Here is a 56,808-nt window from a genome sequence, read left to right as displayed (position 1 = left end):
TGGTCAGAACCTCGTTGGCGCGTCCGCGTGCGGCTGGCAGGTTGACGTGCGGCGCGTAGCGCGCCGGCGCCTTGAAGAGGCCGGCAAGCATCGCCGATTCCGCCAGGCTGACATCGGTGATCGACTTGCCGAAATAGAACTGCGCCGCAGCCGCCGCACCGAAGGTACCGCCGCCCATATAGGCGCGGTCGAGATAGAGCCGGAGGATTTCCTTCTTCGACAGGTTGCATTCCAGCCAGACGGCGAGGAAGGCTTCCTTGATCTTGCGTTCGATCGTCCGCTCGTTCGACAGGAAGAGGTTCTTGGCAAGCTGCTGCGTCAATGTGGAGCCGCCCTGCACGACACCGCCGGCGCGGGCGTTTTCGGTCATGGCACGGGCAAGGCCGAGGAAGTCGATGCCCCAATGGTCGAAGAAGCGCCGGTCTTCGGTCGCCAGCACTGCCTTGATAAGGTGATCCGGCAGCTCGTCGATCGGTACGGAGTCTTCGTGGATGATGCCGCGGTGGCCGATTTCATTGCCGTAGCGGTCGAGGAAGGTGACGGCGAAATCGCTCTGGGCGCGCCAGTTGCCCTTGGTTTCCTCGAAGGCGGGAAGGGCGAGTGCCAGCATCAGCACAGAGCCGACCGTGCCCCAGTTCATGCCTTCGCCGAGCACCTCGAAGACGACTTTCTTCCAGCCCGTGGCGCGGAAGCGGCGGAAGAAGATGGTGGTGTCTTCCCACCATTGCCCCAGCTTGAAGCCGGCATTCCAGACTGTGGAATCGATCCAGGAGTCGATCCTGAGAAAGATGTGCCGTTTCTTCGGCCGATTATCGTCTTTCCTCGGTTCCCGCACGGTCTCAACCACCTGAAGGCTCTACGGCATCATGCCGGCGCCATGTAATATTTGCACGGCGTCAAATTCCAATCTACTTGCATATCGCGCCGCCGGCCTTAAAAAACCGGCAATTTTCTGCGAAATTTCTGTATCGCGAGCGATTTGACGAAAGTGTGATGACGATGGGCGAAATGCCTTTCTGGAAGGCGAAAAGCCTTGAAGACATGACCGACACCGAGTGGGAAAGCCTCTGTGACGGCTGCGGCCTCTGTTGTCTCAACAAGCTCGAGGATTGGGACACGAGCGAGATCGCCTGGACCTCGATCCGCTGTACGCTTCTCGACGGCGAGAGCTGTCGCTGCAAGGACTATCCCAACCGCCAGGCGACTGTGCCCGACTGTATCCAGCTGACGCCGAAGGCCGTGCGCGAGATAACCTGGCTGCCGCCGACCTGCGGCTACCGGCTGGTGGCCGAAGGGCGCGATCTCTATTGGTGGCATCCGTTGATTTCGGGCGATCCGGAAACGGTTCACGCCGCCGGCATTTCCGTCCGCGGCCGCACCGTTGCGGAAGACGGCATCGATGTCGACGATTACGAGGATTATCTCGTCACCTGGCCGCTGGAAGTCGGACAGGAAAACTTGGACTAACAAGGGGTTAGCCGAAGTGGCGGAATCGTTTTGGCAGTGCGGCGCCGGCAGGGCCGTTCTGCCCCAACGAAACTCTAGTGGCTGCCGCCGTTCTTCTTGACGAGGCTTTTCGGCGCAACATTGCGCCATGCCGTTTCCATCGACTGCCGCACGAGATCCTCGTCGGCCTGTACGAAATAGAGCGAGGTCCAGCCACGGTCGCCCCAACCTCCCGGCACCGCGGCGCAGACGCCGGGCTCCATCTCCAGAAGCATGCGCTGCTGATCGGGCGTGAACTTGAAAACGGCGCGCCCGGCTTCCGGCAGGCTCATGAAAATACGCTTCCCAACGCGGAAATCTCGCGTTCCGAAATGCGCATTTTCCTCCGTTCCGGGCAGGCTCAGCGCGAGTCTTTCGATCTCTTCCGTCAGCATGAAGAAAGATTAACATGCTTTTGCCGAATGGCAAAAAGGCTGAAAATCACTACAAAAATTGCAAGGGGCGCCCTTGATGCGCGCGCTCGAAAAGGGCGCTAGCGGAGCCTGATCGGGCTGCCTGGATGGGCTTTGGCATCGGTGGTGCCTCGCCGGCCGCACTGGGGTGGAAACGTCGCGACCAGCGGTGATAGCCTCACCGCCGGTCTGCTAAGGACTCACCGAAAAGCGCTCTGAACGAGCGCTGTCCGACGACAATCTAGGGAAATCGAAGGGCAGGGCTGGTGACGCGCAGGCGCGCCACTCAGGCGGGCCTTATTCCGCCGGTGCGACCGGCTTCGGCGTTGCGTCGCTCGCGGCGCGCATCTCACGCCATTCGCTCTCGAAACGGTCGAGCAATGATTGCGGTACTTTGGACTGCTGAGATGCGGGCTGGTTGTTTGCGAGCGTCTGCATGCGATCCTCCCGGGTTCTGTGACGGTTTCGTGATGTATGATGTGGCGGACAATTTCACATCGCAAAGGCTTTGTAAATCAGTGGCTTAAATCATTTAAACGATTGAAAAATCTTTAAATCGATTAATTTTTCGTTTATACACAGCACGCATCGCGCCTGGTCGTCAACAGGTTTAAGTTGCAGCTATTTTTGAAGTAATTTGCGCGCATAGATTGTGGCAAAAGGGTCGGCCGGTTCGCAGTGCTGTGTCTAAGAAGACGACACTGCTGCGGGCGTGATCGGTGCCGTGGTGACGCATTGCCTCGGCAGGGCCGAGGGCCGTGATGGCCGAGCCTTGTTTGAAAGGGCGCCGAACCTGAATCAGTTTCTGAAGTGTTTGAATCACGCTGCGAGCGACATCCGCCAAGCGATTCAAAAGAATCGGCAAAATGGGTGCGCAGCCATGCCGCCCTCGATCGGGAACGGCGCTGTTTAGGTCAGCAAAACGATCCTAGCGAAACATGCTTAACGAAAGCTGACGGTTGGGCTGTTCCGTCTGGTGGCCTTGGGTTCCGGGCCGCGTTCCTTGCGCGATCGCGTCGCTCAAACTGTCGCAGGACGCGGCTATGGCTAGGCAACGGATTGGCCGATGCGGGTTTCCTCCAGGGAAGAATCGCCGCAATCTAAGGTCGGATTTCGGGGGAGGTGATGCGTTTCCCGATAGTGCTTGCCGGTCCGAAAGGCCGACATTCATTTGCCATTCAGCCTCGTTCGTTTATTCCTTCTGCCATGATGCTTCCCAAGTCGAAAGTGCGTTCATGTCTTCACCAGTGATCATAGCCGCGCTTGCTGCAGGCCTCGCCGGCTTCAGCCCGCCAGCGATCAGCGTGCCGTCGGATCTTGTCGTTCGTGTGGCCGGCGATTGCAGTGCGGCTGCCGCGCAGGTCGTGGCCGACACCGGCGGCGAGTTGCTGTCGGCGCAGCCGACGTCCGATGGTCAGTGCGTGATCACCGTGCTTGTTCCCGGCAATGGCGGTAGGCCGAAGAAGGTAACCGTCAAGGTGCCGATGTAGGCTATCCCTGCAGCGCCGTGTGCCGTATCAGGCGTACGAAGGTCGCTGTAGCACTTTGAATGGCTGCGTGTTCTTATCCTTGAATTGGCCAGATTTGGCGACACATGCAGCAGGATGGCCGCGAGAGGAAGTAAAGACGGATGCGCATTCTGATTGTCGAGGACGACGCCAACCTGAACCGGCAGCTCGCCGAGGTGCTGAAGGAGGCCGGCTACGTCGTTGACCAGGCCTATGATGGCGAGGAGGGGCACTATCTCGGCGACGCCGAGCCCTATGATGCCGTGATCCTCGACATCGGCCTGCCGGAGATGGACGGCATCACCGTCCTTGAAAAATGGCGCGGCGACGGCAAGACCATGCCGGTTCTGATCCTGACGGCGCGTGACCGCTGGAGCGACAAGGTGGCCGGCATCGATGCCGGCGCCGACGACTATGTCGCCAAGCCCTTCCACGTCGAAGAAGTTCTCGCCCGCATCCGCGCGCTGATCCGGCGCGCTGCCGGCCATGCGAGCTCGGAGATCGTCTGCGGCCCGGTCCGCCTCGATACCAAGGGCTCCAAGGCAACGGTCGATGGCGTGGCATTGAAGCTGACGTCGCACGAGTTCCGGCTGCTCTCCTATCTCATGCACCACATGGGGCAGGTGGTTTCGCGCACGGAACTGGTCGAGCACATGTACGATCAGGATTTCGATCGCGATTCCAATACGATTGAAGTGTTCATCGGCCGGCTGCGCAAGAAGATCGGCAACGATCTGATCGAAACGGTGCGCGGTCTCGGATACCGTATGCAAGCGCCGGGCAATGGCAATTAGATCGCTCACCGCACGCGTTCTGGTGGTCTCCACCGTCTGGGCGGTGGTGGCGCTCGTCGTGATCGGCGTGGTGATCTCCGAGCTCTATCGCCAGGGCTCCGAGCGCGGCTTCAAGGACCTGCTGCGCGCCCAGCTCTTCAACGTCGTCAACTCGATTTCCGTCAACGAGAGGACGGTGCTGTCGGGGAGCCCGCAGCTTGGCGACCTCCGGTTCTCGCAGCCGCAGACCGGCTGGTACTGGATCGTCGATCCGATCGGCGAGTTCGACACGCCGCCTTTGATCTCGACCTCGCTCGGCAACGGCAAGCTGCCGATCGCCAGCGTCGACGAGGTGCCCTTCGATACCGGCTATGTCCGCTTCTACACCACCAAGGATCCCTTCGGGAACGAGGTCGAGGTCTCCGAGACCGAGGTCGTTCTCGACATCCAGGGCCACACGGCGCGCTTTCGCGTGGCGGGCAACCGCGATGTGCTCGAGGCCGACATCAACCGCTTCACCCGCAACCTGACGATCGCGCTCTCCATCTTCGGTCTTGGTGGGCTTGGCGTGAACGCGCTCACCATCCTCTTCGGTCTTAGGCCTCTCGATGAGGTCCGGCGCTCGATGGAAAAGATCCGCGCCGGCGAAAGCGAACGCTTGGATGGCGCATTCCCGCGCGAGATCCAGCCGCTCGCCAACGAGGTCAACGCCCTGATCGACAGCAACCGCCGCATCGTCGAGCGCGCCCGCATGCAGGTCGGCAATCTCGCCCATTCGCTGAAGACGCCGATCGCGGTGTTGCTGAACGAGGCGCGGGTGCTCGAGGCATCGCACGGCGAGCTGGTGCGCACCCAGGTCGATGCGATGCAGACCCAGGTTCAGTCCTATCTGAGCCGCGCCCGGATCGCGGCGCAGCGTGAGTCCGTGCTGGCGCGGACCGAAGCGCAGCCGGCGCTCGAACGCCTCGTGCGCGTCATGCGCAAGCTCAATCCGGAAAAGCAGGTTCATCTGTCTATCAACCCGCCGGGACTGGTTCTTGCCATGGAGCTGCAGGACGTCGAGGAGACCGTCGGCAACCTGCTCGAAAATGCCGCCCGCCACGCCCGAGCCGAGGTATGGCTGAACGTCAGGCCGGCGCCGAGCGAGGTTCATGCCAAGGAACCAGGACGGCAGTGGATCGTTCTCGATGTCGACGACGATGGGCCGGGGCTCAACCCCGACCAGATCGCCGTGGCGATGAAGCGCGGCAAGCGGCTCGACGAAAGCAAGCCGGGAACCGGGCTCGGTCTTTCGATCGTCAGCGAGATCGTTCGGGAGTACCAGGGCACCATCACCCTGTCGCGGCGGGACGAGGGAGGCTTGCGGGCGGAACTGGTTTTGCCGGCGGCCGTTTAGAGGGTGCGGGAGAAATACGTGGGTCTGGCGTCGCTCGCTTGCGAATCCATCGTGATTTAGGGGTCACACCCGTGCTTGAAAATGTCACACCCGCAGGGCCCGCCGTTGCCTCGGCACGCGGGGAATGCCAAAAGAAAATCAAGGACTAGTCGTCACCGTGCTCGAATGGAACGAGCTTAAGGATGCGACTTCGGATAGGATGATTGAGTGTCGCGGATCATGAGGAACCAGGCAGAAATGACACGGGCTATTGTCGTCGGCGGCAGGATCGTTGTGGTCGCTTCGGCCGTCGCACTGGCCGGATGCGGCACGACGGGCAGCAAGGGTGCGGCCGCCAGCCTCGGCTCGACGGCGACGCGCGGTGCCACCTCGACCAATTACATCGCGGCACTCCAGGGCGGGGTGATCGCGCGTCTTACCGATCTCGACATCGGAGCATCGGACCGCCAGCGGGCCCTGGAGGCGGAGTACCGCGCACTTGAAGCGGCCCCCGGTGGCCAGCCGGTGACCTGGGACGGGCGCGGCGTCAACGGTTCGGTCGTTGCAGCCGCTCCCTATCAGGTCGGGTCGCAGAACTGCCGCCAGTATAGCCACACGGTTACCGTCAAGGGCCAGCCGAAGACGGCGCGGGGCGCTGCCTGCCGCAACCCGGACGGCAGCTGGACGCCGCTGACCTGAGGCCTGGCGGGCCGGGTCTTCCGGATGCGCCCGGGCGGCTCGATCCGCCGTTGCGGCGAAACGCCTCAAATCTCCGTCATAAGGGGTTTTCGTGTTGGAATGGCATGGGGGCCATAGTATTGAGCTTCCATGTTGTTCTGGATCCTCGTCGCCACCCTGACGGCGGCTGTCGCTGCCGTGCTCATCCTGCCGCTGCTGCGGGCAGGGGAAGCCCCGTCGTCTCCCCACAGCCATGACATCGAAGTCTATCGCGACCAGCTCGAGGAGTTGAAGCGCGACCAGGACAGCGGTCTGATCGGCGGCGATGACGCCGAGCTTGCGCGCGCCGAAGTGGCGCGCCGGCTGCTGGCCGTTGGCGAGAGCGACAGCGAAGTGGCGCCGGCTGCTGCGCCGCGTCGCAGTGTCAGCCGTCTGGCCCAGGCCTTCGTGCTGCTCTGTCTTCCGGCCGTCGGGCTCTGTCTTTACTTGCTGACCGGCAGTCCGGGCCTTCCGGCGCAGCCGCTCGCCGCACGCCTGGCCGATCCCAATGGCGACATCAACATCCTGATTGCCAAGGCCGAGAACCACCTGGCGATAAACCCGAACGACGGCGCCGGCTGGGACCTGCTTGCGCCGATCTACATGCGCAACGGCCGCGTCGAAGATGCGGTCGATGCCTATGACCGGGCGATCCGCCTGCTCGGCCCGACGCCGGCACGTCTTGGCGGCTACGCCGAGGCAATGGTCGTGCAGTCCGACGGCGTCGTGACGAGCAAGGCGCAGGACGCGCTGAAGCAGGCGCTCGCGCTCGACCCCAATGACCCGCGCTCGGAATTCTATCTTGCCCTCGGCCTCAAGCAGGAAGGCAAGAACGCGGAAGCACTGACCGCCTTCAACCGGCTGGTCGCGACGTCGCCGGCCGACGCACCCTGGCTGCCGCTCGTCAAACAGCACGTGGCTGAATTGGGGGGCGCCACCAGCGCTGCAGCGCCGGGCAATCCGAGTGCCGATGATGTGGCTGCGGCCCAGAGCATGAGCGCCGGCGATCGCCAGGAAATGATCCGGGGTATGGTCGGCAGCCTCGAAAGCCGGCTGAAGGAAAATCCGGATAATCTCGAAGGCTGGGCGCGACTGATCCGCTCCCATGTTGTCCTTGATCAACGAGACAAGGCGCTGGCCGCGCTAAGGGAGGGCCTGAAAACCTTCCCGGCCGATGGCGACGGCGGCAAGCAGCTGCTGGCGCTGGCGCGTCAGCTCGGGATTGCCACCGACGGAGTAACGCAATGACGCGCAAACAAAAAAGACTGGCGATCATCGGCGGCGGTGTCGGCTTCCTGGTGCTTGCAGCCTTCCTCGTGATGTTCGCCTTCAGCCAGGCGATCGCCTATTTCTATGTGCCGAGCGACCTCGAAAAGGCCAACGTACCGCCGGGAACCCGCATCCGCCTCGGCGGCGTCGTCGAAGCCGGCTCCGTCAAGCGCGGCGACGGCAAGACGGTGACCTTCACCGTCACCGATACGCTGAGTGGCGTGCCGGTCACCTATACCGGTATCTTGCCCGACCTGTTCCGCGAGGGGCAGGGCGTGGTGACGGAGGGAACCTTCGTCGCGGGAAGCTCGGTCTTCGTGGCCGACTCGGTTCTCGCCAAGCATGACGAGACCTATATGCCCAAGGATGTCGCCGACCGTTTGAAGGCGCAGGGTGTCGAGCTCAGCGGGAAGGAAACCATCAAGTGATCATCGAGCTCGGACACTACGCTCTGGTTCTGGCGCTGGCGACTGCGGTCATTCAGGCGGCCCTACCGATCCTCGGCGCACGGCTGAACGATCGCGGCCTGATGGAGCTGGCCTCCAGTGCCGCCGTCGCCTGCTTTCTGCTCGTCGCTTTCGCCTTTACCGTCCTCACCTTCGCCTACGTGACCTCGGACTTCTCCGTCCGCAACGTCTGGGAAAACTCCCATTCGCTGAAGCCGCTGATCTACAAGATCTCGGGCGTCTGGGGGAACCATGAAGGCTCGATGCTGCTTTGGCTGTTGATCCTGACGTTCTTCTCGGCGCTGGTTGCCGCCTTCGGGCGCAACCTGCCTGAGACGCTGAAGGCAAACGTGCTTGCCGTCCAGGCCTGGATCGCGATGGCCTTCGCGCTCTTCATCTTGCTGACGTCCAATCCGTTCGCGCGGTTGATGCCGGCGCCGGGCGAGGGCAAGGACCTGAACCCGATCCTGCAGGATGTCGGTCTCGCCATCCATCCGCCGCTGCTCTATCTCGGTTACGTCGGTTTCTCCGTCTGCTTCTCCTTTGCCATCGCGGCCTTGATTGAGGGCCGGATCGACGCGGCCTGGGCGCGTTGGGTCCGGCCCTGGACGCTTGCCGCCTGGACCTTCCTCACCGCCGGCATTTCGATGGGCTCCTACTGGGCCTATTACGAGCTCGGCTGGGGCGGCTGGTGGTTCTGGGATCCGGTCGAAAACGCCTCCTTCATGCCCTGGCTTGCGGGAACCGCGCTTTTGCACTCCGCGCTGGTCATGGAAAAGCGCGAGGCGCTTAAGATCTGGACGGTGCTTCTCGCGATCATGACCTTCTCGCTGTCGCTGCTCGGCACCTTCCTCGTGCGTTCGGGTGTCCTGACCTCGGTTCACGCCTTTGCGACCGACCCGACCCGCGGCATCTTCATCCTCGCCATTCTCGTCTTCTTCATCGGCGGCGCGTTCACGCTCTTCGCCTTGCGCGCTTCGCATCTGAAGGCCGGCGGTATCTTCGCGCCGATCTCGCGCGAGGGCGCGCTGGTCTTCAACAACCTCATCCTGACGACGGCGACGGCGACGGTCCTGACCGGCACGCTCTATCCGTTGGTGCTCGAAGCACTGACCGGAGACAAGATCTCGGTCGGCCCGCCCTTCTTCAACATGACCTTCGGCCTCTTGATGCTGCCGCTGCTCTTTGCCGTGCCCTTCGGCCCGCTGCTTGCCTGGAAGCGCGGCGACTTTGCCGGCGTTTCGCAGAGGCTCTTCGCAGCGGTCGCCATCGGCCTGCTCTTCGGTGTCGCCTATTATTACTTCATGAACGGCGGGCCGGTTCTTGCACTCTTCGGCATTGCCCTTGGCGTCTACGTGATCGTCGGGTCGTTGACGGACCTGGCGCTGCGCTCCGGCCTCGGCAAGGTCGCAGGCAACGTCGCCTGGCGGCGCTTCTCTGGCCTGCCGCGTTCGGCTTTCGGCACGGCGCTTGCGCATATCGGCCTTGGCGTCACCCTGATCGGCATCGTCGCCGTCACGGCCTTCGAGACCGAAACCGTCGTGGAGATGAAGCCGGGCATGACGGTCGATGCCGGCGGCTACACCCTGCGCTTCGATGGTATGCGCAATGGCAGCGGCCCGAACTATTCCGAGGAGTCCGGCCACTTCACCATCAGCCGCGGCGGTGTTGCTATTGACGAGGTCTGGTCATCGAAGCGCCTCTACCAGGCGCGCCGCATGCCGACGACGGAAGCCGGCATCCGCACCTTCGGCTTGAGCCAGCTCTATGTCTCGCTCGGCGACCAGATCAGCGAAGGCGGTATCGTCGTGCGCATCTGGTGGAAGCCGATGATCCTATGCATCTGGGGTGGCACCCTGTTCATGATGGCGGGCGGCTTCGTCTCCCTGAGTGATCGCCGCCTGCGCGTCGGCGCACCTACCAAGGCCAAGCGACCGAAGACGGTGCCGGTGGGGGCTGCGGAATGAACCGCCTGCTCCTGGCACTCCTGCTTCTGTTCGCGCCTGTCGACTCGGCCTTTGCCGTCAACCCGGATGAGGTGCTTGCCGATCCCGCGCTCGAAGCGCGGGCGCGGGCGATCTCGGCGGAACTGCGCTGCATGGTCTGCCAGAACCAGTCGATCGACGATTCCAACGCCGAGCTTGCCAAGGACCTGCGGGTGCTCGTGCGTGAGCGGCTGGCCAACGGCGACAGCGACACGGCCGTCATCGATTACGTCGTGTCCCGCTATGGCGAATTCGTATTGCTGAAGCCGCGCTTCGAGACGAAGACGCTGATCCTTTGGGGCATGCCGGCGACCCTGCTCCTCGTCGGGGCGATTACGCTTGTTATCGCCTCTCGCCGTCGCGGCGCCCAGGTAAAAGGGACGCCGCTTTCCGAGGACGAGAAGGAAAAGCTGAAGAAGCTGCTTCAGCCTTAACGCGGCGCTCGCCAAACGCGCATCCGTTGCACCGGCCCCGCACTAATCTTTTGATATCGCTGGAGATCCCCTCCAGTGGCGGGCAATGCCGTTCGCGCCAACGCGCAATTCCCGGTAGGCACTTAGCCAAGCCCGAGCCAGCTCTTCACAACATTACCAAAAATTCATTTTCCGGACAGAACTCAGTAAGGTCCCATCCGTTACATCTTTGGTCATCGGCTGTTCCTCCAGTCAGCCAAAACGAATTCCGCCTTCCCTGAGGCGGTTTCGCAACCAGGTTTCGGTGCCGTCTTCGACGGCATCAAGGAAGAGAAAAGGCAAAACGGATGTTTACGACCAAATCCCTGCGTCCCTCCCTCAAGACCGTTCTGAAGACCTCGACCGTCGCCGGCCTTGCCGCCGTCATGCTGACCTCGGGTCTGCCGGCCAGCATCTCGCAATCCTTTGCCGATCCGGTGAAGGTAGAAGCGCCGTCGGTGCCGAGCTTCGCCAACGTCGTCGAGGCCGTTTCGCCGGCGGTCGTTTCGGTCCGCGTCCAGTCGCGTGCCAATCCGGTGTCGGAAGACGGAAGCGGTTTCGACTTCAATTTCAACGGTCGCGGTTTCGATGATCTGCCGGAAGACCATCCGCTGAAGCGTTTCTTCAAGGAATTCGGCCCGCGCGGCGACGACCGTGCCGACCGCGGCCCCGGCCGTCGTGGCCCGAATGGCGAAGGCCGCCTGCGTCCGACCGCTCAGGGCTCCGGCTTCTTCATCTCCGATGACGGTTACCTCGTCACCAACAACCACGTCGTTTCCGATGGCTCGGCCTTCACCGTCATCCTCAACGACGGCACCGAACTCGACGCCAAGCTGGTCGGCAAGGACAGCCGCACGGATCTCGCCGTGCTCAAGGTCGACGACAAGCGCAAGTTCACCTATGTCAGCTGGGCCGACGACAGCAAGGTCCGTGTCGGCGACTGGGTGGTTGCCGTCGGCAATCCCTTCGGTCTCGGCGGTACGGTAACCTCGGGCATCGTCTCGGCGCGTGGCCGCGACATCGGCTCCGGCCCCTATGACGATTACCTGCAGGTCGACGCGGCAGTGAACCGCGGCAACTCGGGTGGCCCGACCTTCAACCTCTCCGGCGAAGTCGTCGGCATCAACACGGCGATCTTCTCGCCGTCGGGCGGTGGCAACGTCGGTATCGCCTTTGCCATCCCGTCAACCGTTGCCAAGGATGTGGTTGCCGACCTGATCAAGGACGGTTCGGTTTCCCGCGGCTGGCTTGGCGTGCAGATCCAGCCCGTCACCAAGGACATCGCCGAATCGCTCGGCCTTTCGGAAGCAAGCGGCGCGCTCGTCGTCGAGCCGCAGGCCGGTTCGCCGGGCGAAAAAGCCGGCATCAAGAAGGGCGATGTCGTAACCGCGCTGAACGGCGATACGGTCAAGGATCCGCGTGACCTTGCCCGCAAGGTTGCGGCGATCCGCCCGGGCACCACGGTCGACCTGGCCCTGTGGCGCGACGGCAAGGCGGAAACCGTCAAGCTCGAAATCGGCACGCTGCCGAAGGACGACAAGGAAGCTGCCAAGAGCCAGGACGACCAGTCCGATGAAGCCCAGCCGTCGAGCGAGCAGGCACTGGCCGACCTTGGCGTCTCGGTCGTGCCGTCCGATGATGGCAAGGGCGTCACTATCGCTTCGGTCGACGAAGACTCCGATGCCAGCGATCGCGGACTGAAGCAGGGCGAAAAGATCGTCTCGGTGAACAATCAGGAAGTGAAGTCCGCCGACGACATCCTGAAGGTCATCAACACTGCCAAGAAGGACGGTCGTAGCAAGGCGCTCTTCCAGATTGAGGCCCAAAACGGCAGCCGCTTCGTGGCCCTTCCGATCGACAAGGGCTGATCGCGGCAGTCAGATGATTGACCGGAGCGCCGCGATTTCCAAGTGATGTCGCGGCGCTCGCCGTTTGGAGCGGGATGTGAAAAGGTGTGTGCGGTTTTCCGCCCGCGTCCCGCTCTCCCTCACGAGAGCACTCGCCAACCCGGTTGTCGAAAGTCGAAACCGGTTGAGACAGACAGGGGTCCGGGACTATGGTCGCGCGTATGAAGATTCTCATCATTGAAGACGATCTCGAGGCGGCAGCCTACCTGGCGAAAGCCTTCCGCGAGGCGGGCATCGTGTCCGATCACGCCAGCGATGGCGAGAGCGGCCTGTTCATGGCCAGCGAGAACAATTACGACGTTCTCGTGGTGGACCGCATGCTGCCGCGTCGAGACGGTCTCTCTGTCATCACCGAGCTTCGCCGCAAGGACATCCACACGCCGGTGCTGATCCTGTCGGCGCTCGGCCAGGTGGACGACCGGGTAACGGGTCTGCGCGCAGGCGGCGACGATTATCTGCCGAAGCCCTATGCCTTCAATGAGCTGCTCGCTCGCGTCGAGGTGCTCGGCCGCCGCAAGGGCACGCCGGATCAGGACATGGTTTACCGCGTCGGCGATCTGGAACTCGACCGCCTGTCGCATTCCGTGCGCCGGCAGGGAAAGGAAATTCCCCTGCAGCCGCGCGAATTCCGCCTGCTCGAATATCTCATGAAGAACGCCGGCCAGGTCGTCACCCGCACGATGCTGCTGGAAAACGTCTGGGACTACCACTTCGACCCGCAGACCAACGTCATCGACGTGCATGTCTCGCGGCTGCGCTCGAAGATCGAGAAGGACTTCGATGTGCCGCTGCTGCGCACGGTGCGCGGCGCCGGCTACATGATCAAGGATGACCGGGCGCCCGCATGAGCAAGCTTCGCGTTCTCTTCAGAACGACCGCGGTCCGGCTTTCCGCCCTCTACCTCATCCTCTTTTCGCTCTGTGCTGCCTTTCTCGTCATCTACGTCACCGGCATGTCTGAGCGGCTGCTGCAGCAGCAGACCCGTGATGCGGTCACCGCCGAGGTGGCGCAGATCGAGCAGGTCTATAGCCGCGCAGGCATGAACGGCCTGTTGCGCTCGCTTGAGCGGCGGGCACGTCAGCCGGGCGCCAATCTCTACGTGATCGCGGGACCGAGCGGCGAAATCCTCGCCGGCAACGTCGCGAGCCTGGAGCCGGGCCTGCTCGACAGCGAAGGCTGGACCGAGCGTCCTTTCGCCTATCAGCGCTATACGGACGAGAGCAAGAAGGACACCCATGTGGCGCTTGCCCATGTGCTGGTGCTCGACAATGGCCTGCGCATTCTCGTCGGCCGCGACCTGCAGGAGCCACAGAAGTTTCGCGCGCTCGTGCGCCAGGCGCTGATGGTGGCGCTCGGCGTCATGGGGCTCGGCGCGCTCGTTATCTGGTTCGGCATTGGTCGCAACGCCCTGAAGCGCATCGACCGCATGTCGGAGGCGAGCACCAAGATCATGGCCGGCGATCTGTCGCAGCGTCTGCCGATGAGCGGTTCGGGCGACGAGTTCGACCGGCTGTCGGAATCGCTGAACGCCATGCTCAGCCGCATCGAGAAACTGAACGAAGGGCTGCGACAGGTCTCCGACAACATCGCCCACGATCTGAAGACGCCGCTGACGCGGCTGCGCAACAAGGCGGAAGCGGCCCTTGCCCGCAAGGGCACGAGCCAGCGCGGCGCGCTGGAGGAGATCATCGGCGAATCCGATCAACTGATCCGCACCTTCAACGCGCTTCTGATGATCTCGCGCGTCGAGGCCGGCTCGTCTGCCGCCGAGATGAGCGACATCGACCTTTCGCAGATCGTCGCCGATTGCGTCGAGCTCTACGAACCGGTGGCCGAAGATGGCGGCCTGAAACTCGAAGCCGACGTCGCCCCGGAACTGGTTATTTCTGGCAACCGCGAACTGATCGGCCAGGCCCTCGGCAACCTCATCGACAACGCCATCAAGTATGCCGATGGCGCCGAGAACCCCCTGATCAAGGTCTCGCTGGAAAAGCGCGAGGGGAGTGTGTTGCTGTCGGTTGCCGATCACGGTTCGGGCATACCTGCGGCGATGCGCGACGAGGTGATCAAGCGCTTCGTACGCCTGGACGAGAGCCGGTCCAAGCCAGGCACCGGCCTTGGCCTGTCGCTGGTCGAGGCAGTCATGGAAATGCACCATGGCGCGTTGCATCTCGCCGACACGGTTCCGTCCGCCGAAGGCGGCAAGGGTCTGACGGTTCAGATGGTTTTCCCGGTGGCGGCAACCTGATAGACCGGTTCTGGGAGAACGAGGCGGAGTGAGGCAGCGCGCGGCCGTTGCGCGCGTCGGCTCCGGCGAAAGGGAGACGGCATGCAGGAACAGGTGCAGAAGTGCTGGGCGGTCGAGACGACACCGATCCGTGCGGCGACACAAGCCGATGCCAAAACAGCGCTTTCGGTCTTGAAGGATATGGCCAAGGGCCACGAAAAGGTCGCAAGCCTGCTTGCGTCCGACACGCCGTTCAAGACTTTCATCGTCTCGGCCTTTGCCCTTTCCCCATTCCTGCGCGATACCGGCGACAGCCGACCGGCTATTCTCGAAGAACTTCTGTCGACCGAACTCACGGCTTTCCTGAGCGAGCGCGTACGCCGCGCCCGCGATGCCTGGAAGCCGAACGAGGGCGGCGCGGCATTGCCGGATACCGAGATCATGGCGCGGCTGAGACGCGCCAAGCGTGAGCTCGCCTTCGCGGTTGCTCTCGCCGATCTCTCCCGCCATTTCGACGGGCGCGAAACCACCCGCTGGCTCAGCGAATTCGCCGGTGCGGCCGTCTCCGCGACGATCGACCACCTGCTCTTGAGCGCGCACGAGAGCGGCAAGCTGAAGGTCAAGGATGTCGCAAACCCCAGCGCCGGTTCCGGTGTCGTCGTGCTCGGCATGGGCAAGCTCGGCGCCTTCGAGCTCAACTATTCCTCGGATATCGACCTCGTCGTCTTCTACGATCCGCAGTCCGGCATCATCGTGGACCGCGACGATGCCTCGGAAACTTTCGGTCGGTTGCTGCGCCGCTTGATCCGCATCCTGCAGGAGCGTAGCGGCGACGGGTACGTCTTCCGCACCGACCTGCGCCTGCGCCCGGACCCAGGTTCGACGCCGCTGGCGATCCCGGTCGAAGCGGCGATGCTCTATTACGAAAGCAGGGGGCAGAACTGGGAGCGCGCCGCCTTCATCAAGGCGCGGCCCGTCGCCGGCGACATCGAGGCCGGCGAGCACTTCCTCAAGGACCTGGTCCCCTTCGTCTTCCGCAAATATCTCGACTATGCGGCGATCGCCGACATTCATTCGATCAAGCGGCAGATCCATGCCCACAAGGGACACGGCGAGATCGCGGTCAAAGGCCACAACATCAAGCTCGGCCGCGGCGGTATCCGCGAGATCGAGTTCTTCGTCCAGACCCAGCAACTGATTGCCGGTGGCCGCATGCCGGACCTGCGCCAGCGCGCAACCGAGCCGATGCTGCGGGCGCTCGTCAAGGCCGGCTGGATCGACGAGGAGACGGCCGACGAACTCGTCGAGGCCTATTGGTTCCTGCGCGATGTCGAGCACCGGATCCAGATGGTGCGCGACGAGCAGACCCATGTCCTGCCCGAGACCGAAGCGGAGCTGAAGCGCATCGCCTATATGCTCGGCTTCGAGGATACGGCCGCCTTTTCCAAGGCCCTGTCGCGCGTGCTCAAGACCGTCGAGCGCCGCTATGCCCAGCTCTTCGAACAGGAAGCCAAGCTCTCGACCGAGACCGGAAACCTCGTATTCACCGGCCAGCGCGACGACCCGGACACGCTGGAGACGCTGAAGAAGCTCGGCTTCCAGCGGCCGTCGGATATCTCCCACACGATCCGCACCTGGCACTATGGCCGCTACCGCGCGACGCAGTCGGTGGAGGCGCGCGAGCGTCTGACCGAGTTGACGCCGGAGCTGCTGCGGGTCTTCGGCGAAAGCCGCCGGGCCGACGAAGCGCTGCTGCGGTTCGACAACTTCATCTCCGGCCTGCCGGCGGGTATTCAGCTCTTCTCGCTGCTCGGCAACAATCCGGGCCTCCTGTCGCTGATCGTCAATGTCATGTCGTCGGCGCCAAGGCTTGCGGAAATCATCGCCGCGCGCCCTCATGTCTTCGATGGCATGCTCGATCCCGGCCTGCTCGCCGAACTGCCGACGCGGGAGTATCTGGCGCCACGCATCGCCAATTTCGTCGGCGGCGCAAGGCACTATGAGGAGGTGCTCGATCGCCTCAGGATCATCGCCGCCGAGCAGCGCTTCCTGATCGGCATCCGGCTTTTGACCGGCGCAATCTCCGGCGCGCAAGCCGGCCGTGCCTTTACCGATCTTGCCGACCTCATCATCGCTGCGGCGGTGAAGGCGGTCGAGGATGAAGTCCGCTCCGTTCATGGCGATTTCCCCGGTGGCCGTATCGCCGTCGTCGGCATGGGCAAGCTCGGCAGCCACGAGCTGACCGCGGGCTCGGACGTCGACCTGATCCTGCTCTACGACTACGACGAGACGGCAACGGAATCCGACGGCGCCAAGCCGCTTGATCCGACGCGTTATTTCACGCGGGTGACGCAGCGCCTGATCGCCGCACTTTCCGCGCCGACGGCGGAAGGCATTCTCTACGAGGTCGACATGCGGCTTCGTCCCTCGGGCAACAAGGGCCCGGTTGCAACCCGGATCAACGCCTTTGCCAAGTACCAGCGCGAAGAAGCCTGGACCTGGGAGCATCTGGCTTTGACCCGGGCGCGCTGCATCTGCGGCGACGACCGGCTGATGGCCGAGGCCAACGGGATCTTCGCCGAGATCCTCGGGCGCAAGCGCGATGTTACCAAGGTTAGCGCCGACGTGATCTCCATGCGCGAGATGATCGATAGCGAGAAACCGCCGAGCGATATCTGGGACTTCAAGCTGATCCCGGGCGGTCTCGTCGATATCGAGTTCATTACCCAGTATCTGGCGCTCGTGGCCCCGGCCAAGGGCGTTCAGCCGCTGACATCGGGCACCAATACCGCCGACGCGTTGAAGCTGCTTGGTGACGCGTTGATGAACCCGAACGATCTCGATGTGGCGCTGGAGGCGCTGCATCTTTTCACCGAACTGTCCCAGATTGTGCGGCTTTGCATCGAGGGCGAGTTCGAGCCGAAGGAAGCGCCGGCGGGCCTGATCGATCTCGTCTGCCGGGCAGGGGACTATCCGGACCTTAAAACCTTGGAGGGAGACGTCCGCAGGCTTTCCAAGTCCGTGCGGCGCGTCTTCCAATCCGTCGTTTCGGGGTGAATGGGGCCGCGCGGAATGCGGAAGGCGCGCGGACGTCCGCGCGCTGATTGAGACCTACCTCAGGTGCGGTCCGGGATCCTGACCGAAATGATGGTCCCGACATTCTCGGTCGAGTGTATTCTCATGCTGCCGCCGTGTAGGCGGGTGAGCGAACGCGAGATCGCGAGCCCCAGGCCGGATCCGCCCTTGCTCTTGGCGTACTGGCTCTGCACCTGTTCGAAGGGCTGGCCGATCTTCTGAAGCGCGTCGCGCGGAATGCCGATGCCGGAATCGGCGATGGTGAGTGTCACCGCGCCCGTCACCTTGCGTGCCCGAAGCGAAATCCGCCCGCCCTCATTGGTGAACTTGACCGCATTGGACAGGAGGTTGAGCAGCACCTGCTTCATGGCCCGCCGATCGGCGACCATGGTCAGGCCCGACGAGATCTGCTGCACCACGTGAATGTTCTTCTGCTCGGCCGGTATCGTCGTAAAGCGCAGCGTTTCCTCGATGAGGGGCGCGAGATCGATCGTCTCGCGGCTGATGCGCATGTGCCCTGCCTCGATCTTCGACATGTCGAGGATGTCGTTGATGACGTTCAAGAGATGCTTGCCGCTCTCATGGATGTCGCGCGAATACTCGTTGTACTTCTCCGAGCCGAGCGGCCCGAACATCTGGTTCTGCAGGATCTCCGAGAAGCCGAGGATGGCGTTGAGCGGCGTGCGCAGCTCATGCGACATGTTCGCGAGGAACTCGGACTTGGCGCGGTTGGCCGCTTCCGCGCGGTCCTTTTCGACCTGGTAGTTGGAATTGGCGATCGAAAGCTCTGTCTTCTGCCGCTCCAGCGTCATGCGCGAGGCCGAGAGGTCGCCGATGGTGGCCATCAGCCGCCGTTCGGATTCGCGCAGGCGCACCTGGTGGCGCTTCAGGAGCGTGATGTCGGTGCCGACGGAAACAAGGCCGCCGTCGCGCGTGCGCCGCTCGTTGATCTGCAGCCAGCGCTCGTCCGCAAGCTGGACTTCGCTCGTCTGCGACTGGTTGCTGTGATCCGGGTCGGCGATCCGCCGCTCGACCACTGGCCGCGCTGCCGCCGTATGCACGGCGATGCGTTCGGTGCCGGGAACCAGCACATGATCGGGAAGCTTGTAGGCCTCCTGGAAGTGGGTGTTGCACATCACGAGGCGGTCGTGCTTGTCCCAGAGCACGAAGGCCTCGGAGGTACATTCGATGGCGTCGGCAAGCCGCTGGTCGGCCTCGGCGTAGCGCTGGGCAAGCCGGTGCTGTTCGGTCACGTCCATGGCGATGCCGATCAGATGCGCCCGGCCCGAGGCGGTGCGGATAATCTCGGCGCGGGCGCGCAGCCACACGTAGTGACCGTCCGCATGGCGCATGCGGAACACCTGGTCGATCTGGCGCGCGTCGCCGCGGGCGATCGTGCGGGCGACGCTGTAGATGCCGTGATCGTCAGGGTGCATCAGACGTGCGGCGTCGCCGAAGGAGAGCACGCTGCTTTCGCCTGGCATGCCGAGCATTTCGTACATCGAGCGCGACCAGAACAGCCGACGGTTGGCGAGATCGAAATCCCAGAGGCCGCAGCGGCCGCGCGAGAGCGCCGTCTCGACCCGCAGGTTCGATTCGGCAAAGACCGAATCGGCATCGCGGGCGCGTTTTGCCTGGATGTAATAGGCGTAGAGCACCATCAAGAGGATGGCCGAGATGCCGGCAAACAGCGTGACGTTCAGCGAAACCTCGTCTCGCCAGGTCGTCTCGAGCTGGGTGACCGGCGTTGCGGCCAGCACGACGCCGGCCGCATCGGGCAGCTGCGCCAACGCCACGATGTGGTCGGCGCCGGCGATCGCCGTTTTCATGATGCTCGAATGCTCGCCGAAATATTGCAGCGTCGCGATGTCGGGCGCGGCCGCGGCGAGCGTGCGACCGATGAGCGGGCCACCGCCTTCGGTGCTTGCGAAGATCCGCCCGTCCTTGCGCACCGCGAGGATGAACGTGCCGGGATCGAGCATGCCGGTCGGCAGAAACTGGCTGAAGCGTTGCTCCGCCTCGGCGCGCCGGCCCTCATCGAACAGCGCGACGCCGTCCGTCTGGAAGGCGGCAACGGCGATCGCCGCCGCAAGGCCGACGGTCTGGCGCGAGCTTTCCTCCATGCGGGCGTGCTCGTCCATGATGCTGGACATGCGCGAAACCGCCACGATAATCAGGAACGCAATGATCAGGATTGGGATGGAGCGCTTGAGAACGGGCTCCGCGTTTGCCAGGCGGCGCGAAGCCGGCCCGGCAAAGATCTTCGCCTGCGAGATAAACTCCTGCTCCAGGCCGGTGACGCCTGGAAGCTTGAGTCGCAACCGCCCGTCGGCTGCGCTCGCTGGTCGCGCGTCCGCCATCTTTCCCAATGCTCTAAACCCTCTGATGATTCGGCGCGCCGCTCGCCCGAATCTGACTCAATGAATCACAGGGCGATTCGCCTTGTCCAGAGGCGCTGGTAAAGATTTGTTAACCATTTCTTATCGTTGGAAAATAATAGGCCGGGTCGCGCTACAGCGCCGCGCGTCTTAGTCAGACGCGCAAAGGCCGCTGTAACACTTTGATTTGCTGCATGTCTTTTCCCTTAAATCGAGGTCGATTTAAGGAGACATGCAGTAGCGGCCCGGCCCCAGGAAAATCAGGCTTTGGCGATGCTCAGGCCTTGAGCATGCGCTCGACGATGTCGCCGACATCGGCCGAAAGTTTCGGTGCGCCGGCGATCTCCTTCAGCGCCTTGCGGGCATGCCCGGCACGCTTGTCCTCCAGCGAACGCCAGGAGCGCATGGAGGTCAGGATGCGGGCCGCAAGCTGCGGATTGCGCGGGTCGATGTCGAGGATCTGGCGCGCGAGGAAGCGGTAGCCCTCGCCGTCGGCGCGGTTGAAGCCGGTCGGGTTGGCAAAGGCGTAGGTGCCTACCAGCGAGCGCACGCGGTTCGGATTGTTGCCGTTGAACAGAGGCTCGTCCATCAGCGCCTTGATGCGATCGAGCGTTCCAGCGCCCGGGATCGTCGCCTGCACGGCGAACCACTTGTCGATGACGAGCGCGTTGTCGGCGAAACGGGTGCGGAATGTTGCAAGCGCCTCTGCCGCCTCGGCCGAATCCGGGAAGCGGTGCGCGAGCAACGCCAGCGCATGGCTGAGGTCGGTCATGTTGTTGGCCGCCGCAAAGGCCTTCGCCGCACGCTCAGGGCCGTCGTCGGCCTGAACGAGGTAGGTGAGCGCGCTGTTGCGCAGTGCCCGCCTGCCGGCGCTTGCCGCATCCGGGCTGAACTCGCCGCCGGAGACGAGCTCGTCGGCGAGCTTGAGGAAGGTGTCGCGCCCGGCGACGGCAACAGCCGTCAGGATCTGCTGGCGAGCCGCGTGGATTGCGTCCGGATCGTTGTTGGTGCCGATCTCGCGGGCGATATCGGATTCGCTCGGCAGTGCCAGCGCCTGCGAACGGAAGGCCGGCTCGAGGCTGTCGTCGGCCGCGGCCCGGATCAGGCCGTCGATCAGCGCCTTGTCCGCGGTGACTGGCTTGCCGGCGCGGACATTCGCCGTCGCCTCGACGAGATTGCCAAGCGCGATGGCGTTGAGCGCCTGCCAGCGGGCGAAGAGGTCGCTTTCGTGGTGCGCGATCAGCGCGAGGTCGTCGGCGCTCTGCTCGATATGCAGGTTGATCGGCGCGGAGAAGCTGCGGTTGAACGACGGAACCGGGCGCGAGGGGATGCCCGAGAAGACGACCGTCTGCTTGCACTCCGTCAGATGCAGGACATCGTCGGTCATGTCGGCGCCGGAAACGGCGGTAAGGGCCGCTTCGCTGCCGTCTTCGAGCAGCAGACCCATCTTCAGCGGAATGTGCATCGCTTCCTTGGCGCTCTGTCCGGGCGTCGGCGGCACGGTCTGTTCGAGCGACAGGGTAAAGGTCTGCTTGGCGGCGTCATAGGCGCCCGAAGCGGTGACCAGCGGCGTTCCGGCCTGGTGATACCAGAGGGCGAACTGGCGCAGATCCCGACCGCTTGCCGCCTCGAAGCAGGCGACAAAATCCTCGATCGTCACCGCCTGGCCGTCGTGCCGGTCGAAATAGAGATCCATGCCCTTCTTGAACAGATCGCGGCCGAGGATGGTCGCAATCATGCGGGTGACTTCCGACCCCTTTTCATAGACCGTCGTCGTGTAGAAGTTGTTGATTTCGCGGTATTTCGTCGGACGCACCGGGTGGGCAAGGGGACCGGCATCCTCGGGGAACTGCTCCGACTTCAGATGACGCACTTCGGCAATGCGCTTGACTGCGCGCGAGCGCATGTCGGCGGAGAATTCGTGGTCACGATAGACCGTCAGGCCTTCCTTCAGGCAGAGCTGGAACCAGTCGCGGCAGGTGATGCGGTTGCCGGTCCAGTTGTGGAAATATTCGTGCGCGATGATCGCCTCGATATTGGCGTAGTCCGCATCGGTCGCCGTTTCCGGGTCCGCAAGCACGTATTTGTCGTTGAAGACGTTGAGGCCCTTGTTCTCCATGGCGCCCATGTTGAAGTCGGAGACGGCGACGATCATGAAGATGTCGAGGTCGTATTCGCGACCGAAGGCCTCTTCGTCCCACTTCATCGAGCGCTTGAGCGCATCCATGGCGTAGGAGGCGCGGGGCTCCTTACCGTGTTCGACATAGATCTTCAGCGCGACGTCGCGGCCGGACATGGTCGTGAAGGTATCCTCGACCACGCCGAGGTCGCCGGCGACCAGCGCAAAGAGATAGCTCGGCTTCGGATGCGGATCGAACCAGGCGGCGAAGTGACGGCCGTCGCCCATGTCGGCGCCGCCGAGATAGTTGCCGTTCGAAAGCAGGAGGGGAGAGGACGCCTTGTCGGCGATGATGTTGACCGTGTAGACGGCGAGCACATCGGGACGATCGGGGAAATAGGTAATGCGGCGGAAGCCTTCGGCTTCGCACTGGGTGCTGTAGACGCCGTTGGTACGGTAAAGCCCCATGAGCTGCGTATTGGTCTCGGGCGAAAGCAGCGTGGTGATGGTGATTTCGAACGGGGCGGTTTCGGGCAGGCCGCGGATCGTCAGCGTATCGTCGGCGAGATCGTAGAGCGACGTCGCAAGCTCTTCCTGGTCGAGCAGCAGGCCGGTCATGGTCAACTCGTCGCCATCAAGCACGAGCGGCGCGGCACTGTCGACACCTTCGCGGCGATGGAAGATCAGCCGGGCCTCGACCTTGGTCTCCTTCGGGTCTAGCTCGAAGGTCAGATCCACTCTCTCCAGAACGAAGTCGGTCGGCCGGTAGTCTTCCAGATGAATGATCTGGCCAGTATTTGTCCGCATGGTCAGTCCCGCTTGCACCGTTCTACTGGAGAATTTGTAGAGGGCGCCTGTGATGGTGAAAAGGCCAAGGGGCGAAAAGCTGGGCTGTGCCACACGATTGTGATGCCGGCGACCGCACTTCCGGCAGAAAAGACATGGCGTCCGTTAATCTTCCCGCTCCCTTATCGGACCGATGTGTACCGAAGTGGGACTAACAAGACATGAATTGGAAAGGTTTTTTTCGGGGCGGCTAAAGAAAAGCCGGCCGCCCTACTGTCGAAGGTTAATCGATCAAGAAAAAACGTCATTCATCACGAAGTTTGATCCGACTTTCCTGCGAAGCGTCGCTAAGGTGATGGGGTCCTGCAGCGGTTCTCTCCGCTGAAAAATCTCCAAACCAGCCCGCGTGCCTGCTGATTGCCGGTCAAGGCTGTTCGAAAAGTGCCCTCAATGAATGCGGAAGTCGAAAGCCCGATGAAGGGGATCCTGCTCAAGGTCCTTTCCGTCGTCATTTTCGTTTGCATGTCGACGCTGATCAAGGCGGCCGGAAACGAGATCGCCACCGGCCAGATCACCTTCTACCGCTCGGCCTTCGCCATGGTGCCGATCCTCGGTTATCTCGCTCTTCGCGGACAGTTGCGCGACGCTTTCAAGACCAAGGACATCACTGGCCATATCGCTCGCGGCTTCATCGGCATTCTCGCAATGAGCTTCGGCTTCTACGGTCTTGTGCACCTGCCGCTGCCTGAAGCCATCGCCATCGGCTATGCCATGCCGCTGATCGCGGTCGCCTTCGCCGCAATCTTTCTCGGCGAATCCGTCCGGCTTTATCGATGGTCGGCGGTCGTCATCGGGCTGGTCGGGGTGATGATCATCACCTGGCCGCGGCTGACGCTGTTCGAAGAGGGGGGCTTCGGTTCGTTCGAGGCCATGGGGGCGGCCGCGGTGCTGGTCTCGGCGGCGCTCGGCGCCGTTGCGATGGTGCTGGTGCGAAAGCTCGTCAAGAATGAGCGTACCCACACGATCGTGCTCTATTTTTCGCTGTCGGCTTCGGTCTTCTCTCTCGCGACCTTGCCTTTCGGCTGGCCGTCGATTTCGCGCGAAGCCTTCCTGCTCTTGATGTTTGCCGGTTTCTGCGGCGGTGTCGCCCAGATCCTTCTGACCGAGAGCTATCGCCATGCCGACATGTCGACGATCGCACCGTTCGAATACACCTCGATCGTGCTCGGCCTGATCATCGGATACTTCCTGTTCGACGATGTACCGACGGCCACCATGCTTGTCGGCACAGCCATCGTCGTCGGCGCCGGCATCTTCATCATCTTTCGCGAGCACCGGCTCGGCCTCGAGCGCCGGGGCGCCCGCAAGCATGTGACGCCGCAGGGCTGAGCCACGGCCTATGGCCGCGGGTTTTCCCAGGCCGGGACCGTGTCGTCGTCGATCAGCGGTTCCTGTGCCGCCTGCAGGGCAGCCGGGCTCGTCACATCGGGGCCGGGTGTCGGCATGACGCTCGTCGCCTGGAAGTCGGTCTTGACGACGAGCCCCTTGTGCTGCTCGCGCCGCAGAATGCGCCAGGCGGCATAGCCGCCATAGAGCGCGAAGTAGACGGCAAGGACGAGAAACAGCGCCGCCGGGCCGAAACGGTCCATGACCGGACCGACCATGAGCGGGCCGGAAATCGTGCCGAGCCCGTAGGTGATCATCAGGCCCGAGGACGTCTCGACATATTCGTTGGGCTTGGCAAGGTCGTTGGCATGCGCGACGTTCAGCGCGTAGATCGGGAAGAGCACCGATCCGACGAAGGCGGCGATGATGTAGAGAACAGCGGGCTGGCTGCCGATCGATGCCGACATCACCAGGCACGAGATAACGCCGACGCTGCCGCAGCCGACCATGACGATGCGCCGGTCGATCTTGTCGGAAAGACGCCCGATGGGGATCTGCGAGAGGGCGCTACCCGTCAATAGCGAGGCGAGCAGTGTGGCGCCTTCCGCCGTCGAAAGTCCGATCTTCTGGGTGAAGACGCCGCCAAGGTTCAGCCAGGCGCCCGACAGCGCGCCGGCAAGAAAACCGCCGACCACGGCAACCGGCGAGCGGCGAAAGAGGGCGGGGATATCGAACTTCGCCTGGGCCGGCGGCGCCGGCATGGGGGATGAGGAGAGCGCCGTCGGCAGCAGCGCCAGCGAGAAGAGCACGCTGCAGAGCATGAACAGCGACGTGTTGGTCGGATCGCCGAGTGGCACCATGTATTGTCCGCCGATCGTGCCGACCATCGTCGTGATCAGGTAGAGCGAAAAGAGCAGGCCGCGGTTTTCATTGGTGACGCGCTCGTTGAGCCAGCTTTCGATGACGAGATAGCTGCCGGAGATGGCAAATCCGGCGATGGCGCGGAACACGATCCAGGCGCGCCAGTCGACGATGAGGCCGCAGAGCAGGATCGCGATGGAGAGCAGGGTGATCAGCGCGGTGAAGACGCGCACGTGGCCGACTCGCAGCACGAATTTCGGCGTGACGACGCAGGAGATCGTGAAGCCGACCGTATAGCCGGTGGCAATCACCGAGACCGTCAGCGTCGACCAGTTCTCCGCGACGGAGCGCACGGGGATAACATAGCTCTGCAGGCCGAAGCCGACCATCATGAGCAGGGTCGACACCATCAGGCTGAAGACGGAAGCGAGGCTGGCCAGCATCGGCGCTCCTGGAAACGTGGCGCTTCGTCATTTGTCCGATGACAAGCAAACGCAGATGGAGCGAGGAACGGTCTGGCGGGACCGGATGAGCCTGACACTCCTTAGTCGGGACGAGTGTGGCTCTATCCAGTTTTCTACGCCCTGTCGATTGCGACAGGCGATGGCAAAAAGGCGGTGTGTTGGTCTTCGGGCAGCGATCAGTTCGGCAGCAGCGGGCTTACGGCCATGCGATGGGCGCGGCGTGCATCCTGCTTGGTGCTGAGAACGGTGTATTCGCGCGAGGCGCGCACGGCCGTACCGATGTCGTAGATCGAATCGAGCAGGACCTTGAGGCTGGCGATTGGCTTGGTCATGGGTTCGTTCCTTTCTTCGTGCCGGGTCAAACGACGTGTCACGCGATACGCAAGGCCGCGTATCGCGTGGGGATCAGCGCTGGATGAAGTCGGCGAAAATCTGCGCCGGACGGGTGGTCCGGGCGAGGCCGATCGCGGTCATCTGCTCGTTGGCTGCCGTGCCAAAGCGGTTGAACGGCGTCCGGTAAGCAGCGCCGGTGTGGCGGAGCGTCTCAAAGCTGCTGTGGATCGGACGAAAGCGGGCAGTCATGGTTCAATTCCTTAAATCCCATTCCTCCCGTGCCAGTATATTGCGCTGCAACATACCATTTTGCAATGCGTCAAAATGCGCCGCTGATATGCGCAGGCCGCATGGCTTTCTTCATACTTTGTTCATGAAACGGGCAGGCGGGCGAGAGCACCATCCGGGCAGGGCGCTTTCCTCGGGATCAGCCGTGAATGCGGGCCTTGAAGGCAAGCAGGTCCTGCCAGACGAAGCGCTTGTTGATCGGCGCGGTCACCAGGTCTTGCGGATGCAGGGTGGCAAGGGTCGGCACGTTGATGCCGCCGATCGCAAGCTCGCGCCATTCGCCGCGAAGCTGGTGGATCGTGTCGTTGCCGCCGAAGAAGAAACGGGCGGTGAAATTGCCGAGCAGCAGCAGATGCTTGGGCTCTGCCAGTGCGATCTGGCGTTCGATGAAGGGGCGGCAGATGTCAGCCTCGCGCGCCGTCGGTACGCGGTTGCCCGGCGGGCGCCAGGGCACGACGTTGCTGAGCAGCACGCCTTCGCGCGTAAGGCCGATGCCGGCGATCATCCGGGTCAGCATCTCGCCGAGGCGGCCGGCAAAGGGCTGGCCGTCGCGATCGTCGTCGGCATAGGGCATCGGGCCGACGATCATGATGCCGCTTGCCGCATCGCCTTCGGCAAAGACCAGATTGCGGGCGCTGTTCCTGAGATTGCAGCCGGCAAAACCTTCCATCGCAACGCGGAGCTCGGCAAGCGACCGTGCCGATTCGGCGGCAAAGCGCGCCTCTTCGATCGCCTGCGCATCGGGGATGGCGACCGCAGGGGCGTTCGCGACTGGGGCAGGTGCGCGGGAAGGGGTGGGAGCAGCGGCCGCGGTCTGGCGCGCAGCCGGTTGCGAGGCGGATGCGTCCGCCCGGTTGCTGGTTGCTGTCGCGCGGCCACTGCCGCGCGCTGCCTTCATCGCCTCGAATTCGGCGAAACGGTCGACCGGCTCCTCTTCCAGCAGCCATTCGACGCCCGCATCGCCGTGGAAGGCGAGGAGGGCGGCAAGCTGCGCCGGAGAGAGGTCGTGGGCGGAAATCATGGCCGCCAACCTAGCCCATAAGCGGCCGGACCGGAACCGCTTTTCCGGCGCTCGGCCCTCCTATCCAAGGTCATGCACATCGGGCCCGCGCGTCGCCTCAGGCTGCGTTCGCGGTCCAGTGGGCGATGTCCTCGTGCTCGCCGATCAGCGCCAGGCCGTGGGCGATCGACAGCAGTTCGCCGCCGCTTTCGATCCGGTCGGCATCGAAGCGCCGCTCGAAGATGGCGCGTACGGCTGGAACGAAGGAGGTGCCGCCGGTCAAGAACACCTTGTCGATCGTCTCGGGTGCCGTTGCGGTCGACTGCAGCACGTCGTCGAGCGCGCCTTCGATGCGGGCGAGCTCCGGTGCGATCCAGCCTTCGAAATCGCTGCGGCGAACGGTGCGGCGCGACATCTCGCCGAGCGGCGCGAAATAGAACTCGGTCTCGTCCTGCTTCGACAGCTGCATCTTGGTTGCCGAGATCGCGTTGTAGAGCGGGTAACCTTCGTCATGCTCGATCAGGTCGACGAAGGCCTCCAGCTTTTCCGGCTCCAGGCTCTGGCGCACCAGCTTCTTCAGATCCGTGAAATCTTTCAGTGTCTTGAAGATCGAAAGCTGATTCCAGCGGCCGAAATTCGCGTAGTAGTTCGACGGCACCTCAAGCAGCTTGTCGAAGCTCTTGAACAGACTCCCCTTTCCGATCAGCGGCGAGACGACGTTGTCGATGATGCGGAAGTCGAAGTGGTCGCCGGCGATGCCGACGCCCGAATGGCCGATCGGGGTTGCCGTCAGGCGTCCGGCCTTGGTCTCGAAGCGGATCAGCGAATAGTCGGTCGTGCCGCCGCCGAAGTCGGCGACGAGCACGGTCGCATCCTGCTTCAGGTTCTGGGCGAAGTAAAAGGCCGCTGCCACCGGCTCGTAGACGTAGTGCACTTCCGGGAAGCCGAATTCGGAGAGGGCCGCGCCGTAGCGCTCGAGCGCCAGCGCCGGGTCGGGGCTGGAGCCGGCAAAGTGCACCGGACGGCCGACGACGATGCGGCTGTATTGGTCTGCCCAGCCGTCACCGGCATAGTCGCGCAGCTTGGTCAGGAACACGCGCATCAGGTCTTCGAAGCTGTGGCGCTTGGCAAAGACCTGCGTGCCCTGGAAGAGGGGGCTTGCGGCAAAGGTCTTGATCGACTGCAGGAAGCGACAGTCGCCGGGATTGTCGATGAAGGCGCGGATGGCGGCCTGACCCGCCTCGACCTTCAGCGCCTGGGCGCCAAGCTTGGCATCCTTCATGAAGGAGAGGGCAGTACGCATGGCGTCGGTCGAGCCGGCGAGGCTGTCGAAGTGCATCGAATGGGTCGTGTCGCCCGCGGCAACCGCCAGAACGGAATTGGTGGTGCCGAAATCAAAGCCGAGTGCCTTGACCATGAGTGTCTCCTTGCGTCTGGCGTCGCTTCGCCGCCCGGAGCCAGCCGGCAGGCGCGCGACGCAACATGAATTCCGTGGGCCGCTCTCAGGGATCGTTGGGCGGCCGGCTGCAAAGCCGAAAGACACGCCGTCCGGACGCCGAGAGGCGCCTTGCCGCGTGCCGATTGCGAATGGGGTGTGCCAGCGCGTACCGCTGGAAGGGTGCGGCGGCCTCGTCGCACGGCTCTTCGGCAAAAGCAAGGCCGCATGAGTCGTAGCTTCGCTGCGCGACAAATTGATATATTTACGTTTACGTACACGTCATGTAGATATTTGCCCTATACTCATGACCTCATGCGCAAAAGCGGGCATCGTCTGTCGCATCCCGGCTCGACAAGCCAAACTGCATTTGCCATGACGGAATGATATGCCCTGGGAACTGAGCCGGCAGAAGACCGGTGAGACTGGAGAGACGGTATGACCGAACAAGACCTGCCCGAACGCGAGAGCATGGAGTTCGACGTTGTGATCGTGGGTGCGGGACCGGCGGGTCTTGCAGCGGCGATCCGGCTGAAGCAGGTCAATCCGGAGCTTTCGGTCGTCGTGCTGGAAAAGGGTGCCGAGGTCGGCGCGCATATTCTGTCAGGTGCGGTCGTCGATCCGATCGGCATCGATAGGCTGCTGCCCGACTGGCGTAAGGACGCCGACCACCCGTTCAAGACCGAAGTGAAGGACGACCACTTCCTGTTCTTGGGCCCGGCCGGCTCGATCCGCCTGCCGAACTTTTTGATGCCGCCGCTGATGAACAATCACGGCAACTACATCGTCTCGCTCGGAAACGTCTGTCGCTGGCTGGCGACAAAGGCGGAAGAACTCGGCGTCGAGATCTATCCGGGCTTTGCCGCAACCGAAGTGCTCTACAACGACGAGGGTGCCGTGATCGGTGTCGCCACCGGCGACATGGGCATCGAGCGCAACGGCGAGCCGGGACCGAACTTCGCCCGCGGCATGGCGCTGCTCGGCAAGTACACGCTGATCGGCGAGGGCGTGCGCGGCTCTCTCGCCAAGCAGCTGATCGCCAAGTTCGATCTCTCCAGGGACAGCGACGTCCAGAAGTTCGGCATCGGCCTCAAAGAACTCTGGCAGGTGAAGCCGGAAAACCATCGTCCGGGCCTGGTGCAGCACTCCTTCGGCTGGCCGCTCGGCATGAAGACCGGTGGCGGCTCGTTCCTCTACCACCTCGAAGACAACATGGTCGCCGTCGGCTTCGTCGTGCACCTCAATTACAAGAACCCCTATCTCTTCCCGTTCGAGGAGTTCCAGCGCTTCAAGACGCATCCGGCGATCCGCGGCACGTTCGAGGGCGGCAAGCGTCTCTCCTATGGCGCGCGTGCGATCACCGAGGGCGGCTATCAGTCGGTGCCGAAGCTGTCCTTCCCCGGCGGCGCGCTGATCGGCTGTTCGGCCGGTCTCGTCAACGTGCCGCGCATCAAGGGCAGCCACAATGCGGTGCTTTCAGGGATTCTCGCAGCGGAAAAGCTGGCGGCCGCAATCGAAGCGGGTCGGGCCAATGACGAGCCGATCGAGATCGAACGCGGCTGGCGCGACAGCGCCATCGGCCAGGACCTGAAGCGGGTGAGGAACGTCAAGCCGCTGTGGTCGAAGTTCGGCACGGCGATCGGCGTTGGGCTCGGTGGTCTCGACATGTGGACCAACCAGCTGTTCGGCTTCTCCTTCTTCGGCACGCTGAAGCATGGGCGAACCGATGCGCAGTCGCTCGAGCCGGCAGCCCAGCACCAGAAGATCGATTATCCGAAGCCCGATGGTGTGCTCACCTTCGATCGGCTCTCCTCGGTGTTCTTGTCGAACACCAACCACGAGGAGGACCAGCCGGTCCATCTCAAGGTCAAGGACATGGATCTGCAGAAGCGTTCCGAGCACGACATCTATGCTGGCCCGTCGACGCGCTACTGTCCGGCCGGTGTCTACGAGTGGGTAGAGAAGGATGGAAAAGACGTCTTCGTCATCAACGCGCAGAACTGCGTGCACTGCAAGACCTGCGACATCAAGGACCCGAACCAGAACATCAACTGGGTGCCGCCCCAAGGCGGCGAAGGCCCGGTCTATCCGAACATGTGAGTTCGGGAGGCGGGCCGCACGGACCGCCGCAAGGAATGTCGGCGAAGGCCCGGTCTATCCGAACATGTGAGTTCGGGAGGGACTTAAGACCTGCGGGCCATTGAGGTTTACAAAGGCGCCGGCGGCCCATTGGCCACGGTGCCTTTGTCGTTTCACGCCTTTACCCAGATACGATCGACGAAATCGGCAATCAGCGGCGCGATCTCCGGCAGGTTTTCTTCCAGGGCGAAGTGGCCGGTGTCGAACAGGTGGAGTTCGGCCTCGGGAAGGTCGGTGAGGAAGGCGCGGGCGCCCTTTTCAGTGAAGAAGGGATCGTTGCGTCCCCAGGTGATCAGGGTCGGTGGTTGTTCGCGGCGCAGCCACTCCTGCCATTCGCGGTAGCGGGCAAGGTTGCTCTTGTAGTCGAAGGCCAGGTCGATTTGCGGCTGGCGGCGGTCCGGGCGATCGAGGAAGTGCTGATCCATGGTCCAGCCATCCGGTGCGATCAGGTCCGGGTCCTTCGTCCCGCCGATATATTGCGCGCGGGTCATTTCCAAGGTCAAAAGCTGCCGCACCTGCTCTTCAGCGCCTTCGTCTTCGGGCCTGAGCGCAATGAAGTCGCGGGCAATGTCCGAAAGCCCTTCCAGATAGGCATTGCCGTTCTGGACGATCAGCCCGGCGATGCGCTCCGGGCGCCGGCTTGCAAGCCGAAACCCGACGGGTGCGCCGAAATCGAAGGCGTAGAGCACGAAGCGCTTCAGCGCAAGCGCATCGACGAACGCCTCCATGACATCCGCCAGCTTGTCGAAACTATAGGCAAAACTGCCGCCTTCATTCGTGGAGGTCGGCGCGTCGCTATGCCCGAAGCCCGGATAATCAGGCGCGATTAGTCGGTAGTCGCTGCCAAGCGCGTCCATCAAGCGACGGTATTGGTGGGAAGACGAGGGGAAACCGTGCAGCAGCAGGACCGTCGGGGCGTCGGCCAGCGCTCCGGCCGGTATGCTCTCGCGGTAGAAGACGCGGACGCCTCCGGCCTCGATGAACCGGTGGCGGATCGATGGAATGCTATGCCTGCTCATTTAACACTCCTATTTCTGATATTTATGCATTAGAATTGCACCGGAAAATCTAATGTGTCAATATCGAAATCATGCATTATGTGAGGGCCGCATGGATCTGGTTCCTTTTGTCGGAGAGCCCCTTGCTCTCGATCTCGTCAACACCCGCCCCTGGAGTGCGAGCGGCCGTACCGATCTCCTCGCGGCCGATGGCGGGCTGACGCATTGGCTGGCGTTGGAGAGGGGTCGTCTGCCTGATCTCGCGCTTGCCGGCATCGGTGCGACCGGCACCGACGATCTCGCGCCAGTCCTTGCCGTCCGTTCGCATGTGGCGTCGGCGATCGCGCATGTGATGGACGGGCAACCTGTTCCGGCAGCGGACATCGACGGCCTTAACGCGGCGATGCGGGCAGCACCGGTCGTCCGCCGTCTCGATTGGACCGATCCGCCGCGGCTCGTCAGTGAAAGAACGGCGGAGCCCATGGTACAACTGGCCGGCTTCTTCGCCGAGGACGCCGCGGCGCTTCTCGCCGGCGCGGACGCCAGGCTGATCCGCAAATGCGAGGCCGAGGATTGCGTCATGCTGTTCGTCGGCAGCAATGCGAGGCGGCGCTGGTGCTCGGCGGCGCGTTGCGGAAACCGGGTGCGCGTGTCGCGCTATTACCAGCGCAGCAAAACGTCCTGACGCGCACTTCGACGATGCGCAAATATTAGGAAAGGCACCCGTTGACGCAAATGGGAAAGTCCTTGCCGGAAAAGCCCGTTAGCTTTCATGGTGTCATCGGCTTGACGCCGACGGATCTGCAGGCCGTTCGGTCCCTGTTGTCTTGAGTTGGACCGAGCCCTGTGACGCTGTCGATCCCCGCGGTGAGATCGGCAGTGCGACGGGATGCACCGCCAAAACAAGGGAACGGAAATGAAGAAGCTTCTTGCAACGACTTGCCTGGCCGCAGGCCTCCTCGGCCTCGCCGGCGCAGCTTCGGCCGCCGAATGCGGCGACGTGACGATCGCCAACATGAACTGGCAGAGCGCCGAGGTGCTGGCGAGTGTCGACAAGATCATCCTGACGGAAGGCTACGGCTGCAATGCCGAACTGGTGGTCGGTGACACCGTGCCGACGATCACCTCGATGATCGAAAAGGGACAGCCGGATGTCGCACCGGAAGGCTGGGTCGACCTGCTTCCCGACGTCGTCAATCGCGGCCTTGAGGAAGGCAAGCTCGTCGGCGCGGCGATCGCGCTCTCCGATGGCGCCGTGCAGGGCTGGTGGGTGCCGAAATACATCGTCGACGCCAATCCCGACATCAAGACGATCGATGATGCCCTGAAGCACAAGGAGCTGTTCCCGGATCCGGAAGACGCAAGCAAGGGCGCCGTCTTCAACGGCCCGCAGGGCTGGGGCGGCACGGTCGTGACGACGCAGCTCTACAAGGCCTATGGCGGCGAAGCGGCTGGCTTCACGCTGGTCGATACCGGTTCGGCCGCAGGCCTCGATGGCTCGATCGCCAAGGCTTATGAGCGCAAGCAGGGATGGGTTGGCTACTACTGGGCGCCGACGGCTCTTCTCGGCAAGTACGAGATGGTGAAGCTCGAGCATGGCGTGGCCGCCGATCCGGCCGAATGGAAGCGCTGCAACACGGTCGCCGACTGCCCGGATCCGAAGAAGAACGACTGGCCGAAGGACAAGGTCCAGACGCTGGTGACCAAGGGCTTCGCCGATCGTGCTGGCCCGGCGATGGACTATCTCAACAAGCGCGCCTGGACCAACGATACGGTCAACAAGCTGATGGCCTGGATGACGGACAACCAGGCGAGCGGCGAGGAGGGCGCCAAGCACTTCCTGCAGGAAAACCCCGATATCTGGACCCCGTGGGTTTCGCCCGAGGTTGCCGAAAAGGTGAAGGCCGCGCTCTGATCGCGACGGTCATAAGCCAGCGGGCGGCGCAGTCATATGCGCCGCCTCTTCGTTCGAGGTCCGGCAAAGGCAAAACAACAATCGCGGCCGGCGAAATCTGAAGGGGAAATGGAATGGACTGGTTGACCCAGTTTCCACACATGGATGACGAGAGCCTGAGAGCCTTGAAAAAGGCGATCGACGAGGGATTTCGCGGCTTCACGCGCGCCTATGGCGACGCGATCGAAGGCTTCTTCGAGCCCTTGCAGTTCTTTCTCATCCAGTCGGAGCGCTTCATGACGAAGACGCCCTGGCCGATCATTCTGATCTTGATCGCTTTCATCGCCTGGGTGGCAAGCCGCAACTGGAAGATCGTCGCCGGCTGCATCGGCACGCTGCTTTTGATCGGCTACTTCGACATGTGGGACGACACGATGAAGACGGTCTCGATGATCTTCGTCTGCACCGTGCTGTCGATCGCCATCGGCATTCCGATCGGCATCGTCATGTCCCGTTCGGACCGGTTCCAGAACATCGTCAACCCGATCCTCGACGTCATGCAGACGATGCCGAGTTTCGTCTATCTGATCCCCGTCGTGATGCTGCTCGGCATCGGCAAGGTGCCGGGGCTGATAGCCGTCGTCATTTACGCGATCCCGCCGATGATTCGCCTGACGAATCTTGGCATTCGCCTCGTCGACAAGGACGTGCTGGAGGCGGCAGATGCCTTCGGTTCGTCGGGGTGGCAGAAGCTCAAGAACGTGCAGATGCCGCTCGCCTTGCCGACGATCATGGCCGGCATCAACCAGACGATCATGATGGCGCTGGCCATGGTGGTCATCGCCTCGATGATCGGCGTTCAAGGCCTCGGCCAGCCGGTGCTGAAGGCGATTGCCAACCAGTACTTCACCCTCGGCATCTTCAACGGGATGGCGATCGTCGGCATTGCCATCATCTTTGACCGCGTCAGCCAGGCCTATGGCCATCGGCTGCAGAAGCATCGCGAAATCATCCACGGCTGAGCCTTGGCGATCGGAAGAAAAAGGAAGGCCCCGGACGCGAAGAGCGCCGGGGCCTTTGTCATTTCGGGAAACTTCCAGGCTCTCAGCTGCGGGCGGAGAGAATGCCGGTCGAAAGTGCGACGCCGGTTGCGGTGACGACGGCGGCGAGGATCTCGAAGGGGCCGATCTGTTCGCCGAGCAGGATGGCGCCGCCGATCATCGCCAGGACCGGTGTCAGCGCCGTGAAGGCGGCAGCCTGCGTGCCGCCGAGGCTCTTCACGGCAAAGCCGTAGGCTACCATGGCGACGAGGCCGGACAGGATGCCCTGGCTGGTGACTTGCAGGGCGATCTCGTGGAGCGGAACGCTGGCGAGGGTGGTTCCGAACCAGGCGGCGAGTCCCAGATGGATCAGGAACGACCAGATGGCGATCAGGGCGCTTCCCCGCAGCGGGCTGAGGCCGGAGCGGCGGAAGGCATGGGTATAGATCGCCCAGAGGGTGGCAGCCGTCGGCAGCAGCGCGTATCCGCTCCAGCCGGTCGATGCCGCGCTGCCGAGGTTGCGCGTCAGGAGGATGGCGACGCCGGCAAGGATCGCGGCAAAGCCGAGCACGCGCATCCGGTCCGGCCGCTCGCCGAAGACCGTGATGCCGATGAGGGCGGTCGCAAGCGGCATCGAACCGCCGAGCAGAACGCCGACCGAGGAAGCTGGAACGGAATGGATCGCAAAGGCGGAGACCTGGAAGAACAGGGCGCCCGAGCCGGCGACCATGAGAACCAGCAACAGGACCGGCAGGTTGCGCGGCAGCAGCCCGGTCTTCAGCCAGACCGGGGCAAGCAGCAGCGCCGGCACGCCGTAGCGGATCAGGCCGAGATCGATCGTGCCAAACGCGGTGCCGGCGGAATGGCGGGTCGCCAGTATCCAGCCCGCCCAGATGAGGACGGTTATGAACGCACCGGCATAGCCGGTGGCGACAGGCGTCGTATTGCCGCGATCGAGAGCGAGCGCAACCATTTGAATTTCCTTCCCGAATTGGATACCTGAGAGGCTTTGGGGTCTGGAAGGAAGATTACGCCCTGACGGCGGGGCATGTCCTTGCGATTTGTGCCCGAAATAGACTACTGTCAGCAACAATGTGCCAGTAACAACATCTGAAGTTTGTAAAAATGCCAATCCTCGATAAATTCGATCTCGCCATCCTTAGAATCCTTCAGGAGGACGCGCGCGCAACGAACGTCGAGATTGCCGAGAAGGTCAATCTTTCGCCGTCGCCCTGCCTGCGGCGCATCCGCAACCTGGAAAAATCCGGCATTCTGCGCGGCTACAGGGCGGACATCGATCGCAAGGAAGCCGGTCTCGGGCTGACGGTCTTCGTCGAAATCAAGGTCGGGCGCCATAGTCGCGAGAGCGCACAGCAGCAACAGGAGGCGCTGCTCGCCATCCCCGAGGTGGTGTCCTGCTTTCTGATCTCCGGCAATGCCGATTTCCTCGCCGAGGTCGTCGTCGAGGATCTGCCCGCCTACGAGAAGCTCTTGACCGAGACGCTGCTGGCCTTGCCCGGCGTCACCGACATCCGGTCCAATTTCGCGATCCGCTCGATCAAGACAGGCGGGCCGCTGAAGCTGCCGGAGCCGCGCTGATCGCTGCGCTGCCGTGACACTTCGCTTCTGTTGTAACGGTCGTGACGGAGCGCGTGAAGGGTCCTGCGCTCCCGTTAAGTTTCGGTAAGGTTCTGGAATTGGCCGCAATCGCGCTTATCTGATCGCGGTGAGCCGCATTGCCGCGGCAATGGAGCCGACGAGCCGTTCATGAAAATCAAGGCAATCTTCAATCGCGACGGCGGAACATTCCGCACGACGGACATGGCCGCCTATGGCCAGAAGGTCGAGGAAGTCTTCCAGGCCGCGGGCCACCAGATCGAGATTGCGGCGGTTTCCGGAAGCGAAATGCAAGAGGCGTTGGAGCGGACCTGCCGCCGAGACGACCTCGATGCCATTCTTGCCGGTGGAGGCGACGGCACGATCTCGGCCGCCGCCGGCGTCGCCTGGAAGAACCGCATGCCGCTCGGCGTCGTTCCCGCCGGAACGATGAACCTCTTTGCCCGCACGCTGAAACTGCCGCTCGATATCTGGAAAGTGCCCGAAGTGCTGGCAAATGGCGTGATCATCGACGGTGACATCGGCAGCGCCGATGGCCGCGCCTTCGTGCACCAGTTCTCCATGGGGCTGCATGCGCGCATGGTGCGCTACCGCGAATCCTACAGCTTTCGCTCAAGGGCGGGAAAGATCGCGGCCAGCACCCGCGCCGCGGTCGGGGTGATTCTCAATCCCCCGGATTTCGAGATCGAGTTCGACGTCGACGGTCACAAGGAGAGCCGCCACGTGTCTGCGGTCTCGGTCTCCAACAATCCGTTCGGTCGCGATACCCTGATGTATGCGGACGACGTGACTGCCGGTCATCTCGGCTTTTACACGGCGCCGCCCCTGAGCCCGCCGGGTGTCGCCAAGCTCGCGCTTGATGTGATGCGTGGAAAATTTCGCGACAGCCCGCTGATCACGGCCATGAACGGCCACGCGCTCGATCTGCATTTCCCGAAGGTCGAGCGCAAGATCAACTGCGTCATCGACGGTGAGCTTCTGCCCATGGGCCGAGACGTCGCGCTTCGCATTCACCCCGGCGAACTCAAGCTGCTCGTCGGCGCGGATCGCGACGGATCGTCGATCCAGAAGTAGCCGAAACTGTAGCGATCCTCGAGCGTGCCGTGGAGATAGGGCAGGGCGAGTTGCTGCGGCTGCAAGTGCGTTTCCGGCACGCCGAAGGATTTGAGGACATCGACGAGTGGCGCCGGTGGCGCTGCATCGGCCTTGCTGTCGTTGGTCCAGACGACAAGAAGCGGCCCGGCCAGCTGACCGATCGCCGGGCTGCTGTTGTTGCCGGGCACGTAGACCTTGGCGCCGTGCAGGCGCGTTCGCAGATTGCCGGCCACCTGCTTGTTGGTGGCCAGAACCATCGCCGGTTCGCGTCCCTGCTGCTGAACGATGTTGTCGACGAGGGTGCTGTAGGGAATGCTCAGTCTCGAAACCTTGCCGAACCAGGGCCGGACGACGGCGCGGGTCGACACCACGACCAGTGTCGTCACGATGACGAAGCCGATAAGGAGGGCGACGGGCCGGACGCTACGTGTGGTGTCAACGCCGGACGCTTCGACCTTGAGGGCCAGATAGAGCGGCAGCAGGGCGAGGAAGAGGACCAGCCACTTTTCCCGCATATGGGTGGCGCCGGCAACCAGCATGATGACGAGAACGGCGCCGAGACAGAGCACCAGCATGCGCCCGACGACCCGGGCCCAGAGGCTGTCGGCGCGCCAGATCGCAGGCAGGTCCTTGCGAAACACGAGGGCGAAGACGACGAGAATGATGCCTGAGCCGCGAAGCGCCGAGGCAACGAGCGCGACGATCGCCTTGAACGCCTTCGACACGAAACCGGCTTCCTGCCCCGTTCCCATTTCCTTGAAGGTGTTGCTCGACGCGGCGCCGATATTTTGCAGGACCCAATAGCCATGCGGCAGGGCAATCAGCGCGCAGACCGCGATTGCGACAAGGATGCGCCAGTCGAACAGCCGGGCGCGAAGTTTCGGCTCGGGCAGGATCGCGACGATCGCGACGACTGGAACGATCACGAAATTGTACTTTGAAATGACGCCGATCCCGACGGCGACGCCTGTCAGTGCATAGGCAAACAGGGTCGGTCGGTTCATCGTCCGCAGGAATGCGTAGAGGAACAGCGAAACGGCAAATAGCGCGGCGACCGTGTGGGAGAGGTCACGCTGGGCAAGCAGGAAGATCGGCGGGAGCGCGAGGACGCCCATTGTCGCAATGGCTGCCAGGCGCCGGTCGCCGAGGACCTCACGGGATGCGAGGCTGAAGAAGAGACAACAGAGGAACAGCAGACCATTCTTGAGCACGGTCATCGTGGCCACCGACGGGCCAAATAGCGAGGTCAGCCCGTATTGCAGCCAGTTGTAGAAAGGCGGTTGCGAACCGTAGCCGAGCATCAGGAACTGCGAGACATAGGCCTGCTCGGATTCGTCGATCTCGAGCGACGTCGAGGCGAAAAGCCTCAGTGCGATGCACAGCAGGAAGTAGCCCGCAATCAGCGCAAGGACCAGGTTTGGCCGGCGGTTGACGGCCTCAAGCATCTGTCTGGTCCCGCACGAAGACCTGCCGGACGATATAGCTCGTCGTGCCGTCGTCGCTGAAATAGGTGCGCGCCATCATCTCCGCGAGAATGCCTGTGGTGATGAGCTGTACGGACGAGAGGAACAACATCACCCCGACGATCAGCATCGGCCGGGTTCCGATATCGTTGCCGAGCACGAACTTGTCGAAGCCGAGATAGAGCAGAATCAGGCCGCTGAGTGCACCCGCCGCAAGCCCGATCGAACCGAAGAAGTGTCCCGGGCGCGCCTTGTAGCGCATGAAGAACAGCACCGACAGGAGATCGAGAATCACCCGGAAGGTTCTGGAGATCCCGTATTTGGACTGGCCATGCTGCCGCGCGTGGTGGGTAACGGGCATTTCGCCGATGCGGCTGCTCGGCACGACGCCTGCGACCCAGGCGGGGATGAAGCGATGCATTTCGCCCATCAGCTTCACCTGCTTGATGATCGACGCGCGATAGACCTTCAGGCTGCAGCCATAGTCGTGAAGCCGGACGCCGGTGATCTTGCCGATCAGCCGATTGGCGCACCAGGACGGGATTTTCCGAAGGAACAGACCATCCTGTCGGTTCTTTCGCCAACCGACGAGCAGGTCGAGCTGACGCTCCTCGATCGCGGCGACCATCTCGGGAATATCGGCCGGATCGTTCTGCAGGTCGCCGTCGAGCGTGGCGATCAGGCGGCCGGCGGCAGCGTCGATGCCGGCCTGCATGGCTGCCGTCTGTCCGAAGTTCTTCTGCAGCTCAACGATCTTGAGGTCGATGCCGGGATCGGAAAGCGCCTTTCTTGCATTCACGAGCGTTCGATCGGTGCTGCCGTCGTCGACGAGGATCAGTTCCCAAGGGGACGGAAAATTCGTCAGTGCATCGCGGACCCGCGTAATCAGCGGCTGAATGCTGTCTTCTTCGTTGAATACGGGAATGACGACGGATAGCTCTATGGAATGCATGGGAACCGCTCATACATACGGCGCTCGCGCTGCCGCAAGAATTGGACTGTGCTTACATAAACATTTTCTTGCACAGATATCGGTGATAACCAACGTTCAATCTTGCCCTTCAACACGGGAAATCGAGGCCTGATGACATCGGATTGCGAGCCTGACCGGCGATCCTGGCTCGTCCGCAACCGGATGACATTGCTGTCGGCGGGCGCCATTGCGGCCTACGCGGCCTTCGTCGAATGGTTCTGGGGCTGGCCGGCGCTCTTGCGCCAGTGGTCCGAAATCGGCCTTGGTGCCGCGTCTGCGGCCCTCTTGCTGCTCATCGCGACCTACTTCATCCGCTGCTATCGCATCTACGATTACTTCCCGAACGAAACCTCGGGGCGTTTCCTGCCACTCTTTCGCGTCACCCAGGTTCACAATCTCCTGAACATCATGCTGCCTTTCCGGGCCGGTGAGACCAGCTTTCCGCTGCTGATGCGTTCGGAGTTTTCCGTCCCGCTCGCCAGGGGCACGGCCGCCCTTCTGGTCATGCGCCTGCTCGACCTGCATGCGCTCCTCGTCGTGGCCGTCATCGGCTTGGTCTTCGGCAGAGGATCGGTCGCGCTCTGGCTCGTCTGGTTTGCAGCGCTCGTCTCGCCGTTTCTCTTTTTTCTCTTGAAGGACCATGCGATCGCGCTGGCACGCCGGCTCCTGCCGGCAAAGCTCGAGCCGGTCGTCGAGGAATTGGAGGCGGGCCTGCCGGGCACCGTGGCTGCATTCCTGCGCGCCTGGGGCATGACCATCCTCAACTGGGCGGTCAAGGTGATCGTGCTCGCCTGGGTGCTGGCGTTCATGGGGGTTGCGCCGCTTGCGGCCAGTTTTGGCGGCGCGCTCGGAGGCGAGCTTTCGTCAGTGCTGCCGATGCACGCGCCGGCCGGCGTCGGCACCTATCCGGCGGCGATTGCGGCCGGCGCCGTTTCCTTCGGCGCCCCCGCCGGTCGGGCGGGCCTTGAACTGCTGGCGACCGCCGGCGTCAACGCGCATCTTCTGATCATCGTGTCCGCGGTCGCGGGCACGCTGTTGTCGATGGTTCTGGGAAAACGTCGCTAGAGCGCCATGCCGTGGGGGCAATGTCCTGGCGACGTTCCGGCCCCTACTGGAACGAGGTTTCGTAGAAGCTTCTGAGCTTGCGGGAATGCAGCTTTTCCGGTGGCATCGCCGCGAGCTTCTGCAGCGCCAGGATGCCGATCTTCAAATGCTGGCTGACCTGCGTCTTGTAGAAGGCCGTCGCCATGCCAGGCAGCTTCAATTCGCCGTGCAGCGGCTTGTCGGAGACGCACAGCAGCGTTCCATAGGGCACGCGGAAGCGGAAGCCGTTGGCGGCGATCGTTGCCGATTCCATGTCGAGCGCAATGGCGCGCGCCTGCGACAGCCGCTTGACCGGGCCGCGCTGGTCGCGAAGCTCCCAGTTGCGGTTGTCGATGGTGGCGACGGTTCCCGTGCGCATGATCTGCTTGAGATCGTAGTCGCGATAACCGGTCACTTCCGCCACGGCGTCCTGCAGCGCCACTTGCACTTCGGCAAGCGCCGGCAGCGGGATCCAGACCGGCAGGTCGTCGTCGAGCACGTGATCCTCACGCATATAGGCATGGGCAAGCACGTAGTCGCCGAGACGCTGGCTGTTGCGCAAGCCGGCGCAGTGACCGAGCATCAGCCAGACGTGCGGGCGCAGCACGGCGATATGGTCGGTGATCGTCTTGGCGTTGGACGGACCGACGCCGATATTGACCAACGTGATGCCGCCGTGGCCCTTCTTCTTCAGGTGATAGGCCGGCATCTGCGGCAGCCGGGGGAGGGTGAAGTCCGTCTCCGGCTTGCTGGCACCGGCAGGTGTCACGATGTTGCCGGGCTCGACGAAGGCGGTATAGCCGTTGCCGCCTTCCGCCATCTGCTGCCGGGCCCAGGCGCAGAACTCGTCGACGTAGAACTGGTAGTTGGTGAAAAGCACGAAGTTCTGGAAGTGATTGGCGCTCGTTGCCGTGTAGTGGCTGAGCCGCGCCAGCGAATAGTCGATACGCTGCGCGGTGAACGGCGCGAGCGGGGACGGTTCGCCCGGACCCGGCTCGTAGGAGCCGTTGGCGATTTCGTCGTCCGTGGTCGTCAGGTCGGGTGCATCGAACAGGTCGCGCAAGGGGATGTCGATGGCGTTGGCGGCGGATGCCTCGACATAGGCGCTTTCGCCGAAGGCGAAATGCAGCGGGATCGGAGTGGCCGATTCCGAGACAGTGACGCCGAGGCCGTGATTGCGGGTCAGCAGCCCGAGTTGCTCTTTCAGATAGTGCCGGAAGAGTTTTGGCCGGGTGATCGTCGTCGTGTAGACGCCGGGGGCGCTTACATAACCATAGGAAAGACGGGAATCGACATGGCCGAAGCTGCTTGTCTCGATGCTGACCTGCGGGTAGCAGGCGCGATAACGGGTCAGCGGCTTGCCGCCCTTGCCCAGCTCCTCGAACGCGTCGCAGAGGAACCGGGTATTGCGTTCGTAGAGCGCCTCGAGGCAATCGACGGCGGCCGCAGGATCATCGAAATACTGCGGCTCGAAAGGCTCGGGCGTTGCTGTGGAAAGGACGGAGTGTGCAGAGATTCGCTTGTTCATGTCGCATTATAGGCTGCGGCTTCTGACAAGCAAACGACAAGATGGCAGCACCCACAACCGCGAGGCGACTTGGGGTTCGTCGCTCAGCGTGGTCCGGCGAGGATGATCGCACTGCCGATCAGCGCGACCGCCATGCCTGTGAGATCCCAGCGGTCCGGCCTGACGCCTTCCGCCAGCCAGAGCCAGAGCAGCGATGCGGCGATGTAGACGCCGCCATAGGCCGCATAGGCGCGGCCCGCGGCCTCGCTGTCGATCAATGTGAGCAACCAGGCAAAGAGCGCCAGCGACACCATGCCGGGAGCGAGCCAGAGGGCAGACTTGTCGAGCTTCAGCCAGGCCCAGAAGGCAAAGCAGCCGGCGATTTCGGCAAGGGCGGCGAGGGCGTAGATGAGATAGGCGGGCATCGGTTCGGGTCTGGTGGCCTTGGCTGTGACGAATCCTCTGGAGACCCAAGGATAGGTAAGCGGCGCGCGGATGCGCAAGCCGGCCAAAACAGAAGGGCGCGATGCGCGCCCTTTACAGCTCGTGGTTCCGATCCATAGCGATCCGTCAGGTCATGGCCTGGCGCTGCAGGGTGACGAAGAGGACAAGGCCCGCGCCCTGCTTGCCGATGCCGGTACCGTTGGCCTTGGAATAGGCGAGCGCCCCGACCGGCGCCATCAGCAGGCTTGCGAGCGCCAGGACGCGCAGCGACAGAAAGGCCGAAGTCGAAAGTGCTGCCAGCATGTTCGTCTCTCCATCAGACCACGAAGTGATCGGTTTCAGTTGCGGCTCTGGAACTTAGCCCGCCTGGCTGCGTTAGAGCTTGGCCTGGCAGTACTGTGCCGTGTGAGCGGTGCAATCGGTCAGCGAACCGAGATAGGTATTGCTGCGGCGACGTTCGGTGTCAGCGCTGACCGCGGCGGCAAGAGAGACAGCGAAAACGACCATCAGAAGGCTGATGATGGTGAGGCGCCGAGCGAGGATATCCATGGTTCTGTCCGTTGTTTGGAGGCAGGTTCAAATCGATTGAGTGTGTTTTCGCATACCCAAACTGAATTGATGCTGAGATGTCCGTTCATCTGGCGTTCATCTTCGGTTGAACGTCCATGGAACCAAGAGGTGGCCGACCCCGGCGCCGGTGCCCGGGAGAAACGGGCGGCGTAGGCTCGGGCCATTTCAAAACACCCATTGAAGGCGCCGGCGAAAAGCTGCTCGGTCGGTCGTTTGCGCGCATGAAAAAAGGGCAGCCATGGCTACCCTTTCATCGTCTTCATCATGACTGCGATTTCTGCCGCGCGCTCTATTTTATTAGAGACGGGTCCAGGTCTGCGATTTGCACAGCACCTTCAGCACGCAGCCCTTCATCTTCAGCGATTTGCCGTTAACCGCGCCGTAACCGCTATAGGTCTTGTCGGTATCCGGATCGGTGATTTCGCCCGAATAGCTGCCGTCGGCGCCCGCAAGATTGCCGATTCGCTTGCCGGCGTGCTTGCCGGTCTTCAGCGTGATGCAGAACGCGCCGCCGCAAGGGGCGATTTCCGCCGTGGCGCCGCTCGCCGTCTTCCAGTTGCCTAAGATCGGTTCCGCTGCCGTGGCCGTTCCGGCAATGCCGAGAGCCAGCGTCGCGGCGATGAGCAATGTGCGTAGCATTCGTGTCCTCCAGATCGAGCTTGCCGGCGTGGTCCGCTCCGCCGACAGCCCTAGATGTCCTCGTATGAAAGGCAGTCTCCTCACCGCCGCGGGCAAGATAGCTTACGCGCACGTAAAGGTAAACAAGTCGAATCGCGGCTTTCGCCGCTTTTTCCTGGACGGTTTTGAGCGCTTCTTGCGCAAGGAATTGCGCGGGCTTCGCGGGCGCCGATCTTTTCGTGGTTAGCGTTTGGTTGAAATCGTCGATTGAATTTTTCGTAAATTTTGAGGCGAATGCGCCGAATTTCAGGCCTTCCGATGTTTAACAAAAACTCAAGTTTACCAAGCGTTTGAACTTTGTTTGTCGCAAATTAAGCATGCATTTTAAGCGCCCATTGAAGCCCGTCAGGCATAGTGAAGCCATAAGCGAGCGGAACGAAACGCTCCGAAAAACCACCGAGGACGACACCGCAAAAAGACGGCGCGCTTCGGAAAGGCCCGCAAAGAGGCAAGGTCGAACAGGGACCAAAACAAGTGCTGATCTGGAGCATGGTCCGCCCCAAACGGGCGGGCCGCTTCGGAAAAAACCAACCAGGCAAGACAGGGACACGACAATGGCACGCTTTGATATGCAGATTGCTTCGGATGCCGCGATGGGTGGTGACAACCAAGCGGAAACCTTTTGCGATATGGGCCTGGCCTATGCGACCGGCCACGGACGCCCGGTCGATCTGGTCGCCGCCCACAAGTGGCTGAACATCGCGGCGATCAAGGGTTGCGACCGCGCCGTCGATCTGCGCGCCGACCTGGCGATGACGATGAGCAAGCCGGATCTCGCAGCAGCGCTGCGCGCCGCTCGCGAATGGATGACGGTTCACTGATCGGACGGGCGGCGCCCGACGGCGCCGCAAGCTGGGCCTCGAGAAAAGGCGTCAGGCGAGTTTCTTCAAAACCGCGGGCATGGCCGCTTCGAGCAGGGCCATCTCCGTCTCCGGTCCGGTGCTGATCCGGATGCAGCGATTGAGCGGCGCGACCCCGGGCATCCTTATGAAGATGCCATGGTCGCTCATCAAGGTATCGACGATCGCGCGGGCATAGACCGCGTCCCGGCCGCAATCGACAGCCACGAAGTTGGTGGCCGAGACGAGCGGCGCAAGGCCATTTTGCGTGGCGATGGCGGCGATACGCTGCCGCGACTCTGCAATCTTGGCCGTCACTTCCTTCAGATACACCTGGTCCGCAAGCGCTGCGATCGCCGCGGCGACACCGATCCGGTTCATGCCGAAATGGTTGCGGATCTTGTCGAAAGCCTGAGCTGTGCCCGGCGTGCTGATTACATAGCCGACGCGCGAACCCGCAAGCCCGTAGGCCTTCGAGAACGTGCGCGTGCGCACCACGTTCGGCATGTCGATCAGGGAGTCGATCGGCGGCAGCGCATCGGCCGGCGCGGTTTCGCAATAGGCTTCATCCAGAATGAAGAGCGTCGTCTCGGGCAAAGCCCTAGCAAATTCAACAATGCGTTCGGCCGACCACCAGCTTCCCATGGGATTGTCGGGATTGGCGAAATAAACGAGCGGCGCGTTTTCCTGCTTCACAGCTGCCAGCAACCCGGCGAGGTCTTCCCGGTCGCTCGCATAGGGCACGGTGACGAGCCGGCCGCCATGGCCGACGACGTGGTAATTGAAGGTGGGGTAGGCGCCAAGCGAGGTCACGACCGGCATGCCCGGCTCGATCACCATGCGGACGATCTGGCCGAGCAGCCCGTCGATGCCTTCGCCGATCGCGAGATTGGCCGGACTGGTTCCGAGATGGGCTGCGAGCGCCTGTTTCAGATCGTGATTCTCAGGGTCGGCATACTTCCAGGTTTCGCTCGCCGCTTGCCGCATCGCCGAAAGCACGCTCTCGGCCGGACCGAAGCCGCTTTCATTGGCGCCTATGCGCGCCGCGATCGCGCGCCCGCGCTGGCGTTCGATCGCCTCCGGCCCGACAAAGGGGATGGTGGATGGAAGGGATTGGATGAGCGGCGTGAAGCGAGAGAATGCGGACATGCTGAAGATAAGGCCCCGTTCGAATGACGTCCAAGGGAACTTATCGCATGCTTCGTCAAATCGGAATCGCTGCCGAAAGAAAAGCTGACGGAATCCGCGGCCTTTCGCCTTGCAGTCGGCGTCGGCCTATCGCCGCGGCTTGGCGTTCTTCACTTGCCCGGTGAAGAATTCCTGTCGGATGATTTCGCGCAGCAAGGTCTGCTCGATCGGCTTGATGAACTGCACGCCGATGCGCTCGCCATTGCGATAGACCTCGGCGCAGCCGATCCGAAGCGATGTGCCGACGATGTGCAGATAATAATGTTGCGGCAGGCCGATATTAGTGTCGACGGCAAAGCTGGCGCCGCCGCGCGATATGTCGATCATCCGGCAGGAGCGGACCGAGACGCTTCCGAGCCCCGGCTGCACGGCAGTCAGCGTGCCCGCATGGCCGATGGAGAAACGTTCGTAGCGCCGCTCGTAAAAAGGCGAGGGGACGCAGGAATACATCGTCTGGTTCTGCATGCGTCTGTCTCCGCCAGTGCCGGGTCGGACGGCGCGATCAACCCTTGACCGCATGCCAAGACCCCGGACAATTCATTTGTCCCACATCATGTCGGTGGGCAATTTCCACCGATGCTAGAATCAGTTTTGCAGAAGAAACTTGCAATCCCCTGAAATCGATCACTAAAAATCTAATGTCGGGGCTTGTCTGGATCGAAGGGATCAAAGGCCGCCGCTGGAAAACTGGATGCGGATCAGGCGTCTCAGGAAGTCGGGCGAAAGCAGCATGTTGAACCGCACCCCGAGTTCCGTGCCCTCGCGATGGACCTGCGAACACCCGATTTCCTCTTTGAACCCCTCTATCTCGAGGAAAAAGTGTTTCGGTATCAGGATCGTCGCGTTGAAATCCAGCATCGCGCCGGCAACCGAGATATGGCGCAGCAGGCATTGGTACTTGGTCTTGGCCTTCAGGTGCTGGCCGATGACGAGGATCCGGCACGGCCGCTCGATGAAATAATGCTGATGGGTCGTAGCGAGCTGGCCGGGCTTCCCCTCGGCGACATGCATTTTCATCGACATTGCAAGCTCCGTATCAGCGCAGCCCTCGGCGGATCTGTGGTGCTCTTGGCGGCCTCGCCGTTTCGCCACCGTGATTGAGCTAAGCATGCCGACTTGCTTCGACCTTGTGCCATCGGCAGACGTCATCGCTAAAATATGGCGTGCGCCGACATTGAAAGCCCCAACCTCATACGTAATACTTTCGTCAGGCAAGACCGGGAGCGCCGATGGTAGCTTCCGAGGGTAATCGGGCGAGGCGTCGTCTGTCGTTGAAGCTGGGCAAGGCGGAAAACGATGGCCGGTGCCGGAGGGAATAGCATGGCCTTGGGGCTTTCGCGGCGGTGGCTGCCGCTTTCGATCATCTGTGTGGCGCTGTTCGTGTCGATGCCCGCCGGAGCGTGGGCGGCAAAGCGCGTCGCGCTGCTGATCGGCAATGAGAAATATGCAGCGACGTCGCCGCTGAACAATCCCGCCAACGACGTCGAGCTGATGAAGGCTTCCTTCGAAGACGCCGGATTTGATTCGGTGACGACCGTGCACGACGTCGGTCGCCAGGACATGGTCAAGGCGCTGCGCGACTTCGAGGATCTCGCGACGGGTGCCGAGGTTGCGATCGTCTATTACTCCGGCCATGGCATGGAGATGAACGGCGAGAACTTCCTGCTTCCCGTCGACGTGCAACTGAAGACCGACAAGGATGTCGAGGACGAGGCGATCGACCTCGGCCGGGTTCAGCGCTCACTCGAAGGCGCAACCAAGCTCAAGCTTGTGATTCTCGACGCCTGTCGCAACAATCCCTTCGAGCAGAGCATGACGCGCTCGATCTCTACCAGGGCCGTTTCGCGTGGACTGGCGCGCGTCGAGCCCGAATCGGCCGATCTTCTCGTTGCGTTTGCTTCCAAGGCCGGCACGGTTGCGCTCGACGGGGAGGGCAAGAACAGCCCCTTCGCCACGGCACTCGCCAAACATCTGACGGAGCCGGGCGTCGATGTCCGCATTGCGCTCGGCAAGGTGCGCGACGAGGTGGTGTCGGTGACCAATCGCGGCCAGGAGCCGTTCGTCTACGGCTCGCTCGGTGGCGCCCAGATCTTTCTCAACATCAAAGAAGTGAACATCACCGTCACCAACAATGGCGGACAGCTGTCGCCGAACAGCCAATCGGAAGCGGCTGCCGACTGGCAGAACATCCGTGATCTCGCCGACAAGGACCTGCTGACCGCGTTCCTGGCCAAGCATGGCTCGGACCCGGTATATAAGATGCTCGCCGAAAAGAAACTGAAGCTCTTGAGCGAAGCCGAGCAGACATCGAGCGTGACGCCGGACGAGATTGCATGGGAAGCCTTGAAGCAGTCGACCGATGCGGCGGCGCTGACGCGCTTCATCGAGCGCTACCCTGACAGCAAACACAAGTCAGAGGCCGAGCAGCAGATTGCAGCCCTTGAGCCGCAGAAGGGCCTCAACGTCTCGCCGACCGGCAAGGACACCCAGGCTTCGCGCGATTGCTATCTGCTTGCTGGCGAGCCCCAGTCGATGCCCGGTTTCCTCGGGGTCAATTTCCTGAAACTCGATGCCGAGCGGGCGCTCACAGCCTGCGCTCAGGCCGTCAACGAGAACCCTGACGATATGATGCTCGTCAATATGTTGGGTCGCGCGCAGGACGCCGGGCGCAACTATGTCGAGGCGCGGCGCAACTATCGCAAGGCCGCCGACGGCGGCAACATGTATGCCTTGACCAATCTCGCCTGGTTTTCGGTCTACGGGACCGATGGGCCGGTGGATGTCGACGAGGGCAAGCGCATGTTCGACCAGGCGGCCCGCGCTGGCAATGCCTATGGGCAGGCTTCGCTCGGCTGGCTCTATCGCGAGGGCTATGGTGGCATCGCACAGGACTATGCGGAAGCCGCCCGGTGGTATGAACTGGCCGCCAATCAGGGCTACGCCAATGCCATGGCGACGATGGGCTGGTTCTATCGCGAAGGCCTTGGGTTACCGAAAGACCTCGGACAATCGCTCGCCTGGTACAAGAAAGCAGCCGAAAGTGGCGACGCCAACGCGATGTCGTCGCTCGGCTGGGCCTATCAGAACGGGCTGGGGACCGAACAGAGCTACCCGGATGCCAAAGTCTGGTACGAGAAGGCGGCCAATGTGGGGGATTCCTATTCCATGGCGCTGCTCGGCTGGTTCTACGATATCGGCAATGGTGTCGCGCAGGACTATGCGCAGGCGCGCACCTGGTATGAGATGGCGGCCAACGCCGGCAGCGCCTATGCCATGGGCAACCTCAGTCGCCTTTATGATTATGGTCTCGGCACCAAGGCGGACGCCAAGGAGGCGGTTCGGTGGGCGGCGGCCAGCGTCGAGGGGGGCGATCCGGCCAAGCTCGATGAACTGAAGAACCAGCCCAACAACTTCACGCCGGCCTTCCGCAAGGAAATGCAGAGCCTCTTGAAGGACCGTGGGTATTATGGTGGCCCGGTGGACGGCGAGTTTGGTGCCGCGACTCAACATGCAATCGAACGGCTCGCGCGCAAATCGTAAGGAGCAGACGACTGCGCCGACACGGAATCACATCGCTGCGTACACGGGCTTTTGACTAGGGAGCTGAGGGCGAACACAACGCGGTGCGGCCGGGCTTGCCGATCGGCCCACACGAAAATGCGAGGTTTTCCCGGAAACCGACAAAAAAATCTTGCATTGGCCGCGGAGTGACACTAGTCAGGCGCTAACGGAGAGGTGGCCGAGTGGTCGAAGGCGCTCCCCTGCTAAGGGAGTATACCGGAAACGGTATCGAGGGTTCGAATCCCTTCTTCTCCGCCACTATCCCAAGCAGCCCATGTCGTTTGTGCCCCGCCGCTTCGAGCGAGCGTCTGGTTCTGGCTATCTCTCGCAGAATTTTACTCACTGTGGTTCGCCGGGCGTGGCGGCGGTACGCTATGGTCGCCTGCGCATTCTTGATGCTGCGCGGTGCTGGGCTTCACAGCATCCAGAATCACTTGTGCACGGCGTTTCGCGAATCTCTGCGTTGATTCTGTCGATTCCTCAGGCCTCCATCCTTTCTTCACGAAGCGCTTTTTTGGAGCGAATGCTGTTTTAGGCATTCTGCGGGTCATCTGAATCGAAGTTCGCGTCCAGCTTTTCTCCTGTTTTAGGCGGGTTTCTGCCTCTTTCTGAAACAGGCCCCCCTTGCCTTCCTTATGCTAACCCCCCGTCAGCAAAGGGTTTTCTTAATGCTTTGTTAATTTTCTTCGGGGGTCTGCGGCGATTTTGTGTCGTTTCAGCAACAGGGCTCGGCGAAGGGCGATGCAAAGGAGGTGAACTCGCCAGTTGGACGTTGCGCCGGTGATCCGGTCTTGTATTTTCAACTCCGGAAGCAAGGGCGGTTGATCGTCCGACTTCTTGAACGTTGGGGATGGGGCAGGGAAAGCTGTCCTTCAGCAAAATACCCAGACCCGTTTGAAACTTTTGACTGGAGGTCAGAAATGAACATCAAGAGCCTTCTTCTCGGCTCCGCTGCAGCTCTCGCAGCAGTTTCCGGCGCACAGGCAGCCGACGCAATCGTCGCAGCCGAGCCGGAGCCCATGGAATACGTTCGCGTTTGCGACGCTTTCGGCACTGGCTACTTCTACATCCCGGGCACCGAAACCTGCCTCAAGATCGGCGGCTTCATCCGTTTCCAGACTGATTTCGGCCGCGACGCCGTAAACAACAAGCAGGGCTGGGGCCCGCGTGGTACGTCTGACTGGGATGCCTTCTCGCGCGCTTACATCTCGTTCGATGCCAAGAGCGACACCGAGTACGGCACGCTCACCGGCTTCTTCGCTGCTGAGTTCAACGCCGACAACGACAGCGATGCTGGCGACAGCCTGATCGACGTCGATGAAGCCTACATCCAGCTCGGTGGTCTCAAGGCTGGTTTCTTCTACAACTGGTGGGATAAGGGCCTGAACGGCGAAACCGACTCGCTCGGCAACAACACCGAGTTCAACTCGATCGCCTACCTCTATGATGGCGGTTCGTTCCAGGCCGGTATCTCCATCGACGAACTCGAAGGCACCGAAACCACCAAGAAGAACGGCATCGGCGTTTCCGGTATCGTATCGGCTTCGCTCGGCGGCGTTTCCTTCGACCTGCTCGGCGGTTACGACTCCGAGTTCGAAGAAGGCGCGATCCGCGCTCTGCTTTCGGCTGACCTCGGCCCGGGTGTATTCCAGCTCGCCGGTATCTGGGCTTCTGACCCGAACGCCTACTGGGCTCGTTCTGAGTGGACCGTTGCTGCTTCGTACCGCTTCAACGCCACCGACAAGCTCGCCATCACCCCCGGCGTTCAGTACTTCGGCAGCCTGCAGGATTCGCTTACCAGCTTCGGCGACGACGATGCATGGCGCGCTGGCGTCACGCTCGACTACAAGATCACCGAAGGTCTCGCGACCCGCGTTTCGGTTCAGTACGAAGATGCTGACAACCGCGACGACCAGGTATTCGGCTTCGTCCGTCTGCAGCGCGACTTCTAAGATCGTCTGACCTCGGTCAGAAGAGAGAAACCCGGCTTTCGAGCCGGGTTTTTTCGTTTGGTATGGTGCCGTGAGTTTGCCCCTGAATTTGCACATCGTGCTTGAGGAATCAGGGAATATGGACCGCGTCGGGGCCGGCTTCCGTGGGTCAGCGCGAGCGCGCGATGTCGTTTAGAAATGCGGCGATCGCCTCCCGCGGGCCGTCGAGATGAAGCAGCGGTGCATGTCCCTGGCCGGGAGCAGTGAAGTCCGCCATCCGGGCGTGCCTCCGGCGCATTTCGCGTACCGTCTTTTCCGAGAGAAGCCGCGAATGCTCTCCCCTGACGACCATCAAGGGGATCTGGCTCATGGCATCAAAGGGGACCCAGAGGTCGGGCAATGGTGTTTCGGGTGTCAATCCGCGCAGGGACAGCGCGATGGCCGGGTCGAAATCGGGAACCGGCATGCCGTCTTCGTCGCGATAAATCGCGTTGGCCATCTCCGACCAATCGCCGTCGCTTAAGGCAGGAAAGTCGGCGCCGTGCAAAGTCCTTAGATAGGTGGCTGCTGTCGCCCAGCTCGTCGGGGTATCGTTCGAGTTGAGATAATCCCGGATCGCAAGCAGTCCACCAATTTCGATCACAGGCCCGATGTCGTTGAGCACTGCGGCTGCAATCAACGAAGGGGCACGATCGATGAGGTGGTGGAGGATCAGGCCACCACGGGATGTGCCGATAAAGGTTGCTTTTTCGATCGCAATGTGAGCACAAGCCGTTATCACATCGCCCGTTTCGACGGCCACCGTGTAGCGGCTCTTTTCGCTGTCGCGTTCCGAGTTGCCGCGCCCGCGGTAGTCCAGTGCGATGACGGGAAAGTCGCCTGACGTCGAAAGAAAGCTTGCGAGTTGGTGAAAGTCCCGGCTGTTGCGGGTGAGGCCCGGCAGGCAGATGATCGGTATTGCCGCGGATGGCGAGGGGGGGAGGGCCGTAGCTTCGCGCGTAAAGGAGAAGCCCGTCGGAACTGCGGAAGAAATGCTCCTTGAATACACCTTGATCCATGCTGCTCCCTCTCGGTCAGGCGAAATCCTAACCGTTTGAAGGGGAAGGGCAAGTTGCTCGGGCCGACATAACTGTTCGGAGGCCCGAGCATGGCTGGCGAGGACCAACTTTGCGTCTTTCTGTTGCGGCTCTCCTGTCCGCTTCGGTCGTCTGCTCGGTTACTCCCTAGCTCAATAAGGCGAGCTGCATTGGCGCCGCGGGCCGCCATAGGGCTGATAGCTGTTGTCCCAGGCTCTATAGGAGCGGTAGCGCGCATAGCACCAGCGCTGATGCGCGTTGCCGCTGACGGCTCTCGGTCCGTTGTAGTATCTTGGGCTGTTGTAATATCGCGGTTGGCTCAGTAGTCCGCCGATGATTGCGCCTGCGGCTAGGCCGCCGATCACCGCCCCGACGTCGTTGTCGTTGTGGTCATAGTGTCTGCGATATCGATCCCGGTAATATCTGTCGCGGTAATACCCGCTGCGATTATAGTCGCGGTAGTCGCGATCCCGATAGCCATGTCGGGCGCGAAGTTCACAATAGGGAACGGCGCAACTGGATCGGCTCTTGCGTTCTTCGCCGCGCTCGTAAGAGAACTGAACCTGTTGAACGTTGGACGTTCCGGAGACGATCGGCGGAGTGCTCGGGAACGCGCCTGCGGGTGGCACACTGCTCAAGGTGGTCGCCAGCGAAAGGGCGACGATTGTCAAGGTCTTCATAACGTTCACCATTTCCTTCGGAATAGACTGGCCTTAGGAAGGAAATGGTTGAGCGCACGGTTTGTGCCCCCGGCGCTCATCACAATTATTTGATCGCCGCTAGACCGGCTATTGCCGGCCCATTCGCAGGTCTTCGACGATATCGGCTTTTTGCCCGAGCCTCGACTTGTAGACCTGATAGTTCTCCATCACCCGCTGGACGTAGTTGCGGGTTTCCTGGAACGGAATGCGTTCGATCCAATCGACGACTTCGTCAATCGGTTTTCCGCGCGGGTCGCCGTAGCGGTCGAGCCATTCCGGGACGCGGCGCGGGCCGGCATTGTAGGCAATGAAGGTGAGGATGTAGGAGCCGCCAAAACTGCTGATCTGTTCGCCGAGATAATGCGCGCCAAGCGTGGCGTTGTAGCCCGCGTCGCTGGTCAGGCGATCCTGCGAATAGGCAAGGCCATAGCGGCTGGCAACGCCCTTGGCCGTTCCCGGCATCAGCTGCAGCAGGCCGCGAGCGTTTGCGGTGGATATGGCGCCCGGGTTGAAGGCGCTTTCCTGACGCGCAATCGCATAGGCGAGCGCCTTGCCGGAGCCGTCGATATTGGCGCTCGATGGGATCACGCCGACGGGAAACGCGAGCGCTGCGACATCGATCCCGCGCCCAAAGGCGATCTTGCCAACCTGGAGCGACAGCTGGTGATTGCCGGTTTTTTCCGCACGGGCCGAAAGCAGTGCCAGCTCGCCGGGGCTCGTCAATTCGTCGGCAAGCGCCCGGTAGATGCTGTCCGCGCGCCAGGTGTGGCCAGTGCCTTCGAGCCGCGTGATGGCGCGCACCGCCTCGCGGTTTTCGAACCGCGATCGGTCGTCTGCCGTCGGGGCCGGATAGGCGACGTTCAGCGTCTTGCGACCCAGCCGGGCGGCTGCGAGTTGCCCGTAGAACGTCCCGGGATAGCGGGCCGCATTTGCAAAATATTCGTTGGCGTCACCCGGTCCGCCCGCCTCGGCCGAGCGCCCAAGCCAGTACCATGCGCGCGAAGCGGAGAGGGGGCGGCTCGACACATCGAGAATGCGGCGGAAGTGACGCGCTGCGGTTCCCGGGTCCTCCATGCCGCGCAGGGCATACCATCCGGCATGAAACTCGGCGTCGATGATATCGGTCGCCTCGGTCGCGAGATGGCTGGCGGCGATCCGGTAGGCGCCTCGAAAGTCGCCACTGTCGAGCAGCCCGCGGCTGACGACACGTTGCTCGACCCACCATTCGCCGGGGTTGACCAAGGCACCCTTGTCTTTGGGCATACGCGCAAGGAGCTTCGCCGCTTCTTCGTATTTCTTCTGTTTGCGCAGGTACTCGACCTGAATGAAGAGATAGGCTGGGGCCTTGCGCCAGGCGGGATCAACCGCTGCAATGAGGGCCATCGCCTTGTCGCTGCCGCGGCTGACTGCCGCCCAGGCGCGATACAGCGATTGTGCCTTTCCAAGGTCGCCGAACCGTTCGGCCTGCTCGACGCGGTTGCGATAGAGAAGCATCACCATGCGGCGCTGATGATTGTCAGCGGTCAGGAGGCTGGAAAACTCGTCGAGGATCTTGGTTTCGATGTCCTTGTCGAGCGTGTCGCGCTGCCAGATCGCACGCAGGTTCTTGGCTGCCGTATCGGCTTTTCCGGTGGCGACGAGCGCGCGGGCGAGAATGAGGGAGCCTTCGGTCGTTTCCGGCTGCGTGTTGCCGAAGGCCGCGAGCACGTCGGCCGCTGGCGGGTTCTCTCGATAAAGCGCTCGTTCGGAATTGGCGCGCAGGGATTTCAGCCCCGGCCATCCCTGCAGTTCCCGTTGGGCGTCGGCAATTTCGAAGGAAGGCACACCTCGCTGGCCGGAAACGGCGATCGCCCAAGTCAAGATGTGCCGGTCGAGCGTGCCCTCGGCCATGGCGTCGCGCACGGCAATCGCCGCGGCCGGCTGCTTGTTGGAAAGAGCATCGAGCCCTGCCTTGAGATCTAGGCTGACCGGTTCGGACACTGTCGCGATGGCATTCGTGGTTTCGTTCGTGGCAATGGGGATCGCCTTGTCCGAAAGCACGGGCTTGCGTGTCGGAACCGGTACGCGATCGAGGGTTTCTGCGCTGCCTGCCGACGCTGCCAGAAGCGCCGCGCCGATGATGGCGGCGGCAGGCAGATATATTGACCCGCGCATCAAGAACCCCGTGTTCCCCGTGTCCAACTTCGTCCGCCGCCAGATTGCCCGATGACGAGGCGGGCGGCCAGTATCGATCACAACAACTGCCCCAAACCCGCTCTCGCCCTGGTCGGGCGGTCGTGATTATGCGGGCCAAACATCAAGCTTTTGCATGAAAACCGGTATGAAATGCCGTGTTACAACGCTTGCCGCAGCCACGTCACATGATTATGGTGCGGCAGTTTTTTAACCGTCGATTACGGCCAAAGCATGAGTGCAGACTTCGCTTTTACGCCGTCAGGAGTTGTGCATGTTCAAGGGTTCCATTCCCGCTCTCGTAACACCGTTCACCGCCACCGGCGCGGTGGATGCGGATGGTTTCGTCGCGCATGTGGAATGGCAGATAAAAGAAGGCAGCCACGGCCTGGTGCCGGTCGGCACCACCGGCGAGTCTCCGACCCTCTCGCATGACGAGCACAAGAAGGTCGTCGAACTCTGCATCGAGGCCGCCGCCAAGCGCGTGCCGGTTATTGCCGGCGCCGGCTCCAACAACACGACGGAAGCGATCGAACTTGCGCAGCATGCTGAAAAGGCCGGCGCCGACGCGATCCTCGTCGTCACGCCCTACTACAACAAGCCGACGCAAAAGGGTCTCTTCGCGCACTATGCGGCAATCGCCGAAAGCGTGAAGGTGCCGATCGTCATCTACAACATCCCTGGCCGCTCGGTCGTGGATATGAGCGTCGAGACCATGGCGGCGCTCAGCAAGGCTTACGCCAACATCATCGGCGTTAAGGATGCCACCGGCAAGATCGAGCGCGTCTCCGAGCAGCGCATGGGCTGCGGTCCGGAGTTCGTCCAGCTTTCGGGCGAAGATGCAACCGCGCTCGGCTTCAACGCCCATGGCGGGGTCGGCTGCATTTCGGTTACGGCAAACGTCGCGCCGCGTCTTTGCGCCGAGTTCCAGCAGGCGACGCTCGCCGGCGATTATGCCAAGGCGCTCGCCTATCAGGACAAGCTGATGCCGCTGCACAAGGCGATCTTCATGGAGCCGGGCCTCTGCGGCGCCAAGTATGCGCTGAACCGCCTCGGCCGCATGAGCCGCGCCGTGCGCTCGCCGCTGTTGCCGACGCTCGAGCCGGCAACCGAGGCTGCGATCGATGCAGCGCTCAGACACGCAGGATTGATGAACT

Annotated in this window: 50 protein-coding genes and 1 tRNA gene (2 of these 51 only partly in view); 26 read left to right on the top strand and 25 right to left on the bottom strand. The window is 62.5% G+C overall.

The features are described 5' to 3' along the window. On the bottom strand, positions 1-847 hold the 5' portion of the coding sequence (locus JVX98_RS16895; protein ID WP_246765033.1) for a transglycosylase domain-containing protein. It extends 1,370 nt beyond the left edge of the window; only the first 847 of its 2,217 coding nucleotides appear in the window; its start codon is at positions 845-847; its stop codon lies off the left edge, out of view. A 152-nt stretch (positions 848-999) separates the two neighbouring features. Here JVX98_RS16895 and JVX98_RS16890 point away from each other — a divergent pair, with 152 nt between their 5' ends. After that, a complete protein-coding gene (locus JVX98_RS16890; RefSeq protein WP_192448284.1) occupies positions 1,000-1,467 on the top strand; it encodes a YcgN family cysteine cluster protein in 468 nt (155 codons plus the stop codon). 74 nt (positions 1,468-1,541) lie between these two features. Here the strand turns inward: JVX98_RS16890 and JVX98_RS16885 are convergent, their stop codons facing one another. Beyond that, complete coding sequence (locus JVX98_RS16885) at positions 1,542-1,880, bottom strand: MmcQ/YjbR family DNA-binding protein (RefSeq protein ID WP_034789357.1); 339 nt, start codon at positions 1,878-1,880, stop codon at positions 1,542-1,544. Between the two features lie 315 nt (positions 1,881-2,195). After that, positions 2,196-2,336, bottom strand: a complete 141-nt coding sequence (locus JVX98_RS16880) for a hypothetical protein (protein WP_192447458.1) — start codon at positions 2,334-2,336, stop codon at positions 2,196-2,198. Positions 2,337-3,133: 797 nt separating this feature from the next. Between JVX98_RS16880 and JVX98_RS16875 the strand changes: the two genes are divergently transcribed. The 12 genes from JVX98_RS16875 to JVX98_RS16820 all read left to right on the top strand — a co-directional run bounded on the left by JVX98_RS16875 (position 3,134) and on the right by JVX98_RS16820 (position 17,614). Then, entirely contained in the window at positions 3,134-3,388 is a 255-nt protein-coding gene (locus JVX98_RS16875; protein WP_192447457.1) for a hypothetical protein, read from the top strand. Positions 3,389-3,528: 140 nt separating this feature from the next. Continuing rightward, on the top strand, positions 3,529-4,200 hold the full coding sequence (gene feuP / locus JVX98_RS16870; protein WP_034789361.1) for a two-component system response regulator FeuP: 672 nt from the start codon (positions 3,529-3,531) through the stop codon (positions 4,198-4,200). Beyond that, complete coding sequence (locus JVX98_RS16865; protein ID WP_192447456.1) at positions 4,190-5,575, top strand: HAMP domain-containing sensor histidine kinase; 1,386 nt, start codon at positions 4,190-4,192, stop codon at positions 5,573-5,575. The genes feuP and JVX98_RS16865 overlap by 11 nt, the downstream gene beginning before the upstream one ends. Positions 5,576-5,812: 237 nt before the next feature. Further along, a complete protein-coding gene (locus tag JVX98_RS16860) occupies positions 5,813-6,253 on the top strand; it encodes a hypothetical protein (protein WP_192447455.1) in 441 nt (146 codons plus the stop codon). Positions 6,254-6,382: 129 nt separating this feature from the next. Then, positions 6,383-7,519, top strand: a complete 1,137-nt coding sequence (gene ccmI / locus JVX98_RS16855; RefSeq protein WP_205239246.1) for a c-type cytochrome biogenesis protein CcmI — start codon at positions 6,383-6,385, stop codon at positions 7,517-7,519. Then, positions 7,516-7,968 carry a cytochrome c maturation protein CcmE gene (ccmE, locus tag JVX98_RS16850; RefSeq protein ID WP_043625713.1) on the top strand — a complete coding sequence of 151 codons (453 nt, stop codon included), beginning with the start codon at positions 7,516-7,518 and terminating at the stop codon, positions 7,966-7,968. Before ccmI ends, ccmE begins: the two co-directional genes overlap by 4 nt. Further along, positions 7,965-9,953: a heme lyase CcmF/NrfE family subunit gene (locus JVX98_RS16845; RefSeq protein ID WP_205239245.1), complete on the top strand. Its 1,989-nt coding sequence runs from the start codon at positions 7,965-7,967 to the stop codon at positions 9,951-9,953. Before ccmE ends, JVX98_RS16845 begins: the two co-directional genes overlap by 4 nt. Beyond that, positions 9,950-10,405: a cytochrome c-type biogenesis protein gene (locus JVX98_RS16840; protein ID WP_205239244.1), complete on the top strand. Its 456-nt coding sequence runs from the start codon at positions 9,950-9,952 to the stop codon at positions 10,403-10,405. Before JVX98_RS16845 ends, JVX98_RS16840 begins: the two co-directional genes overlap by 4 nt. A 326-nt stretch (positions 10,406-10,731) precedes the next feature. Then, positions 10,732-12,291 carry a Do family serine endopeptidase gene (locus JVX98_RS16835; RefSeq protein ID WP_192447450.1) on the top strand — a complete coding sequence of 520 codons (1,560 nt, stop codon included), beginning with the start codon at positions 10,732-10,734 and terminating at the stop codon, positions 12,289-12,291. A 188-nt stretch (positions 12,292-12,479) separates the two neighbouring features. Then, on the top strand, positions 12,480-13,178 hold the full coding sequence (locus JVX98_RS16830) for a response regulator transcription factor (protein ID WP_043625726.1): 699 nt from the start codon (positions 12,480-12,482) through the stop codon (positions 13,176-13,178). Further along, positions 13,175-14,578, top strand: coding sequence for a HAMP domain-containing sensor histidine kinase (locus JVX98_RS16825; protein WP_192447448.1), 1,404 nt, complete (start codon positions 13,175-13,177; stop codon positions 14,576-14,578). Before JVX98_RS16830 ends, JVX98_RS16825 begins: the two co-directional genes overlap by 4 nt. An 81-nt stretch (positions 14,579-14,659) precedes the next feature. Continuing rightward, entirely contained in the window at positions 14,660-17,614 is a 2,955-nt protein-coding gene (locus JVX98_RS16820) for a bifunctional [glutamine synthetase] adenylyltransferase/[glutamine synthetase]-adenylyl-L-tyrosine phosphorylase (protein WP_205239243.1), read from the top strand. Between the two features lie 59 nt (positions 17,615-17,673). Here the strand turns inward: JVX98_RS16820 and JVX98_RS16815 are convergent, their stop codons facing one another. Both JVX98_RS16815 and pepN read right to left on the bottom strand, forming a co-directional pair. Beyond that, positions 17,674-20,001: a PAS domain-containing sensor histidine kinase gene (locus JVX98_RS16815; RefSeq protein WP_192447446.1), complete on the bottom strand. Its 2,328-nt coding sequence runs from the start codon at positions 19,999-20,001 to the stop codon at positions 17,674-17,676. Between the two features lie 286 nt (positions 20,002-20,287). After that, positions 20,288-22,936 (bottom strand): aminopeptidase N, encoded by a 2,649-nt coding sequence (gene pepN / locus JVX98_RS16810; protein ID WP_205239242.1) that lies wholly within the window; start codon positions 22,934-22,936, stop codon positions 20,288-20,290. A 429-nt stretch (positions 22,937-23,365) separates the two neighbouring features. Here pepN and JVX98_RS16805 point away from each other — a divergent pair, with 429 nt between their 5' ends. Continuing rightward, positions 23,366-24,304 (top strand): DMT family transporter, encoded by a 939-nt coding sequence (locus tag JVX98_RS16805; protein ID WP_205239241.1) that lies wholly within the window; start codon positions 23,366-23,368, stop codon positions 24,302-24,304. Between the two features lie 8 nt (positions 24,305-24,312). Here JVX98_RS16805 and JVX98_RS16800 read toward each other — a convergent pair whose 3' ends face one another. From JVX98_RS16800 to JVX98_RS16780, 5 genes are all read right to left on the bottom strand, one after another. Beyond that, positions 24,313-25,605 carry an MFS transporter gene (locus tag JVX98_RS16800; protein WP_205239240.1) on the bottom strand — a complete coding sequence of 431 codons (1,293 nt, stop codon included), beginning with the start codon at positions 25,603-25,605 and terminating at the stop codon, positions 24,313-24,315. 197 nt (positions 25,606-25,802) lie between these two features. Next, positions 25,803-25,958, bottom strand: a complete 156-nt coding sequence (locus JVX98_RS16795) for a hypothetical protein (protein ID WP_192447443.1) — start codon at positions 25,956-25,958, stop codon at positions 25,803-25,805. 73 nt (positions 25,959-26,031) lie between these two features. Then, complete coding sequence (locus tag JVX98_RS16790) at positions 26,032-26,208, bottom strand: hypothetical protein (RefSeq protein ID WP_089043882.1); 177 nt, start codon at positions 26,206-26,208, stop codon at positions 26,032-26,034. Positions 26,209-26,386: 178 nt separating this feature from the next. Beyond that, positions 26,387-27,268 carry a uracil-DNA glycosylase family protein gene (locus JVX98_RS16785; RefSeq protein WP_205239239.1) on the bottom strand — a complete coding sequence of 294 codons (882 nt, stop codon included), beginning with the start codon at positions 27,266-27,268 and terminating at the stop codon, positions 26,387-26,389. A gap of 97 nt (positions 27,269-27,365) precedes the next feature. Beyond that, complete coding sequence (locus JVX98_RS16780) at positions 27,366-28,664, bottom strand: Hsp70 family protein (RefSeq protein WP_192447441.1); 1,299 nt, start codon at positions 28,662-28,664, stop codon at positions 27,366-27,368. A gap of 456 nt (positions 28,665-29,120) precedes the next feature. On the opposite strand from JVX98_RS16780, the gene JVX98_RS16775 reads away from it, so the two are divergent. Next, complete coding sequence (locus tag JVX98_RS16775; RefSeq protein ID WP_205239238.1) at positions 29,121-30,782, top strand: electron transfer flavoprotein-ubiquinone oxidoreductase; 1,662 nt, start codon at positions 29,121-29,123, stop codon at positions 30,780-30,782. Positions 30,783-30,934: 152 nt separating this feature from the next. On the opposite strand, the gene JVX98_RS16770 is transcribed toward JVX98_RS16775, so the two are convergent. Then, the gene (locus JVX98_RS16770) at positions 30,935-31,840 is read right to left on the bottom strand and encodes an alpha/beta fold hydrolase (RefSeq protein ID WP_246765032.1); all 906 of its coding nucleotides are present in this window, start codon (positions 31,838-31,840) and stop codon (positions 30,935-30,937) included. 91 nt (positions 31,841-31,931) lie between these two features. Between JVX98_RS16770 and JVX98_RS16765 the strand changes: the two genes are divergently transcribed. From JVX98_RS16765 to JVX98_RS16755, 3 genes are all read left to right on the top strand, one after another. Continuing rightward, positions 31,932-32,504 carry an ABATE domain-containing protein gene (locus tag JVX98_RS16765; RefSeq protein WP_205239237.1) on the top strand — a complete coding sequence of 191 codons (573 nt, stop codon included), beginning with the start codon at positions 31,932-31,934 and terminating at the stop codon, positions 32,502-32,504. A gap of 231 nt (positions 32,505-32,735) precedes the next feature. Then, positions 32,736-33,734 (top strand): ABC transporter substrate-binding protein, encoded by a 999-nt coding sequence (locus JVX98_RS16760; RefSeq protein WP_192447437.1) that lies wholly within the window; start codon positions 32,736-32,738, stop codon positions 33,732-33,734. 113 nt (positions 33,735-33,847) lie between these two features. Then, a complete protein-coding gene (locus JVX98_RS16755) occupies positions 33,848-34,735 on the top strand; it encodes a proline/glycine betaine ABC transporter permease (protein WP_043611179.1) in 888 nt (295 codons plus the stop codon). 82 nt (positions 34,736-34,817) lie between these two features. Here the strand turns inward: JVX98_RS16755 and JVX98_RS16750 are convergent, their stop codons facing one another. Beyond that, on the bottom strand, positions 34,818-35,726 hold the full coding sequence (locus tag JVX98_RS16750; protein ID WP_205239236.1) for a DMT family transporter: 909 nt from the start codon (positions 35,724-35,726) through the stop codon (positions 34,818-34,820). Between the two features lie 152 nt (positions 35,727-35,878). Between JVX98_RS16750 and JVX98_RS16745 the strand changes: the two genes are divergently transcribed. Together JVX98_RS16745 and JVX98_RS16740 are read left to right on the top strand one after the other, a co-directional pair. Next, positions 35,879-36,352 carry an Lrp/AsnC family transcriptional regulator gene (locus tag JVX98_RS16745; protein ID WP_205239235.1) on the top strand — a complete coding sequence of 158 codons (474 nt, stop codon included), beginning with the start codon at positions 35,879-35,881 and terminating at the stop codon, positions 36,350-36,352. Positions 36,353-36,520: 168 nt separating this feature from the next. Then, positions 36,521-37,444: a diacylglycerol kinase family protein gene (locus tag JVX98_RS16740; RefSeq protein WP_043611182.1), complete on the top strand. Its 924-nt coding sequence runs from the start codon at positions 36,521-36,523 to the stop codon at positions 37,442-37,444. Here JVX98_RS16740 and JVX98_RS16735 read toward each other — a convergent pair. Both JVX98_RS16735 and JVX98_RS16730 read right to left on the bottom strand, forming a co-directional pair. After that, a complete protein-coding gene (locus tag JVX98_RS16735; RefSeq protein WP_205239234.1) occupies positions 37,381-38,910 on the bottom strand; it encodes a glycosyltransferase family 39 protein in 1,530 nt (509 codons plus the stop codon). The genes JVX98_RS16740 and JVX98_RS16735 overlap by 64 nt on opposite strands. After that, positions 38,903-39,880 (bottom strand): glycosyltransferase family 2 protein, encoded by a 978-nt coding sequence (locus JVX98_RS16730; RefSeq protein WP_205239233.1) that lies wholly within the window; start codon positions 39,878-39,880, stop codon positions 38,903-38,905. Before JVX98_RS16730 ends, JVX98_RS16735 begins: the two co-directional genes overlap by 8 nt. Before the next feature lie 132 nt (positions 39,881-40,012). Between JVX98_RS16730 and JVX98_RS16725 the strand changes: the two genes are divergently transcribed. Continuing rightward, positions 40,013-40,966, top strand: coding sequence for a lysylphosphatidylglycerol synthase domain-containing protein (locus tag JVX98_RS16725; RefSeq protein ID WP_192447433.1), 954 nt, complete (start codon positions 40,013-40,015; stop codon positions 40,964-40,966). 43 nt (positions 40,967-41,009) lie between these two features. On the opposite strand, the gene JVX98_RS16720 is transcribed toward JVX98_RS16725, so the two are convergent. From JVX98_RS16720 to JVX98_RS16700, 5 genes are all read right to left on the bottom strand, one after another. Beyond that, positions 41,010-42,512, bottom strand: coding sequence for an AMP nucleosidase (locus tag JVX98_RS16720; RefSeq protein ID WP_205239232.1), 1,503 nt, complete (start codon positions 42,510-42,512; stop codon positions 41,010-41,012). Between the two features lie 83 nt (positions 42,513-42,595). Continuing rightward, on the bottom strand, positions 42,596-42,916 hold the full coding sequence (locus tag JVX98_RS16715) for a YnfA family protein (RefSeq protein WP_043611185.1): 321 nt from the start codon (positions 42,914-42,916) through the stop codon (positions 42,596-42,598). Between the two features lie 145 nt (positions 42,917-43,061). After that, positions 43,062-43,238, bottom strand: coding sequence for a hypothetical protein (locus JVX98_RS16710; protein ID WP_205239550.1), 177 nt, complete (start codon positions 43,236-43,238; stop codon positions 43,062-43,064). A 72-nt stretch (positions 43,239-43,310) separates the two neighbouring features. After that, positions 43,311-43,484, bottom strand: coding sequence for a hypothetical protein (locus JVX98_RS16705; RefSeq protein ID WP_192447431.1), 174 nt, complete (start codon positions 43,482-43,484; stop codon positions 43,311-43,313). A gap of 318 nt (positions 43,485-43,802) precedes the next feature. Beyond that, positions 43,803-44,144 carry a DUF2147 domain-containing protein gene (locus JVX98_RS16700; protein WP_205239231.1) on the bottom strand — a complete coding sequence of 114 codons (342 nt, stop codon included), beginning with the start codon at positions 44,142-44,144 and terminating at the stop codon, positions 43,803-43,805. A gap of 593 nt (positions 44,145-44,737) precedes the next feature. Here JVX98_RS16700 and JVX98_RS16695 point away from each other — a divergent pair. Then, complete coding sequence (locus JVX98_RS16695; RefSeq protein ID WP_043611192.1) at positions 44,738-45,004, top strand: sel1 repeat family protein; 267 nt, start codon at positions 44,738-44,740, stop codon at positions 45,002-45,004. A gap of 51 nt (positions 45,005-45,055) precedes the next feature. On the opposite strand, the gene JVX98_RS16690 is transcribed toward JVX98_RS16695, so the two are convergent. The 3 genes from JVX98_RS16690 to JVX98_RS16680 form a co-directional block, all read right to left on the bottom strand. Then, positions 45,056-46,171, bottom strand: coding sequence for a pyridoxal phosphate-dependent aminotransferase (locus JVX98_RS16690; protein WP_192447429.1), 1,116 nt, complete (start codon positions 46,169-46,171; stop codon positions 45,056-45,058). Between the two features lie 126 nt (positions 46,172-46,297). After that, entirely contained in the window at positions 46,298-46,675 is a 378-nt protein-coding gene (locus tag JVX98_RS16685) for a PilZ domain-containing protein (protein ID WP_043611195.1), read from the bottom strand. 201 nt (positions 46,676-46,876) lie between these two features. Next, positions 46,877-47,233 carry a hypothetical protein gene (locus tag JVX98_RS16680; protein ID WP_192447428.1) on the bottom strand — a complete coding sequence of 119 codons (357 nt, stop codon included), beginning with the start codon at positions 47,231-47,233 and terminating at the stop codon, positions 46,877-46,879. A 297-nt stretch (positions 47,234-47,530) separates the two neighbouring features. Here JVX98_RS16680 and JVX98_RS16675 point away from each other — a divergent pair, with 297 nt between their 5' ends. The 3 genes from JVX98_RS16675 to JVX98_RS16665 all read left to right on the top strand — a co-directional run bounded on the left by JVX98_RS16675 (position 47,531) and on the right by JVX98_RS16665 (position 51,723). Continuing rightward, a complete protein-coding gene (locus JVX98_RS16675) occupies positions 47,531-49,750 on the top strand; it encodes a caspase family protein (protein WP_205239230.1) in 2,220 nt (739 codons plus the stop codon). Positions 49,751-49,939: 189 nt separating this feature from the next. Further along, positions 49,940-50,029, top strand: a tRNA-Ser gene (locus tag JVX98_RS16670). A gap of 662 nt (positions 50,030-50,691) precedes the next feature. Next, a complete protein-coding gene (locus tag JVX98_RS16665) occupies positions 50,692-51,723 on the top strand; it encodes a porin (RefSeq protein ID WP_205239229.1) in 1,032 nt (343 codons plus the stop codon). A gap of 148 nt (positions 51,724-51,871) precedes the next feature. Here the strand turns inward: JVX98_RS16665 and JVX98_RS16660 are convergent, their stop codons facing one another. The 3 genes from JVX98_RS16660 to JVX98_RS16650 form a co-directional block, all read right to left on the bottom strand. Continuing rightward, positions 51,872-52,867 carry an alpha/beta fold hydrolase gene (locus tag JVX98_RS16660; RefSeq protein WP_371826551.1) on the bottom strand — a complete coding sequence of 332 codons (996 nt, stop codon included), beginning with the start codon at positions 52,865-52,867 and terminating at the stop codon, positions 51,872-51,874. A gap of 63 nt (positions 52,868-52,930) precedes the next feature. Beyond that, positions 52,931-53,458, bottom strand: coding sequence for a BA14K family protein (locus JVX98_RS16655; RefSeq protein WP_205239228.1), 528 nt, complete (start codon positions 53,456-53,458; stop codon positions 52,931-52,933). Between the two features lie 108 nt (positions 53,459-53,566). Continuing rightward, complete coding sequence (locus tag JVX98_RS16650; protein ID WP_205239227.1) at positions 53,567-55,633, bottom strand: lytic transglycosylase domain-containing protein; 2,067 nt, start codon at positions 55,631-55,633, stop codon at positions 53,567-53,569. Between the two features lie 292 nt (positions 55,634-55,925). Between JVX98_RS16650 and dapA the strand changes: the two genes are divergently transcribed. Next, a protein-coding gene (dapA, locus tag JVX98_RS16645; protein WP_192447422.1) for a 4-hydroxy-tetrahydrodipicolinate synthase crosses the window boundary here: on the top strand, positions 55,926-56,808 show its 5' portion. 2 nt of this gene lie beyond the right edge of the window; the window shows 883 of its 885 coding nt (coding positions 1-883); it begins with the start codon at positions 55,926-55,928; the stop codon is cut by the window's right edge — 1 of its three bases falls inside, at position 56,808.

The sequence above is a fragment of the Ensifer sp. PDNC004 genome, from assembly GCF_016919405.1.
GTDB lineage: Bacteria > Pseudomonadota > Alphaproteobacteria > Rhizobiales > Rhizobiaceae > Ensifer.
Note: the sequence above shows the minus strand (reverse complement) of the source record. Positions and strands in the feature narration are given on the sequence as shown.

Bases quoted from the DNA above. Each gene is read 5' to 3' on its own strand.
- JVX98_RS16655 (WP_205239228.1), bottom strand. From the start codon at position 53,458: ATGAAGACCTTGACAATCGTCGCCCTTTCGCTGGCGACCACCTTGAGC.
- JVX98_RS16865 (WP_192447456.1), top strand. From the start codon at position 4,190: ATGGCAATTAGATCGCTCACCGCACGCGTTCTGGTGGTCTCCACCGTC.
- JVX98_RS16740 (WP_043611182.1), top strand. From the start codon at position 36,521: ATGAAAATCAAGGCAATCTTCAATCGCGACGGCGGAACATTCCGCACG.
- JVX98_RS16830 (WP_043625726.1), top strand. From the start codon at position 12,480: ATGGTCGCGCGTATGAAGATTCTCATCATTGAAGACGATCTCGAGGCG.
- JVX98_RS16875 (WP_192447457.1), top strand. From the start codon at position 3,134: ATGTCTTCACCAGTGATCATAGCCGCGCTTGCTGCAGGCCTCGCCGGC.
- JVX98_RS16860 (WP_192447455.1), top strand. From the start codon at position 5,813: ATGACACGGGCTATTGTCGTCGGCGGCAGGATCGTTGTGGTCGCTTCG.
- JVX98_RS16720 (WP_205239232.1), bottom strand. From the start codon at position 42,512: ATGAACAAGCGAATCTCTGCACACTCCGTCCTTTCCACAGCAACGCCC.
- JVX98_RS16745 (WP_205239235.1), top strand. From the start codon at position 35,879: ATGCCAATCCTCGATAAATTCGATCTCGCCATCCTTAGAATCCTTCAG.
- JVX98_RS16695 (WP_043611192.1), top strand. From the start codon at position 44,738: ATGGCACGCTTTGATATGCAGATTGCTTCGGATGCCGCGATGGGTGGT.
- JVX98_RS16795 (WP_192447443.1), bottom strand. From the start codon at position 25,958: ATGACCAAGCCAATCGCCAGCCTCAAGGTCCTGCTCGATTCGATCTAC.
- JVX98_RS16805 (WP_205239241.1), top strand. From the start codon at position 23,366: ATGAATGCGGAAGTCGAAAGCCCGATGAAGGGGATCCTGCTCAAGGTC.
- JVX98_RS16755 (WP_043611179.1), top strand. From the start codon at position 33,848: ATGGACTGGTTGACCCAGTTTCCACACATGGATGACGAGAGCCTGAGA.
- JVX98_RS16685 (WP_043611195.1), bottom strand. From the start codon at position 46,675: ATGCAGAACCAGACGATGTATTCCTGCGTCCCCTCGCCTTTTTACGAG.
- JVX98_RS16675 (WP_205239230.1), top strand. From the start codon at position 47,531: ATGGCCTTGGGGCTTTCGCGGCGGTGGCTGCCGCTTTCGATCATCTGT.
- JVX98_RS16690 (WP_192447429.1), bottom strand. From the start codon at position 46,171: ATGTCCGCATTCTCTCGCTTCACGCCGCTCATCCAATCCCTTCCATCC.
- feuP (WP_034789361.1), top strand. From the start codon at position 3,529: ATGCGCATTCTGATTGTCGAGGACGACGCCAACCTGAACCGGCAGCTC.
- JVX98_RS16760 (WP_192447437.1), top strand. From the start codon at position 32,736: ATGAAGAAGCTTCTTGCAACGACTTGCCTGGCCGCAGGCCTCCTCGGC.
- JVX98_RS16790 (WP_089043882.1), bottom strand. From the start codon at position 26,208: ATGACTGCCCGCTTTCGTCCGATCCACAGCAGCTTTGAGACGCTCCGC.
- JVX98_RS16885 (WP_034789357.1), bottom strand. From the start codon at position 1,880: ATGCTGACGGAAGAGATCGAAAGACTCGCGCTGAGCCTGCCCGGAACG.
- ccmI (WP_205239246.1), top strand. From the start codon at position 6,383: ATGTTGTTCTGGATCCTCGTCGCCACCCTGACGGCGGCTGTCGCTGCC.
- ccmE (WP_043625713.1), top strand. From the start codon at position 7,516: ATGACGCGCAAACAAAAAAGACTGGCGATCATCGGCGGCGGTGTCGGC.
- JVX98_RS16770 (WP_246765032.1), bottom strand. From the start codon at position 31,840: ATGAGCAGGCATAGCATTCCATCGATCCGCCACCGGTTCATCGAGGCC.
- JVX98_RS16890 (WP_192448284.1), top strand. From the start codon at position 1,000: ATGGGCGAAATGCCTTTCTGGAAGGCGAAAAGCCTTGAAGACATGACC.
- JVX98_RS16765 (WP_205239237.1), top strand. From the start codon at position 31,932: ATGGATCTGGTTCCTTTTGTCGGAGAGCCCCTTGCTCTCGATCTCGTC.
- JVX98_RS16735 (WP_205239234.1), bottom strand. From the start codon at position 38,910: ATGCTTGAGGCCGTCAACCGCCGGCCAAACCTGGTCCTTGCGCTGATT.
- JVX98_RS16715 (WP_043611185.1), bottom strand. From the start codon at position 42,916: ATGCCCGCCTATCTCATCTACGCCCTCGCCGCCCTTGCCGAAATCGCC.
- JVX98_RS16775 (WP_205239238.1), top strand. From the start codon at position 29,121: ATGACCGAACAAGACCTGCCCGAACGCGAGAGCATGGAGTTCGACGTT.
- JVX98_RS16835 (WP_192447450.1), top strand. From the start codon at position 10,732: ATGTTTACGACCAAATCCCTGCGTCCCTCCCTCAAGACCGTTCTGAAG.
- JVX98_RS16665 (WP_205239229.1), top strand. From the start codon at position 50,692: ATGAACATCAAGAGCCTTCTTCTCGGCTCCGCTGCAGCTCTCGCAGCA.
- JVX98_RS16750 (WP_205239236.1), bottom strand. From the start codon at position 35,726: ATGGTTGCGCTCGCTCTCGATCGCGGCAATACGACGCCTGTCGCCACC.
- JVX98_RS16780 (WP_192447441.1), bottom strand. From the start codon at position 28,664: ATGGTCAAGGCACTCGGCTTTGATTTCGGCACCACCAATTCCGTTCTG.
- JVX98_RS16730 (WP_205239233.1), bottom strand. From the start codon at position 39,880: ATGCATTCCATAGAGCTATCCGTCGTCATTCCCGTATTCAACGAAGAA.
- JVX98_RS16650 (WP_205239227.1), bottom strand. From the start codon at position 55,633: ATGCGCGGGTCAATATATCTGCCTGCCGCCGCCATCATCGGCGCGGCG.
- JVX98_RS16840 (WP_205239244.1), top strand. From the start codon at position 9,950: ATGAACCGCCTGCTCCTGGCACTCCTGCTTCTGTTCGCGCCTGTCGAC.
- JVX98_RS16800 (WP_205239240.1), bottom strand. From the start codon at position 25,605: ATGCTGGCCAGCCTCGCTTCCGTCTTCAGCCTGATGGTGTCGACCCTG.
- JVX98_RS16705 (WP_192447431.1), bottom strand. From the start codon at position 43,484: ATGGATATCCTCGCTCGGCGCCTCACCATCATCAGCCTTCTGATGGTC.
- JVX98_RS16725 (WP_192447433.1), top strand. From the start codon at position 40,013: ATGACATCGGATTGCGAGCCTGACCGGCGATCCTGGCTCGTCCGCAAC.
- JVX98_RS16680 (WP_192447428.1), bottom strand. From the start codon at position 47,233: ATGTCGATGAAAATGCATGTCGCCGAGGGGAAGCCCGGCCAGCTCGCT.
- JVX98_RS16880 (WP_192447458.1), bottom strand. From the start codon at position 2,336: ATGCAGACGCTCGCAAACAACCAGCCCGCATCTCAGCAGTCCAAAGTA.
- pepN (WP_205239242.1), bottom strand. From the start codon at position 22,936: ATGCGGACAAATACTGGCCAGATCATTCATCTGGAAGACTACCGGCCG.
- JVX98_RS16710 (WP_205239550.1), bottom strand. From the start codon at position 43,238: ATGCTGGCAGCACTTTCGACTTCGGCCTTTCTGTCGCTGCGCGTCCTG.
- JVX98_RS16785 (WP_205239239.1), bottom strand. From the start codon at position 27,268: ATGATTTCCGCCCACGACCTCTCTCCGGCGCAGCTTGCCGCCCTCCTC.
- JVX98_RS16700 (WP_205239231.1), bottom strand. From the start codon at position 44,144: ATGCTACGCACATTGCTCATCGCCGCGACGCTGGCTCTCGGCATTGCC.
- JVX98_RS16825 (WP_192447448.1), top strand. From the start codon at position 13,175: ATGAGCAAGCTTCGCGTTCTCTTCAGAACGACCGCGGTCCGGCTTTCC.
- JVX98_RS16820 (WP_205239243.1), top strand. From the start codon at position 14,660: ATGCAGGAACAGGTGCAGAAGTGCTGGGCGGTCGAGACGACACCGATC.